Genomic DNA, 56,450 nt, shown 5'->3' on the forward strand with positions numbered 1-56,450 from the left:
CATCGGTTTTGAGTGCTCCCGCACACAAAACCACTTCCCCCGCCGGGGTGGAAGTCAAACAACAAGTGGCTTTACGCTTATTGAATTACTCGTCGTCGTCTTAATTATCGGCATTTTGGCGGCGGTGGCGTTGCCGCAATACCAAAAAGCGGTAGCAAAAGCACACTCAGTGCAAGCACTTACGCTGCTTAAATCATTGGGGCAAGCGGCCGACACGTATCTTTTAGCCAACGGCGAAATGCCTTCTTCCTTTGAGGAACTGCCACTTGAAATAAATAACTGGACGGGAACAACCGCTTGGTATGTATCCGGGAATGATACGATTGATACCCGCTCTAATGGAGAATGGTCTTTGCAACTTCATACAACGGGTTTATATATAGGCCTTATTGACGGACCTTACAAAGGGGCCGGCTTTGCCTATTATACCACCGATAATTACTACCACATGCCGCAACAGCAAATTTTGTGCATGGAACGAAAATCAGGTGGCACGGTCTTTGAGAAAACACAAGGGGACTATTGCAGTAAAATTATGAAAGGCACTTTTTTGGGAAATCACACCAGCGTACACACGTGGACGCTTAACTAATTTTTCACACCGTTTTTGGCGCAAAATTTCGCAAGCGTGCATTTTCCGCACGCAGGTTTACGCGCCGGGCAAATACTGCGCCCGTGTAAAATAAGCGCAATCGCCACCCATCCCCAATACTTATACGGGATAAGTTTTGTCAGGTCTTTTTCCACTTTAACGGGATCGGTTTGTTGGGTAAGCCCCAAGCGAAAGGCAAGCCGTTTGACGTGTGTATCTACCACAATGCCCGCCGGTTTTTTGAAATAATCGCCGAGCATCACGTTCGCCGTCTTACGCGCTACGCCGCGCAAGGTAAGCAAATCATCCATATTTTGCGGCACTTCGCCGCCGTACACGTCACAAATACGTTTGGACATTTCTATTAGGGAAAGCGCCTTGCTATGATAAAACCCCGCCGAGTGGATAATTTTTTCCACGTCTTTAATATCGGCTTTGGCTAAATCATACACGGTAGGATATTTTTTGAATAAATGCGGCGTAATGGTATTGACGCGTGCATCCGTGCACTGGGCCGATAAAATGACCGCACACAACAGCTCCCACGCGCTTTTATGGTGCAAGGGGATCACGTGCTTGGGATATAATTTTTTTAATTCTTTGAGTAGCGGCTCTACGGGCAGTTGTTTTTTAATCACGGTTAACCCCTTTACACACATAGCACGCAAACAAAATAATTAAATTGACTAAAATAATCGCCGCGCCCGACGGGATATTCAGCACAAACGACGCGTACACCCCCACCCACACGCTCGCCACGCCAAAAGCGGCCGCTAACCACAGCACCTGTTTAAACGTGCGCGACACCAGCAACGCGCTAACGGGCGGAATAATAATCAGTGCGGAAATTAAAAATATCCCCACCACCTTAAACGATAGCACCACCGCCACAGACGTAATTAGCACCAGTGCGGTATTAACCGCGTGCGTCGGCACGCCGCGCGTATGGGCAAAGGCCTCATCAAAACACGTAGCCGTGAGCAAGCGGTAAAACGCCAAAATGCTGCCCGCCACTCCGGCTAAAAGTAGTCCGCACAAAACGGTTTCGCCCGACGTAACCGTTAAAATACTGCCGAACAAATAACCCAGCAAATCGGTATTAAACCCGCCCGCAAGCGCAGTTAAAAGTAGCCCGACCGACAGCCCCGCCGCGCTGATAATACCGATAGCGGCGTCGCCGTAAATTTTGAATTTTTGCGTCAGTTTCATAATACCCAAAGACGCCGCCATCACCACCGGAATAGACACATACACCGGGTTTCCGCCCGCTAGCAACGCCACCGCCACCCCTGTCAAACACACATGGCTCATACCGTCGCCGATTAAAGACAAGCGTTTTAATACCAAAAATACACCCAAGAGCGCGCAAGCGGCCGCCACCAAACTGCCGGCCAATAGTCCGCGCCAAACAAAACCGTAACTTAAAAACTCAATCATGGTGGCACTCCTTGCAATCGGCTCCGAGCGGACAATGCCCGTGTGTGTTGTGCAAATGGTCAATGGTGTGTTGGGCAAAGGGACCCAGTTTTTGGGCGACTTTTTCGGAATGGCAAAATTCTTCCTTCGTGCCAAAAAACACAAGCGATTTATCCACATACATAAATTTAGAAATATATTTTCCCACCTCACCGGTGTCGTGGGTGATGAGCAAAATAGTCGTATGGTGTTTGGTATTAAGTTCGCCAAGTAAATCAAAAAACATCTCGCGCGACTGCGCGTCTAACGCGGTAGACGGCTCGTCTAAAATTAAGAGTTGCGGCTTGCTGACAAGCGCGCGCGCCAAGAGCACGCGTTGTTGTTGGCCGATAGATAAATCGTTAAACAAACGCCCGGCGTATTTACGCGTGCGGGTTTGTTGCATGGCGTCATATACTTCTTTTAATTCGTTGCGGCCGACGCTTGCACCGCGACCCGGGAGGCCCATGAGCACCACTTCTTCGGCGCAAATGGGAAACCGCGTCTGCGCCACCGGGCTTTTTTGGGCCAAATAACCAATTTTATTCCACCCGGTAAATTTTTCTAGCGGCGTGCCAAACAGGTTAATTTCGCCCTTACCTTTTTGCAACCCGAGCAAGACTTTTAGCAAGGTAGTTTTCCCGCCGCCGTTAGGCCCGATGAGTCCAATATAATCGCCCGCTTCCACGGTAAAAGATATATTTTCCAACACCGGCAAGCGTGTATAAGCAAACGTCAAATTTTTCGCGCTGATTACTTCTGACATGTAAGCCCCTCTTGTAAACTAGCTAAATTACGGCGCATAAAATCTTCGTACGTAACCGTGCGGTTAAAATCATCTTTGGATACGTCTTCTATCGTGTATAAAGGTAAAATTCGCGCACCCGTTTCGGCGGCGACCGTTTGGGCTAAGCGCGGCGAAACGGCCTGCTCGGTAAACAGTGTTTTTACGTGAGCCGCGCGGATGTGTTTGACCAGTTCGCTGAGTTTGCGCGCGGAATGCTCCCCGTCGTGCGACGTGCCCGCCAAGGCCGTAAGCGATAAATGATACCTCTTCGCGAGTGCCCCAAACGCCAAATGCCCCACGTGCACCACTTCGCGGCTTTCGCACGAAGATAACCCGCGGGCGTAGTCCATATCCAACACCGCCACGTTTTGTTCAAACTGTTTTAAATTTTTCTCGTAAACGGGCGCGTTTTGCGGGTCCATTTCGCTAAGTGTTTTCTCAAGCGCGCGCGCCATATCCACGGCCGCGCTGAAATTCATCCATACGTGCGGATCATCCGACGGCGGTAAACCGTCCGCCAACGCCACCACGCGCGTATCTTTTCCCACCGCGCCCAGTACGTCCTTGACCCACGGCTCTAACTTATCAGACACATACACAAACACGCGCGCGTTGTGTACGGCAATTAAACTACCCGGCGAGGGCTCAAAGCTGTGCGGCTCGGCTCCCGGCGGTAAAAGCATTTGCACGGGAAGTAGCCCGCCGCCGATTTCGCGCGCCAAAATATACGGCACATAGCCCGACGTGACAAGTACCGGTTTTTGCGCGCTTGGCACTTTGCGGGCGTGCTTAAACCAACACAAGCCGACTATCAACAATACAATAAAAATTAAAAAGAAAACGGTTTTTTTCATACTCTATATATTATACGATTTCACACGACTTTACGCGTCAAGCCCGCCCCGGAAATTTACTATAATGAAAAATATGAGTTACTTTTTAGCATTTTGTTTAGCCCTGTGTTGGGGCACGGCTTTTTTGGCCTCCAAAAATATGGTGGACGCACTGCCGCCGTGGTGGAGTACGTTTTTTAGGGTACTGGCGGGGCTTGTGTTTTTAGGCATTTATTATGCGTTGCAACGCAAAAACCTGAAATGTCCGGCGCGCGAGTTATGGCGTCCGTGGACGATCGGGCTACTACTGATTTTACTGCCGTTTGCCGCGCTCTCGTGGGGGCTTCAATACACCGCCCCTACCGTAGCGGGTATTTTTAACGGAACGGTACCGATATGGAGTTTTATTGCCGGGGCTATTTTGTTAAAAGGGGTGGACCGCTTTACGTGGCGGCGCGCCAGCGGCGTGCTACTGGGGTTGATCGGTTTACTTGTTATTATGTGGCCCAAAATTCAAACGGCCCTAAACGGTCCAAGTAATAAAATGGCCCTTCTGGGGTATATGGCGTTATTAGGCATGGCACTCAGTTACGGTTTGGGCAACGTACTGACTAAAAAAATTATGGTGGACAGTAACGCCGTCTCTTTAGAAGCCAATACCTTTCATCAATATTTATTCGCGGCGGTCGCGCTGGGAATAGTTGCGTTTATTTTAGAGCCGGTACCGCCCGTGAGTGCGTTTACGGGCAAAGTAATTGTGTCTATTATTTGTGCGGGTGTTTTTTCGTCGGCGGTAGCGTTTCTGCTGATGGTAGCCCTTATCCAACGCTGGGGAGCAACGCGGATGTCCAGCGTAACCTATTTCTCCCCAATAATTGCCATGTTTACCGATGTTTTGTTTCGCCACCGCCCGCCGGTGGGCGCGGAACTTGTCGGTATGGGGCTCATCTTTATCAGCTTGTGGCTGATACAAAAGAAAGTGGACGCAAACTAACCTCCATATTATTTGAACAAAAAAAGTCCAAGCTGCACAACAGGCCCTTACGGGCCTGTTTTTGTTTTATTAAATCACGGCATAATTTTTGCAAGCTGATAAATTTCACTTGACAGATCAAAAAAAAAAACGATAATAAAGTGTCAGTAAAAAAACAACAAAGGAGCAAACAATATGAAAAACACTCAAGCATTTACGCTTATTGAACTATTAGTTGTTGTGTTAATCATCGGCATTTTGGCGGCGGTGGCTCTGCCGCAGTATCAAAAGGCAGTGCTTAAATCACGCGTCACACAGGTCATTCCGCTCATCCGCGCCGTAGCCGATGCCCAACAAGTATATTTTTTAGCTAACGGAACGTATGCCGAAAACGTAGACGAACTGGGGGTAGATTTTACGTGTCCCAACGGTTGGACGTGCTATGTGGGTACTGATTCTTCCGGAGGTAAATTACCCAAAGTGGAAGCGTCTCATAACGATTCCCAAATATCCATAATCTTATATTATGGGAAACCGACCAATTCGGCACTAGCGGAATTGGAAAATAAAATGTACTGTTGGGCTTCAACTTCCGACACAAAAGGAATCAATGTTTGCAAAACTTTCGGGCCGGAATTAGGTTCTACTGCCGCCGGAAAACGCTACCTTATTCAATAAAAAGATCCCGCTTTTCTCGTCATCCCATCAAGTTTTTATACGGGACACAAAAAAGCGGGACTCTATTTTATTGCTTACCAAAGCCGATTATTTCTTGGCTTTTTTCTCGGCGGGTTTTTCTTCGCCCGCGGGTTTCCCGTCGTAGTGATGACCGAGATATTTGACATACAATTTGTCTTCAATCTCAGCCGCCAATTCCGGGTTGTCCTTTAAATACTGGCGCGCGTTGTCGGCCCCTTGCCCGAGTTTTTCATCCCCGTACAAGAACCAACTGCCGCTTTTTTCAATGATTCCGGCTTCCACGCCTTTGTCAATAATGCACGCTTCGCGCGAAATACCTTGACCTAAAATCATCGTAAATTCGGCTTGGCGGTAGGGCGGCGCTACTTTGTTTTTGGTGACTTTGGCGCGCACGCGCGTGCCGATAATTTCGTCGCCTTTTTTCAAGTTTTCAATGCGGCGCACGTCAATACGCACAGACGCATAAAATTTCAAAGCGAGCCCACCGGGTGTTGTTTCCGGGTTACCGAACATCACGCCGATTTTTTGGCGCAACTGGTTAATGAAAATAATGCTCGTTTTGGTTTTGTTGAGTAAACTGGTCAATTTGCGAAGTGCTTGGCTCATCAGGCGCGCTTGCAAGCCGACGTGCGCGTCGCCCATTTCGCCTTCAATTTCCGCTTGCGGCACAAGCGCGGCTACCGAGTCCACCACGATTAAATCAATCGCGCCCGAGCGCACCAATTTTTCCGCAATCTCTAAGGCCTGTTCGCCGGAATCAGGTTGCGACACCAAGAGTTCATCCACATTGACGCCCAAATTTGCGGCGTACACCGGATCTAAGGCGTGTTCGGCGTCAATAAAGGCAACCGTCCCGCCGAGCTTTTGCGTTTGCGCGGCTACGTGCAAGGAAAGCGTCGTTTTACCGCCGGCTTCCGGCCCGTAAATTTCAATTACGCGCCCGCGGGGAAGCCCCCCCACTCCCAGCGCCAAATCTAACGACAGCGCACCGGTGGGGATAGCTTCTACTTTTTGTACCGAGCCGCTGCCTAATTTGCAAATGGCTTCTTTGCCGAAGGCCTTTTCAATTTGGCCCAAGGCGAGGTCTAATGCTTTTTGTTTGTTTGCGTCCATATTGTCCTCCAAAAATTATGCATTTACAGGTTGTTTGCGTTTGACTTTCGCACCCGCAAAAGAAAGCTTGCGGGCATCTTTATCTAAGTCTACAATAATTTTAGTACCCGCGGCATAGTGACTCTTTAAAATGTTTTCGGCAAGCGGGTCTTCCAGTTCGCGTTGTAACGTGCGGAGCAACGGGCGCGCTCCAAATTTCTCGTCAAAGCCGCGTTCTACTAAGAAATCTTTGGCCGCCTGGGTCAGTTCAAGGGTCAGCTGTTTATCGGCCAACTTCCGGCTGACTTCTTTTAGGCCCAAGTCCAAAATCGCGCCGATGTTTTCTTTGTTAAGCGAGTGGAAAACAACGATTTCGTCAATACGGTTGATAAATTCCGGGTTGAACGTCTTTTTCACTTCGTCCATGACGTTTTGGCGCATATCTTGGTACTCGTCTTCCGCACTTTGGCGGGCGGCAAAACCGAGCTGGCTGCCTTTGTTGGTAATCTCACGCGCGCCGACGTTGGACGTCATAATAATTACGCAGTTTTTAAAACTGACTTTGTGGCCTAAGTTGTCTGACAACGCTCCCTCATCTAACACTTGTAATAAAATGTTGTAAATATCGGGGTGTGCTTTTTCCAACTCGTCCAATACCACCACGCTATACGGGCGGCGGCGCACGGCTTCGGTCAGCTGGCCGCCCTCTTCATAACCCACATAACCGGGCGGCGCGCCGATGAGGCGCGAAACGGCAAATTTTTCCATATACTCAGACATATCCAACCGGATCATTGCATCTTCATCGCCAAACAAGAACATGGCCAGACTTTTGGCGAGTTCGGTCTTTCCCACGCCTGTGGGCCCCAAGAACAGAAATCCGCCGATCGGACGGTTGGGATTGCCCAGCCCGGTGCGGTTGCGGCGAATCGCTTGCGACACAACCCGCACCGCATCATCTTGCCCGATGATACGCTCGTGTAAGAGCTCTTCCATGTGTAAAATCTTTTCCGTTTCGCTTTGCGTCATGCGCGTAACGGGAATGCCCGTCCATTTAGACGCCACGAGCGCGATATCTTCTTCCGTCACTTCCGGCACGGTTTTACCGTGTTCTTTTTGCCATTCTTCTTTTAAGTGGTCAATGTAATTTTTAAGACGGTCTTCCGTGTCTTTGGCGGCGGCGGCTTTTTCAAATTCTTTATTAGCTAAGGCCTCGTCTTTTTCCAGTATGGCTTGGTTATATTCAGCTTGTTTTTGTTTGATTTCCGGCGGCAAGATAGAATTTTTAAGCCGCGCGCGGGCTCCGGCCTCGTCAAACAAATCTAAGGCCTTATCGGGCAGAGCGCGGTCGGAAATATAGCGGTCGGAAATAGACGCCGCGGCCATGATAGCACCGTCGGTATATTTGACCTTATGGTGCGTTTCGTATTTGGCGCGCACGCCTTTTAAAATAGCAACCGTTTCATCTACGTCCGGCGGCTCAATAACAACCGGCTGAAAGCGGCGTTCCAAGGCGGTATCGGTTTCCACATATTTGCGGTATTCGTCAAAGGTGGTCGCGCCGATGCACTGCACTTCGCCGCGGGCCAAGGCGGGCTTTAACATATTGGACGCGTCCATGGAACCTTCTGCCGCGCCTGCGCCGATAATAGTGTGCAGCTCGTCAATAAAGATGATAGCGTCTTGCGCGGCGGCCATTTCGTCAATGATATTTTTAAGGCGTTGTTCAAACTCGCCGCGGTATTTGGTACCGGCAATTACCGACGCCATATCTAAGGCAAGCAGACGTTTGCCGGATAACAAATCGGAAATTTCCCCACGGGCAATTTTTTGGGCGAGCCCTTCCACAATAGCCGTCTTACCCACGCCCGGCTCGCCGATAAGCACCGGATTGTTTTTGGTGCGGCGGGCGAGAATTTGCACCACGCGTTCAATTTCTTCTTCACGCCCGATGACAGGGTCCAACTTATGTTGGGCGGCCAACTGCGTGAGATCGCGCGTATATTCGTCCAATGTGGGCGTTTTAGATTTCTTGTTTGTGTTGGTTTTATTCTCTTGCTTAGCAAACGGGGCTAAATTGATTTCTTGTGCGGCGGCGGTATTTTTCTCAGCCAAATCGTCGGCGTTGGCGTTCCCTAAGAAAGTAAGCACGGCCTCGCGGATAGCCGGCAGTGATAGCCCGAGATTTTCCAAAATCTTCCCGGCCATGCCTTCTTCTTCGTGGATGAGCCCCAGCAAAATATGTTCCGTACCGATGTGTTCCGTACCTAAAATTTGTGATTCTTCCACGGAAAATTCCAACACCGCTTTAGCACGCGGTGTGAACGGAATTTCGCCCAAGAGCATAATGGTATCGCCGATACCGACCATTTTTTCAATTTCTTGGCGCACCTTGCGAAACGTAACGCCCAAGCCGGACAAAATTTTGTGCGACACCGTACCGTCAATGGCACTCAGCCCGAGTAAAATATGCTCCGTGCCGACGTAATCGTGGTTTAAGCGTTTGGCTTCTTCCTGTGCGATGAGAATAATTTTTTGTGCATTTTCAGTAAATCGTTTGGCCATAAATACCCCTCAAAAACAAGTACCTTTATTATATAAAAAATAACGGACGACGCGGAATTTGAAAACCAAACGATATTATTATTTCTTCCCAATAACATGCCTTTAACGGTTTATAAAGATGTTACAGAATAACACGAAGTCCCCTTTGCGGAAGATAACATCAAAAGCATACAGAGGTTTTAGGCCTCTTTGCCCGTACGGCGAGTACCCCCGGCAAGGGGGTTGACAAATCAAAAAAAAAAACGATAATAAAGTGTCGGAAAAAATACAAGGAGCAAACAATATGAAAAACACTCAGGCATTTACGCTGATAGAATTATTAGTAGTAGTCCTCATCATCGGTATTTTGGCGGCGGTGGCGCTGCCGCAGTACCAAAAAACAGTGGAAAAAGCCCGCATAGTGGAAGCGGTTACACTGGTACGGGCTATCGCTGACGCACAACAAGTTTATTTTATGACCAACGGAGAATATGCTACGGGATTAGACCAATTAGATATTGAAATACCCGGAAGTCCTTACGCGGACCGCATCAAAACCAAATACTTTATTTATAATGCCGGAAATGCGGGAGCACCGGGGTCCATCGCTATCGCCCAACGGGTACCCTATAATGAGGCATATTTCATTTGGATCCAAAAAAATGAGCCCAATAAAATTATATGTAACCCAGGTCTTTCGCCAACAAACATCCAACGCAAGTTATGCCAGCAATTAAGAGAGACCGGTTCCCTATAACATTTTAGCCCTATCCCCAATTTTGCTATAATACCTATTATGCAAAATGCTTTGGATAGGGCTAAAAAAGTAAAAGCCATTTTAACCGACGTGGACGGAATTTTAACAGACGGAAAAGTTAACTTTTTCCTCAATTCCGCCGGGAAAATAGAAGAATTTAAATCTTTTAACACGCAAGACGGCATCGCCGCCATTTTATGCCGCCAGGCGGGCATTACGTTGGGCATCATCACGGGCCGCCGCCACGAAACTACCGTCCACCGCGCAAGCGCGCTCGGTTATACCTATATTTATCAAGGTTTTTTATCCAAACTCGGCCCGTTAGAGGATATTTTAAAGCGCGAGAATTTAACCCCGGACCAAATTGCCTACATCGGCGACGATATTACCGATTTACCGCTACTTAAAAAAGTCGGCTTTGCGGCCACGGTAGCTAACGCCGTGCCGCAAGTAAAAGAGGCCGCGCACTTCGTAACCACCCGCGTCGGGGGCGACGGATCGTACCGCGAAATTATTGATTTTATTTTGCACGCGCAAGGGAAATTGGACACGCTTATTCAAAACTCCCAAAACGGATGGCAACTGCCCGCAAAACCCCAATTACAAATTATTACTTCCCAAGAAGGACTTGCCTAATATGCCAAAAGGAAAATTTATCGTCTTAGAAGGGCCGGACCGCTGTGGCAAATCCACGCAAGCCAAATTGCTCATCAATTACTTGATTGAACAGGGCAAAGACGTGTTGTTAACCCGCGAGCCGGGCGGCACAGATACCGCCGAGCGCATCCGGCAAATGGTGTTAGAGCCGGGCGTAAACATTACCCCCATGGCCGAGCTATTTTTGTACGAGGCATCCCGCGCCCAACACACGCAAGAGAAAATTTTGCCCGCCTTAGAGGCCGGCAAAACCGTCATTTGCGAACGCTACACCATGTCCACCTGTGCTTATCAAGGGTACGGCCGCGGCATTGATTTAAAAATTATTGATACGCTTAATAAAATCGCCACGCTGGGGCTCACGCCCGATCTAACGCTTGTTTTTTTAATGTCAGACAAGTATTTTACCGAACGCGGCGAATATTTATTTTCCGATCGGTTGGAGCAGGAAGACCTTGCGTTCCGCCAAAAAATGCGTCAGGGATATTTGGATATGATCAAACGCACCCCCAACGCTTATTTGGTAGATGCCGACAAACATATTAACGATATCCAAGTTCAAGTGCGCCAACTGTTAAACAAACACCAAATTTAAGTATGCCGTTAGCTGATATTTTAGGCCAACAAAAAGCCACCGATTATTTAAAAACGCTCGTTAAAAACGGACGCGTACCGGGGGCGTTTTTATTTTACGGCCCGGCGGGCGTAGGCAAGGCCAAAACGGCTTTAGAGTTTGCTAAGGCCTTAAACTGTTTAGACCCGCAAGCCCGCGCTCAAGGCGAGGCCTGCGGCACGTGCGCCAACTGTAAAGCGATCAGCCAACATACACACCCGGACGTCGTATTTGCCGATTTTTTGTATCAGGCCAGGTTGGAAATTAAAAAAGATTTTGAGTCCAATTCTTACGAAGAAGAACTGGAAAAAGAACTCGCCAAGCAACAACACATCAAAATTGACACCATCCGCAACGTTACCGCTAAAGCACAGCAGAAGTCTGTGGGCGGCGGGTATAAAGTCCTTATTATTGATGCGGCCCAAACCATGGAAAAAGGAGCCGCTAACGCGTTACTTAAATTTATTGAAGAACCGCCGCAAAAAACCGTGTGGATTTTGATTACTTCCAAACGTACGGCTATGTTACGCACGATTTTGTCGCGCTGTCAGCCGCTTGCGTTTGCGCCGCTGTCGCAAGAAAATGTGAAAAAAATTTTGCAAGATAACCAACTTGCGACCGAAAACCCCTCTCTATGCGCCCAATATAGTGCGGGCTCTGTTTCCGGCGCGTTAAAAGCCGACGGCGCACTCTCTTTATTGCAAGAAGCCGGGTTAGGTCCGCGCGGTTGCAGCCCGCAAGGTCCGGCCGCGGTGGTAGCCGGTTTACCCCGCACACTTGTAACGGCACGCCAAGAGGCCCAAGCTGTGTTGGACGTGCTTTTGCAAGTACTGCACACGGCATGGACCAACGCCCAAGACGACGAGACCCAACGCCGCTACGCTAAAACCTTACAACAATTTGAAAATTATAAACGCAGTTTAAACCGCAACGTTTCCCCCGCTTTGGTGTTGGAAACGGCACTTTGCAGTTTAGACGGCTTACCTATACCCTTATTTGAAACGGAGAACTAAATGACTAAAAAATTCTATTTAACAACCCCTCTTTATTACGTCAATTCCGTGCCGCACATCGGCCACGCGTACACGACAATAGCGCAAGATATTTTGGCCCGCTACAAACGCCAGCAGGGTTTTGACGTGCATTATTTAACGGGCACGGACGAACACGGTGCCAACATTGAAAAAACCGCCGCCGCCAATAATGTTTCCCCCAAACAATGGGCCGACAGCGTAGCCGCCAAATACAAAGAAATGTGGAAAACATTAAACATTTCGTACGACGATTTTATCCGCACTACCGACCCATACCACGAACACGTCGTGCAAGCTATTTTTGAAAAATTACTCAAAACGGGCGATATTTATTTGGGCTCCTATTCGGGCAAGTATTGCATGTCGTGCGAACAATACTACAACGACAGCGAAATTTTAGAAGGCAATTTATGCCCCGTGCACAAACGCCCCTTAACCGAAGTGCACGAAGAAACATATTTCTTCAAACTCTCGCGCTATGAAAAACCCTTGTTAAAATACTACGAAGAACACCTGGAGTTTTTAAGCCCCAAAACACGCGCCAACGAAATCATCAATTTCGTCAAAGGCGGTCTGCAAGATTTATCCGTTACGCGCACGAAAGTCGCGTGGGGGATCCCGGTGCCCAGCAACCCCAAACACACCATTTACGTGTGGTTTGATGCGCTGATTAACTACATTTCCGGTGCGGGCTTTGGCACGCACATCTGCGACGACAAACAAGAGCACGAAGCACAACTGAAAAAAATCGGCGTAGAGAAATTTGAAGATTTATGGCCGGCCGATTTACACATGGTGGGCAAAGAAATTTTCCGCTTTCATACGGTTATTTGGCCCGCGGTACTCATGGCCTTAAATTTGCCGCTTCCCAAAAAAGTGTTCGCACACGGTTGGTGGACGGTAGAGGGTGAGAAGATGTCCAAATCGCTGGGCAACATTGTAAACCCCGCCGAAGTGGCCGAGAAATACGGCGTGGACCCAGTACGCGCGTTTTTATTTCGCGAAGTACCCTTCGGGCAAGACGGCGATTTTTCCATGGAAAGTTTTAAAAACCGCTATAATTCCGACTTGGCTAACAACATCGGCAACTTGCTTTCGCGCACGCTGAATATGGCGGCTAAAAACATCGGCGATTTGCCGGAAACGATTACCGGCGATTACAAATTACTTGCCAAAGCCGGCGAGGTGGAAAAAATTATTGACGCGGCATATGATGAGCTGGCCTTTGACAAAGTGTTAGAGCAAATTTACGGCTTTGCCAGCGACTTAAATAATCCCGCCGCCACCAAAGAAGTTTTATTGGAGTTAGTGGCGTGCTTGCGTTACGTAGCCAAGTGGCTCACGCCCTTTATGCCGACGATCGGCCCCGAAATGGCGCGCCGCTTACAACCCGGAAAGATTGAAAAATACCCGCCGCTTTTCCCGCGGTTGGAAAAATAAAAATTATTAAAAGCAATGAAACAGGCCACCTAAAAAGTGGTCTGTTTTTTTCTTATTTGATGTCAAGCCCCTCGCAAATTTGCGAGGGGCTTGACAAATCAAAAAAAAAAACGATAATAAAGGGACGAAAAAAATACATGAGGAGATTATTATGCAAAGAAATATAAACGTAGGTCAGGCTATGCCTGACAATGCCTCGCAAGAGGCATGTAACCTTATGTTAGTCAGAGCCTGCCCCGGAAGGTTTCTGTCCGGGGGTTCACCTGACCTAGTAACTACAAAATCGGCCCAACCCCGTCAGGCAAAGCCTGACCTACATGGATTGCAACAGGGCGGCTTTACGCTTATTGAACTTTTGGTAGTTGTTCTCATTATCGGCATATTGGCGGCGGTCGCGCTCCCGCAATATCAAAAAGCGGTAGAGAAAAGCCGCGGCACACAAGCACTTACGCTACTTAAATCGTTGGGTCAAGCACAAGAGGCCTATTATTTAGCTAACGGACAATACGCCACTACATTTGAAGAATTAGCGATTGATTTACCCGCCGGGTGGACACCGACCGACAATCAATCTGGCTCTTACTCCGATACACATACAAACCAACAATGGAATATTTATATCGTAACGATTCCAGATCTAAAGGGGAGCATCTGGCTAGGGCGAAAAACCGGCCCGTACGCGGGTGTAGGACTGGGTTACCGCCCGATGAATATTTCTTCACAAGAAGAAAAAGACAAGGGCATTATTTGCTCCGAAATTGTCCGTTTGCATACCGATCCGGGAATGTATTGCGAGAAAATCTTACGTGGTACTCTATACAAAACAAGTGCATACAGATTCTATACACTGCCTTAACTCAAATCAATCAAGTGCCAGTTTTTCTGGTACAGCTCTTGCAGTTTTCGTCTAAAAAGCGCGTGCTCGGGCTTAATTAAGCCCGGGTCTTGCGATAAAAGTTCGTCGCGGTCTTGTATGGCTTGATATAAAATATCGCGGTCCTTAAAAATATCCCCCGCCTTAAATTCAAGCTCGCCCGATTGGCGCGTACCTAAAATTTCGCCCGGGCCGCGCAGTTGCATATCGCGCTCACCGATTTTGAATCCGTCGCGCGTGGCGCAAATAATATCCACCCGTTCTTTGGCTACGCTCCCCGCGTGCTGGGGCACCAACACACAATAGCTTTGATGTTCCCCGCGGCCCACGCGCCCGCGTAACTGGTGCAAACTGGCTAGACCAAAACGCTCGGCGTTTTCAATGACCATGACGGTAGCGTTTTTGACGTCAATACCTACTTCTATCACGGGAGTCGCTACTAAAATATCGGTCTGGTGCGCGGCAAAATCGGCCATGATTTTTTCTTTTTCCGCTTGCGTCATTTGCCCGTGGAGCATAGACAAACGAAACTGCGGGAACACTTTTTTTAACTTTTCAAATTCTTCCGTAACGGCCTTGGCGGAAATTTTTTCGCTCTCTTCAATCAGCGGAAAAACGATATACGCTTGCCGTCCGTTTGACACTTCTTCGCGCACGCGGTCGTAAGCGAGTTTTGGGGTAGCCGTTTCGGTAATAATGGCTTGCCGGCCCGGCGGAAGTTCGCTAATTGTGGACACTTCCAAATCGCCGTAAAACGCCAACGCGAGCGTGCGCGGGATCGGCGTAGCCGTCATGGTTAGTAAATCTAATTTGGCGGTTTTTTCTTTAAGTTTACTTCGCTGTTTAACACCAAAGCGGTGCTGTTCGTCAATGACCGCCAAACGCAAATTGTGAAATTTTACATCGTCTTGTATCACGGCATGCGTGCCGATTAAAATATGTAGCGTGCCGTCCGCCAGTTCTTTCAAAATTTTCTTACGCGCCGCGGCTTTGGTACTGCTTGTCAGAACTGCTACATTTACAGGTAGCCCCGCCAACATTTTCTTAAATGTAAAATAATGTTGCTCAGCTAAAATTTCCGTCGGAGCCATGAGCGCGGCCTGATACCCGTTTTCTACCGCCAAGAGCATCGCACACAGCGCGACGACCGTCTTACCCGATCCCACATCGCCTTGGAGCAAGCGGTTCATCGGGCGCACGGAACATAAATCAGAAAAAATTTCGTTGATTACTTTGCGTTGGCTGTTTGTAAATTCAAATCCTAAATTTTGACGAAAGGGCGACAATAAATTTTTTTTGATTTCGTACGAATAATCTTTGGCTAAAATTTTTGTTTGCGTGCGTTTAATGCCCCATGCTGTGGCAAGCAGCAAAAATTCTTCGTAGGCAAGGCGTGCGCGCGCACTTGTGAGCTCGGCGAGCGAATTAGGAAAGTGAATTGCTTTTAGCGCTTGCGGCGCGCTTAACAATTTGCGCTTTTGCAAAAGCGCGGGCGGTAAAATTTCCGGCTCGCCGGCTAATGCGGAAGTTTGCAACGCCTCGTGCACAAAGAGCCGAAATTGTTTGTTAGTCAGCCCGTCCGTCAGTGCGTAAACGGGCGTCAAACGCCCGGCGTGCAATTCGGTCAAAACGTCGTCAGCGGCGTACTGTTCTTCCACAGTAATTTTATTGCCGAAAAAATTATTTTTATTCTCGCGCCGCCCGATTACCCATACTTCGCTGCCTATGTGAAAATCTTTTTTAAGTGTGCCGAACGGATCAAAATTATACCGCCCGAACGTGCGTTTTTTAAACCAAGTACACTCAATTTGGTTGCCTTTTTCATCTTCCAAAAACGCCTTAAAAATCAGCACACTGCGAGCGGGTACCGTTTGCGTGCGCAACACGCGCCCTTTAAATACGACGAGCGAATCGGAGTTATACTCGTTAGGCGGCATACCCAAGCGGCGGTCCTGATACGTGCGCGGATAGTAGTGCAACAGATCTTCCACCGTCGCAATTTCCAGTTTTTCAAACAGTTTGGCTTTCGCCGGGCCGATACCTTTTAAGTATTGAATTTGTGTAGGCGCGTTCATATTTTTATTTTACCAATAATCAGACGTATGCGAAACGAGGGTTTATTTCCCAAACACATCTTTGTCGCGCAGTTTGCGGTGATAGGTAATAGCAAAACGGTGGACTTCGTCGCGTATTTCCATCAAAAGATTTAACGCCGGGTCGCCGATAGGCAGTTTGATACTTTCGGCCGCGCCGGGCAGATAAATGCCCTCGTGCGTTTCGGCAAGCGCAATAAACGGGATATACATATCCGCGCGCTCAAAAGCATTTAGCGCGGCGGTAATTTGGCTTTTGCCGCCGTCTAACAAAATCAAATCGGGCGCGTGTGACGGGTCGCGCTTGATTTGGCGCAGGCGGCGGTAAACGCTTTCTTCCATCATCGTAAAATCACTTCCGCCGCGCTCGGGCAGTTTGGAGCGAATTTTAAAACGGCGGTAATGTTCGTGGTTTTTCTCGCCGTTAATGTAGCACACCATGCAGCCCACGGCCTCGCGCCCGAACAGGTGCGAGTTATCAAACGCCTCAATATGTGCGGGCAATTTTTTAAGTCCAATCACTTCGGCCAACCGCTTTAATTTATCGGTATTTTGCATGGCCGTGGTAATTTTTTCTTCTTTAAATTTTCCCACAATCACACGCTCTTTCATGTGTTCTATCGCTTGCAGAAAGTTACGGAACACCGCCGCTTTTTCATACTCCATTTTACCCGAGTATTCGTGCATTAAAGCGGTCATTTTTTCGGTAATATCGCCAAAATTTCCGTCTAAAAACACCGCCATACGCTTAGCCAATGCGCGGTAATCTTCGTACGAAATTTTCCCCGCACACGGCGCGGGGCACTGGCCCGTGTGATAATAAATACACGTGTTGATTTTGACGGGTGCAAGCGGTTTTTCGCGTGAAAAACTCCAGTGGCACGGACGTAGCGGCGCGTATTTGCTTTTCCATAAAAACCGCATTAAACTGCGTACAATGTACGATTTGGGATACGGCCCGAAATAGAGGTCTTTGCCTTTGAGCACGCGGCGGGTAAACACGAGCCGCGGGTAATCTTCGCTCGTCGTAATTTTAAGGTACGGATAGCTTTTGCCGTCTTTGCCTAACGAATTAAAAAACGGCTGATATTCTTTGATAAGTTTATCTTCCAGCACGAGCGCGTCGCGTTCGCTGTCGCACGTGATGTAGTCAATTTTGGCAATCAGCGGGAGTAAACTGGGCAACTTCCACCCGCGCGAATAGAGATTAGATTCTTGGAAATACTGCTTGACCCGATCGGACAAATTTTTTGCTTTGCCGACATAAATAATCGTGCCCGATTTATCGCGCATAATATATACGCCGGGGCTTTTGGGTAAGATATCAATTCGCGGATCCATAGGTATAGTATAACATTTACCGCATAAAGCGACCCGATAAACATACCCCTCACCCGACCTCCGGCCACCCTCTCCCGCAAGGGGCGAGGGAATAAAAGAAAGTAGCCCGTGCGGCAAGGGGCGTTGCAGAATAACACGAAGTTCCCCCTTGGCAGAAGATAACATCATAAGTAAACAGCGGTTTTAGGCCGCTCTGCCCGGCCCGGCGAGGGCCTTGACAAATCAAAAAAAAAAACGATAATAAAGGGACGGGAAAAATAATAAATAAATGTCATTCCAAACTTGATTTGGAATCTCACCTCTTTCTAAAACAACCATAAGGTGAGATCCTGAATCAAGTTCAGGATGACAATAGTATTAAGGAGCAAACAATATGAAAGACACAAAAGCATTTACACTTATAGAATTATTGGTAGTTGTACTCATCATCGGCATTTTGGCGGCGGTGGCCTTGCCGCAATATCAAGTAGCCGTAACCAAGGCACGCATCGCTCGGCTAATGCCGTTACTGAAAATGTTACGCGATGCACAAGAATCGTATTATTTGGCAAATGGTACACTCGCTGATACCTTTGATGCGTTAGACATGGATATCCCTACCCCCAACAGCATAACAGCCGTTAATACCCAATATGGTGAAATGGCCCACTATGCTGATTATTCCCTTAGACTACGTTCTACCAGCAAAATTGCCTATATAGAAACGGCCGATATTTTGTTGGGAATTTATTTACCGGGTTCGGCTGAAAACGCTTGCACTTCTAAAAAAATTGCTATCGTCGGGCAAAGTAAAACAACGGCTAATAAAGCAATCCGCGCGTTGGGCGGAACAATATACACAATTATTAACACCACGAATTACTATTGTGTCCCCTAATCCTTGACCGCTGCCTTACAAATTAACTATAATATATGTACCGATTTTTGTATAGAGGAATTATTACAAATGGCAAAATTAAAAACTGGTAGACACACTAGCGCAATCAAAGCGCAACGCCAAGCCGAAAAAAGAACTTCCGCCAATAAAGGGCTAATCAAAAAAGTTCGCTTGGCTACTAAAACCGTAAAAGCGTCCGCTGCTAAAAAGGCCGCTACGCTTAAAGACGATTTGAAAAAGGCAAATTCTTGCATTGACAAGGCCGCCAAAAAGAAAACCATTCACTGGAAAACGGCCGCCCGCAAGAAATCTCGCTTGGCTAAAGCCGCCAACAAAGCCAAATAATACGGTTTTGCTAGACAAGACGCCCCGCGCAAGCGGGGCGTCTTTTTTGCGCCACCGCTTTTACGCCTTACCGCCTTTTATATTAAACGCGCAAAAAACAACGGCAGACAAACGTCTGCCGTTGTTGTCCAAGCAAAAACCTTAGCAAGCTATTTATTTTTCTCTAGGTCCGCGCGCACTTTTTCAAACAAGTTACTGGCCGTAGCGCGGGCCAAGAACGCTTCCCACTCCTGTTGGGTGAGTTCAAAGTCGTCCATGACCGTATAAGAGAGTTCTTTAGCAATATCTTTGCCCGTCTTGCCCAATTTGGCATATTCGTTTTCCAACTCCACGTAGCGGCTGGCAATGGCATAGTCAATTTCGTCTTGCGAATAAGCAGACGGCTCGGCAGGCGTTTTCTGTTCCTCTTGCGTAAGCGTATTGGTATCGGTAATGCCCGATACATTTTGCTCTTGCAAAGGTTCTTCGGCGGGGGTTTGATTATCCGTCGCGTTCGGCTCGGTGCGAAGCGGCTTATCGCCAGACGGAGTAAACATTTCGCCATGATCATCGGCATCTACCGGTTGGGCAATTTGGCTATCCGTTACATTGGTAACGCGCCCCATTAAAAAGTTGGAACACGCCGACGGATTTACAATAAAATAAATACTTAGAATAATAAAAACTAAGACAGCGGCTTTAACTAAAATTTTCAACACAATTTTTCCTCCTTATTTTCTTAAATCATACAATATTTATTTTACTTTTTGGGTAGCGGCATCATGACGCTGTAATTGTTGCACGCTTTGCACAAATTGCGGATTAGACAGAATCTGTTGTACCTTTTTAGCAAAATTAGGGTCTTGCATGTGTTTAGATACCACGGCTTGTATTTGCGGGTTATCTTTCAAAAGTTGGCGGATATCCCCTTTACTAAGCGAACTTAAATCTACGGCTTGACCGTTAGTTACTTGGGATAATTCTTGGTTAAACGATTTAATTTCCGGCTCGTTTTTATAGTCTTGCACAATGGAGCGCAAGGTATCCTTGGCTTGGCGCACTTCTTCTTCGGCAGATAACGGCGCATCTTCCAAAAATACGGCTTGCGCCGCAGCGGCTTTGTCCGCAGCCGGTTTTGGCTCGGGCGCAACGCCGTTTTCTGGCAAGATATTTATACTGGTTGCGTCGGCCGGGAGCACCACCGGGGCTTGCACCAACTCGGCCTGCGGCGCAGCTAATGACACCGGCACATCTTGGAAAGAGAACGCCGCATCTGCTTGCTGTTGGCGTTCTTCTTCCCACTGGGCCACTTTGGCTTGGTAAAACTGATAGCCGCGGACCGCGCCCATATATAAGAGCGCGGTTACCATAATAACAATTAACAAGCGGCTGGTTTTTGACATTATTTCACAAGTTCAATCAGTTCAATATCAAACACTAACACCGAACCCGCCGGGATACGCCCGATCGGGCGGTTGCCATAGGCGGTGTCTGACGGGCAAACAACCGTCGCGCGCGCGCCGGTTTTTAATTGTTGCACCGCTTTGGTCCAGCACGGGATCACGTCGGTCAGACGCGTTTGGAACGCTTCGCCGCGATCGCGCGAACTGTCAAATTTCGTACCGTCAATAAGCGTACCGACGTAATGCACCTTAACCGTGCTGTCGGCTTTGGGGTTTTTGCCTTTGCCGGGTTTGGCTAGTTTCACCATAGCCCCGTTATCCAATACTTTCACGCCTTTTTCTTTTTTAAAGTTTTCCAAATACGCTTGTTGCTCGGTTTGGCGTTTGGCGGCAATGGCTTTGGCATCGTCTTGGTACTTTTGGATAATTTGCGGTTTGTATTTCTCCAAGTCGGTTTGCGGTTTTTTGTTGAGCAGTGTATCGCGCATCCCTTGAGAAACGGCCTTATAATCATCTTCGTTATCCAAGATGAGTTGTGTTTTCAAATTATCTCCCAGCAGAAACCCGAGCGAATAGAGCATTTTGTTGCGTTCGGCCGGGTCAGCGGCGGTAGCCGCCGGCGTTTGCGGGGCGGCTTTCTCTTCAGCCCAGGCAAAAAGCGGGAAAATAAGTAACGAAAGTGCGATTATTTTTTTCATAAGATTCTCCTAACGGGTTTTCAAATACGCTTCCAAGCGCGCGGTAATTTGTTTGGCGGCTTGTTCTCCGGCGGCTTCCATACTGCGGCGCAACGAATCGGCCGCGCGCGAAGTTCCGGCCCGTTCAAATACGTTAAAGCGGGCAATCGTTACGTCGCGGGTAGCATCTACCAAACTCACAGCCGCACTGCTGGAGCACCAAACGAGGCCTTGTACTTTTTTGGAATCATACCCGTCCACATCGGTAATAATTTCCACGGACAGTTCTTTATCCGGGTCGGAAATATCCACCACACCAAGACCCATTTGGTTTAAAGCGTCAACAATGTGAGTAATCATCACTTTGCTTTCGCGGCCCTGCACATCCACCCCCACAAGTACGGCGGCCATTTTTTCTTTGAGCGCGTTTTTATACGGGCGGAAAGATTCGGGTGCATATCCTTGATGATCGGGTGATAAAAATTGGTACGTTTCGTCCAACAGGGTCCGGCGCGCCACAAGCGGCTGCATGCGGTAGGCGGTGCGCAAGTCGGCCAGCGGCTCTGTGGGCGACGTAAATTGTGCGGCTAACGCCCCTAATTTACCGTCTAATTGGTTCATTTCCGGTGCTAAAATCCTCATCGCATTGTTGCGGGAAAGTACCGCCAACGCAAAGTAATGTTTTTGCTCCGTAGATTTATCACGCCACACTTTATCCACGTTGGCGTTTGCCATCAGGTCGGTCAGCAGGCGGTCCTTTTCCATATCCGGGGCATTTTTAATAAGCGCTTGGCGCATATTATCCAAGGCCTTTTGGGACGCGGCGTCCTTGGTGTCGCCCTCGCCCGCTACAACGTAATACTTGGCCGCGTCGTATTTAGACGTCTGATACGAAACGGTATTTTTATTCAAGCTCGTGCACGCACTAAGCATAAGCACGGCACTTAAACATACGATTATTTTTTTCATAGCTCCTCCTTACTTTGCTGTACGGTAGTGCAGGAAAACACGTCCCCCCGCCGCTACCTTTACTTTTTCAAATGTATGCTCTGCTACTATGTTACCATATCCGTCGCGAAGTAGCAGGCGGATATCCTGTTCGCCCGGTTTAAGAAATAACCGGGTCATAAAAATTTGGGCGGGCAACGTGAACCATTGGCGCGTATCGGCTTTTTCCACCGCACTTCCCGCCACCGTTACAAATAAACCGGCCAAATCACCCCACACTTGGTTATCTTTGTTATTAACCGCCGAATTAACCGCCTGGCTCGTAGCGGCGGCGGCCACTTGCTTGGCTACCGCGCGGGCAACGGCCCGAAACCAAATACCGGGCAAGCGTTCGTCCAAATCGGCTTTAGCGGCGGCGGCCAAATCGGCCATTTTTTGCATATTATAGCGTTGTCCGTCCTCGGTTTGCACAAACGCGGACGTAACGGTATAAAACGGTTGTTCCAACACCGGATAAGCCAGCGTAACGGCGCGACCCATAAACCCGGCTCTGAGCGCGTTAGCCACCTGTGGGGATAAACTTTCCCGCTGAGACTCTTGCGCCGTAGATAGTATGGCATACACCCGGTCCCACGCAAATTGCACGGTCGTATTGCGTTTAAGCGGCAAAACACCGTTGTAATGTAAAATAATCACTTCGCCCAGTTCGTTGTAATTGGACGGTACCACAAACTCGGGAGCGCGTACGTTTAAAAGCGACGAAAGATTTTTATACGCATTTAACGCGTTAGAACGCGAAATACGTGCGTCATCAATTTGCCCAACCGATTCAAATACCAAACTGGCAAAATATTGTACAAACGGATCGTCGTTATATCCTTTTTTCTTACTGCCGCGCAAATTGTCTAAAAACAGCACCGCCCGGCGGGCTTCCACGGCGGCATCGGACAAATTATTTTGGTCTACAAAATTTACCATGCGGTAAAAATACGTAAGCGCGCGTTCAAAAGGGGACACGCTGTACGGTAATGTCAAATCGTTAATTGCTACGCGCCCGATTGATTGAGTAGCACTGACGGTATACAATTCTTCAATACGCTCTTGCGCTTGGGCTAAAAGCTCGTCGCTTTTGGCGGCCTCGCCGGCATCATGCAATAAAACGGCCTCATCCAAATAAGCCAAGGCGCGGTCCTGCCGGGCATAATTTTTACGGCGTTGTGCTTCTACTTTATCGGCCGCTTCTTTAAAATTACCCGACGCGGCCATCCTGTTAATGTCGGTTTTATAACGCAAAGAAGGCGCCGCACACGCGGAGCAAAAAACAACCAGCCCCAACAACAGGTATACGCGCGCCTTCTTCATGTAAAAAACTCCTTACCACGACACTTTGCTGCGGGTAACGTATTTTTTAATTTGTTTTTGGCCGTTCCAAACGATTTTGTTCGTTTCTATGTTGATGAGTTTTAAGTTCGTCTGATAGAAAACGAGTGCTTTGGAGCCCGATTTGTCTACTACCGAGCTTAATACGCCCGAAAGCATAAAATCGGCCCCGACTTCTTGCCCGAAGGCCTTGCGGGTAGCTTCGGAAGCAAATTCGTCCTGTTCCAAACGTTCTTGGCGAATTTCGCCGCGTTCGTCTTTGGAGGCCACGAAATCTACTTTGCCCGAGTTGATCAGCGCGCGTTGCATTTCTTCAATGAACACGCGGGTATTGATGTGTTCGGACGATTCGTTTTTGACCGTACCGACGATTACCACCGGCTCTTTGCCGCCGTTTTGGGCGAGGTATTTAGCATACCAACCACCTTGCAAACAATCGGTAATCATTTCTTGGGCGACCATTTGCGCGTCGGTATCGTTCCAACCGCCGGACACGTCTTTAACGAGGTTTGTTTCCACCCGTTTAACTTTGGGGCCGCACGCAAACACGAACGGTACCAAGAGCAAAGCAACAAATACTTTTTTCATGCTAATTTCTCCTTTAATTTAGCGTTATTTCTATCCTATCAAATTTAACACGGCTGCGGGCCAGTTTATTGCATAGACCTCACGGCCGTATGCCCGTCCCGGCGAGCACCCCGGCAAGGGGGTTGACAAATCAAAAAAAAAAACGATAATAAAGGGACGGAAAAAAATATAAGGAGATTTTTATGGAAAGAAAAATTCAAATAAAATTAAGACGTCATGCTGAACTTGATTCAGCATCTTCCACGCTTGATGTTTCACAAGGAAACGACAACAGCGTACGTGGAAGATCCCGTATCAAGTACGGGATGACATCCTTATTTGATAACGTGGGCTTTACGCTCATTGAATTATTAGTCGTTGTTCTTATCATCGGTATTTTGGCCGCGGTGGCGTTGCCGCAATACAAAAAGGCGGTGTGGAAATCGCGTGCGACTCAGGCATTTGCGTACGGAAAAACTTTCATGGATGCACAACGAGTTTATTATCTGGCAAATGGCTTTTATGCTACGTCTTTTGATGAACTGGCAGTGGAAACTACCGTCCAACTTCCTTGGCGGGCTGATATACACGAAGACGGACACGTGCGTCTTCAATGGATAGAAAAAAACGGAAATTCCTATTATTTATGGAATTTTTACCCTACAATCAATAACGTTCAATACGGTTACCAATGTGCTGTACACCAAAACGCCCCCAACGCCGATTTTTTAAAAGAAACCTGTAAGAGTATCACCCATGACAACTCCCCGTCCGTTTGGGACAACGGCTGGACTGTATATCGTTTATATATATAACAATTAGTTGTCAGCAACAAGAAATAACGACACACGCCCCTGGGACACTACGAGATCCTGAATCAAGTTCAGGATGACGTCCCAGGGGCGTGTGCATGCTTATAGAACTTAACAAGGCCGTTTCGTTATAGACTAACTTTGCAGATGTTTATATGATTTTTCAAATTCGCTTTTAGTTTGCGGGATAAACAACAGACTACCATTGCAAGAGAGAAGATGATTTTTCAGATTTGAGCCGTATTGCGCGGGCAAGTGCCCCGTATAGGCGTGGTGGTAATCACGTCAAGGGGCAGGGACGCGCAAGACGGCCAAATGTGGAAAATTGTATCGCAGGAACACGACACAAGGGCACAACGATTAGTTGTGCCCTTGTGCGTGCTTATAGAACTTAACAAGGCCGTTCTTATTTATCTTGGCCGGTGCGGTCTTTGCGGTCAAAGTAGTGCGTATGCAAGAGTTCATGCGCCTTATGTCCGCCGATTTTATCAAAAATCGTGCCATACAACGCCATGACGTCTTTGTTGTCTTGCGACTTATACGCGAGCACTTTATCCTCTTGGTATAACCCTTCCGCACGGTTTTTGCGGGCTTGCCAACCTTCAAATTGGGGCTGGCCGGCTCCTGCCACACAACCGCCTTGGCAGGACATAACTTCAATAAAGTCGTACTTATTTTTACCGGCTTTAATGTCGTCTAACAGTTTGCGTGCATTTCTAAGGCCGCTCACTACCGCTACGCGCACGGTTTTGCCCGCCACAGTCAGTTCGGCCTCTTTGACGGTGCTGTTAGCACGCAAGGCACTTAAATCTAACTTGCCCGCGCCTTTGGGGTCTAATTCGGCGGCCGCAAAGCGCAAAGCCGCTTCCATTACACCACCCGACGCACCGAAGATGACGCCCGCGCCGGTTTTGGTACCGAACGGACGATCAAATTCTTCGTCTTTGAGGTTGACAAAATCAATGCCCGCTTCTTTAATCATACGTGCTAAACCGACGGTCGTTACCACATGGTCCGTATCCGGGTTGCCGTTCACATAAAATTCTTCGCGTTTGACTTCGCCTTTTTTAGCCGAGCACGGCATAATCGCTACGACAACTAAGTCCTCGCGTTTGCCGCCTTTTTCCACAAAATCGGCCTTGATGACCGGGCCCATCATCTGCATCGGCGAGCGCGCCGTAGAGAGATTGGGGATAAATTCCGGCGTAAATTTTTCTATGTAATTTACCCACGCCGGGCAGCAACTGGTCAGTTGCGGCATATTTTTACCTTCGGTTAGACGGTGTAAAAATTCGGTCGCTTCTTCCACGATGGTAAGGTCAGCCGCAAAGGCCGTATCGTACACGTAGTCAAAACCGAGCATACGCAACGCCGCGGCGATCTTGCCGTCAATGTTTTTGCCTTGCGGCAAACCGAAGATTTCGCCAAGGCCCACACGCACCGCCGGAGCGATGTGTACGGCTACTTTTTTGGTGGGGTGGTTGATGGCTTTAAATACTTCTTCAATTTCGCTGTTGTTGGGCGTTAATGCACCCGTCGGGCAGACGCGCGCACATTGGCCGCAGGACACACATTCGTGGCTTTCGCCCAAACCGTGGTTAAAGGCCGGAGCAATTTGAGCCCGGTATCCGCGGAACGCAAAATCAATCGCGCCGATACCTTGTATTTCGTTGCAGATGCGCACGCAGTTACCGCACAAGATACATTTACTGGTATCGCGCACGAGCGCGGCAGAAGACGTATCGCGGTTAACCGGTTTTTGTTTGGCTTTAAAGCGGATTTCCGTAATGCCCATTTCTTGCGCTAAACTTTGGAGTTTGCAGCGGCCCGATTTGGAGCAAACCGTGCAGTTGTGGTTGCCGGAGGCAAGCAAAAGTTCCAAGTTAATGCGGCGCAGGCGGCGGATTTCGTCGGTATTGATAGACACTTTCATCCCCGCACGCGGAGCCACACAGCAAGACGCCACTACCCCCATACCTTCTACTTCCACCAAGCACAAGCGGCACGCGCCGTAAATTTCCAATTCCGGTTGGTAGCAGAACGTGGTGATTTTGAAACCCGCTTTGCGGATGAGTTCCAACAAATTCCGTTCGCCTTCAATGGCTACTTTTTTCCCTTCAATAGTAACAAAGTTTTCTTTTTCCATAATTTTATCCCTTACGCGCCGACTTTTACCGCGCCGAATTTACAAGTAGATTTGCAGCTACCGCATTTGATACATTTTTTGGGATCAATCACGTGCGGTTTACCGACTGCACCCGAAATAGCTTGCACCGGGCAAGCGCGTTTGCACATCCCGCAGCCCTTGCATTTGGCCGGGTCAATGGCATAACTGGCAAGCGCTTTGCATACGCCGGCCGGGCAACGTTTTTCTACCACGTGGGCGAGGTATTCGTCCTTAAAGTATTTTAAGGTAGAAAGCACCGGGTTGGGCGCTGTTTTACCAAGCGCACAGAGCGAAGATTTTTGTACGGCTTTGGCTAAATCTTCCAGCGTTTCCAACGTTTTAAGCGTGCCGCGCCCTTCGCAAATATCGGTCAGCAACGATAACATTTGGTCTGTACCTTCGCGGCAGGGAACGCACTTACCGCATGATTCGCGTTTGGTAAATTCCAAGAAGAAACGCGCCACGTTCACCATACAGGTATGTTCGTTCATCACCACCAAACCGCCTGAGCCGATCATAGCTCCGGCTGATTTTAACGAGTCAAAATCAAGCGGCACATCGTAATGTTCTTTGGTTAAACATCCGCCCGAAGGCCCCCCGATTTGGGCCGCTTTAAAGGCGTTAGGATTGACCGTACCGTCGCTATTGGTTGTACCGCCGGCAACGTCGTTAATCACTTGGCGCAAGGTCGTACCCATCGGCACTTCCACAAGCCCCGTATTGGCGATATGGCCCGTGACGGCAAACGTCTTGGTGCCCGGGCTGGTGGGTGTACCGATTTTGGCAAAGTTTTCAGCGCCCATTTCAAATACTTTGGCAACGGTTGCCAATGTTTCTACGTTATTGATAACGGTGGGTTTTCCGAACAAGCCGCTGTGAGCCGGGAACGGCGGTTTGACTTTGGGCATACCGCGTTTGCCTTCCACAGAGGCGATTAAAGCGGTTTCTTCACCGCATACAAACGCGCCGGCGCCTTCCATCACGTTAATTTTGAAGTTTTTGCCGGAGCCGAAAATGTTTTCGCCCAAAATACCGAGCGCTTCGGCTTCTTCAATGGCTTTGCGGATGCGTTTAATAGCGAGCGGATATTCCATACGAACGTAGATATAACCTTCGTCGGCACCGATCGCCCGTGCGGCAATCATCATACCTTCCAACACGGCGTTGGGGTTGCCTTCCATAACGGAGCGGTCCATAAAAGCCCCCGGATCGCCCTCGTCGGCGTTGCAGATGACGTACTTTTTACCTTCCGGTTCAATGCGGGCAAATTCCCATTTTTTACCGGTGGGGAAACCGCCGCCGCCACGTCCGCGAAGACCTGATTTAATCATTTCTTGGCAGACTTGTTCCGGCGTCATTTCCAAATAAATGCGTTTGGCCTGTGCATAGCCGCCGTGCGCGATATATTCGTTAATATCTTCCGGGTTAATGCGTCCGCAATCGGCGAGCAAAATACGCTGTTGTTTAGCATAAAACGGAATATCGGCTACGGTTTTAGATTTTTGGTTGTTGGCCGGGTTGTGGTATAACAAGCGGTCAATGACTTCGCCTTTGAGTAACGTTTTTTCAATGATTTCCGGCACATCGGCTACTTTTACTTTGGTATAAAAAATGTCGCCCACGCTCACCAGCGGTCCTTGCGCGCAGAAACCGCGGCAACCGCTTAAGCTTAAATAATTTTCGCGGCACCCTTTGGTAACTTCCACACTGCAAGCCACGCCGCGTTTTTCCATTTCGGCTTGGAACGCTTTATATACGTCTAACGAGCCGCCCGCAATACAGCCGGTACCGCCGCAGATAACGATACGGTGTTTGATGGCTTTATAAGCGTCGTTAAACTCTTTAGCAATTTTTTCAATATCTTTCGTTGCCATAGTTATTTGGCCTCCGCTTTGATAACTTCGTCAATGAGTTCTTCGGCTTTGGCCGGAGTCACTTGGCCGTGGACGACTTCGTCCACTACCATTACAGGAGCCAACCCGCACGCCCCCAAACAAGAAACACACTCTAAGGTAAAAAGTAAATCTTCGGTGGTTTCTTGCCCGTCTTTAAGTTTGAGTTTCTTTTTAACGGCGTCAATAATACCGGCCGAGCCCTTTACGTGGCAAGCCGTACCATTGCAAACGCGGATGATGTGTTTGCCCTTGGGCGTAATAGCAAAGTGGGCAAAAAACGTCGCCACGCCGAACACTTTAGCGGGCGAAATTTTGAGTTCGTTAGCAATGTAACGCATCACATCTTCCGGCAGGAAGTGGTAGGCATCTTGCACTTTTTGCAAGATGGGGATTAACTTGGCGCTATCGTAATTATTTTCTTTTAAGATCTGCGCCGCGGGTGCGAATCTGTCTGACATAAGTTCTCCTATAAAAATTTACTACAAAACAAATTGTTGGTGTATTAAGACGGGAAACCGCCTCTATGTATTATAGCAAAATACAAAGTGCTATAAAATAGCTGACCATCAGCACCAGCCCGGTCGGCACGGCCACGACGGCCCACTCGCGGCTTTTGATGCCTAATTTTTCAGCCGCCACGATGTTAGGCAAATTTCCTTGCACAAGCATACTGCCAAACGCGGCTAGCCCGATGACCATATACGTTAAATCGGTAGAAGAAATCGTCGGTACGATTTCAATGGCCGCCAAGGTAGCGTTGTCAATAATAACGGAAACGGCATTGGCAAAAAATAAGAACTTTCCCCCCAAATGAGTCATCGTGCTTTGGGCCAATGGTCTAAGCCCCGTGCTGATTAAATGGAGTGCGGCCACAAACATATAAATATGCCACGTACGCCGCAAGACCACGTTGTACGTTTCTTTATCTTCGCGGATGTGCATTTGCATACCCGCTCCGGCGTGACGGGCCGTATATCCGGCCGCTATGGCTAACGCCACGAGCGCGGGCAAGATCCAACCCGCAAAATGACGCATCAAAAAGAAAAAATCAGCATGATACGGCGGGCCGGAAAGTGCATTGTTAATTACCAGCCCCATCGGCTCAGCCAGCGGCGTCAGCACCGCGCCCAACGCAATAGCATAACAGGCAAAGACCGTGATAGATACCGTTTGTTTATGTTCCACATGGACTACCTGTAACACTTCCGCCAGCACGAGCGCGGCTACCGTTACACTTACGAGCGATGACGCTACCCCCAACGCAAAAATAAGCAGCGCAAAACTGTAACGAGGTTCTAACCGTTTAAAAAAGATAAATAAAATACGGAAAATATAGCGCGAGTAATTGTTAAAAATCACACTAACGACCAACACAATAAACGCCACATTGACGGGATATTGCAAGGTTTTGTAGATAAAATCAACACTCCATCCGCCGCTGACTGTTACCGCTGCCGCGCCTACACCGAGCAAAAAAAGATCCAAGTGGCTTTCTACCCAGCGCGATGTAAGCGGCCAGGCAAGTAAATTAATAACAATCAGCCCCAACAAAAGATTCATCCAAAGCGGAGGGTGCGTAACTAATGTTTCCATATAGGTATATTTTACTAAAAAAGGCGGACCTTCGCAGACAGGCCCGAAAATTTAGTACAATAAATGGGCACAAAATCTGTTGCAAATTATTAAGGAGAAAATTAAGTATGAAAAAAATTATTGCTTTATGCTTGGCTTTCGGTTTAGCCGCCGTATATGCCCAAGCTGCCGATGATTGCGGTTGCGTCGCTACCGACGTAACCTGCGTAAATAACTGCACGTTATCTAAAGTGAGCAACTTGCGCAAAAACTTGGAAACCAAAAAAGCTGCGGCCAAAAAACAAGCCAAAGCCGCTAAGGCCCAAAAAGCGCAAAAAGACAATGCCGCCGCCGAACAGGCCAAGGCCAAAAAAGAAGAATTAAAAGCCAACGCGAAGGCCAAAGCCGAACAAACTAAAGCCAACGTCAAGGCACAAAAAGAACAAGCCAAAAAAGACGCCGCTGCCAAAAAAGCCGAATTAAAAGCGCAAAAAGAACAAGCTAAAAAAGAAGCGAAAGCTAAAAAAGCTGAATTAAAAGCGCAAAAAGAACAAGCCAAAAAAGACGCTGCTGCTAAAAAAGCGGAAGTAAAAAAAGATGTAAAGAACGCCAAGGCCGATGTAAAAGCCAAAAAAGCCGACGTTAAACAATCCGCTAAAGACGCCAAAAAAGCCGTCAAAGAAGAACAAAAAGCGTGGAAAAACTTGGCCAAATAAGTTAATTTAAAATTAGCTTAAAAAAACGCCCCCGGCAAAAAACCGGGGGCGTTTGTTAAAGGTGTGTATATCAAAGTCTATTTTGCGTAAATCCACTCGATGTTTCCCTCGGCACGAGTCCCTTTGGCTGCCCCCGTTTCCTGTTTGCAGACTTGGTTGCGCCAATCAGCATCAAATGTAGTAAGTACATAACAAGCACGTCTCCCGGGTTTTTCAGATTCCGGGATATGTGCAGGCCGCCGCCCATAACCAAAACCGATTTTTTCATTGTAGCAAACCGTGCGGGCCACGTCACCGGAATATCCCGTATAACAAAACCCCCAAGGGAAGTCATATCTGTTTAGCGAACTAGTATTTTGTTGTCCGCCGGCGGGTAAATCTATATCCAATTCCTCAAAACGTTTACTGTATTTCCCATTTGCCAAATAATAAACTTCCTGCGCTTGCGTAATTTTATCTACAATACTTTTAAGCTCCACGTACCGCGCCTTAGCCACGGATAAACGATACTGCGGCAATGCCACCGCCGCCAAAATGCCGATAATTAAAACTACCACTAATAATTCAATGAGCGTAAATGCTTGCTTGTTTTTCATACATCCTCCTTTGTTTCATTTAATAAAATGTAGCAAAAAAAAAAACGATGTCAAGGCCCTTGCCGGGCCCAGGCAAACAAAAAGCTATCTTTCACTTACTTGTAGCCACACTGTTTGTGCATTGTCGCGTTGTTATGTGCCGATGAGAAAACAACGCCGTTTGTCTTCCCCCCTTGCGGGGGAAGTGGTTTGGCGGACAGAGTCCGAACAAACCGATGAGGGGTTATCAATAAAGTTATTTTCCTTATTCTGTTATTCTTCTCTTTTTATTACCCCTCACCCGGCCTACGGCCACCCTCTCCCGCAAGGGGCGAGGGAATAAAGAGAGTATATGCCCGCCACGGCGAGTGGCCCCGCAAGGGGTGAGGGAAAAAGAGAATGGCAACACAAAATTCCGGCCGACAACGAAAAAGCGGGGCAATTCAAAAAGAATTGCCCCGCCTATCAACAAAAGGTTTCAACCTATATAATAATCAACCGCACGGCCATTACAATTAAAATGAGTCCCGCCAATAATTCTACTTTTTTACTGGCGATCGTTTTGGAGTTCGGGCCTCCCAAGTGAAACCCGATCAACGTCATTACAAACGTAATGATAGCTAAAAATATCCATTGCGGAAAGCACGCCGTATCCATCGTTTCGGCGGCATAACCCACCAAAAACGCGTTCATCGCCAACAAAGCAGACACTTTTAAAAGTTTACCCGTGGCCCCGGTATCTACCGTATAGAAACTGGGTGATTTTTCAATAGATTCCAACATAAATTTAATACCCAGCAGTAACAAAAACGCAAACGCTACCCAGTTATGTGCCAAGTATACCCAGTTGCGGAAGAACAACATGCTGACCAAATAACCCAACACAAAAAACAGCATATTAAATCCGGCAAAGAAAAGGGCAACTTTGATAGAGAACACACCTTTATCTTGCGTAATATTCATCCCCGTCATATTGGCACTAACCATATTATCTACACAAATACAGATAAAAATAATAATTACTGAGATAATACCCATACGCTAACCTCGCTAATAAGATACCGGAATTCTACCAAATCTTCAGTCCTTCAAGCAACAATTTTACACCTAGTAAAATAAGAACCGCTCCCCCCACCATTTCCATACGTTGCCCGAATTTTTGCCCCAGCCACGCCCCGAAATAAAACCCAACCCAGCTGGTAACAAACACACACACTACCATAGTGACGGACATCAGCACCCACGGCAGTTGCGTGGGGGCAAGCCCCATCCCCACCAACCACGCATCTATACTGGTCGCCACCGCCAACAAAACAAGTGATTTAGCATCCCACGAACGGACCGTTTCTTCCGGCTTAGCTCCCGGGCGGCCCTCCCACATCATGTGCGCTCCTATCCAAACCAAAATACCAAAAGACACCCACACCGCATACGTATGAAGCAATTTCCCTACTCCTACCCCCAGCAACCACCCCGTACTAAGCATCACAAAATGTGCCAAAGAAAAAGCACTGCTGGCCTTAAGTTCATCTTGCCACGGCACGTGTCCGTGCGCCGCGCATCCGGCGGCTACGGTAACGGCTAAGTTATCCATACATAAACTAAGTGCAATAAGTAATACAGACACGAAAATCATATAATTATGATATCATTTTAAAAAGCTGTTTAGGAGTAGCGCATGGAATCGTTAAAAGAACTATATAAGATAGGTATGGGGCCGTCCAGTAGCCACACCATGGGCCCGCATAAAGCCGCCGAAGAATTTAACCGCGCGTACCCGCAAGCCGTATCTTTCCGGATTACGCTGTACGGCTCGTTGGCCGCCACAGGCAAAGGCCACTTGACCGATTTTACAATCAAAGAAGCGCTTTATCCCAAACCCGTTTCTGTTTTGTGGCAACCGCAAACTTTTCTGCCGCGCCACCCCAACGCACTCAAATTGGAAGCATTAGATAAGGCGGACCACGTATTAGGCACACAAACGGTATATAGCGTAGGCGGAGGCGCGATCCGTACCGATGAGAATTTTGACGTGGTGCAAAAATCGGTTTATCCGCATACGTCCATGGAAGAAATTTTAGCGTATACATCCCAACATAAAATGCTCTTGTGGCAATATGTGGAAGAGTGCGAGGGCGAACCGATTTGGGACTATTTAAAAGAAGTATGGTCTGCCATGCAAGATACCATGAACCGCGGTCTAAAAAAACAAGGCGTACTGCCCGGCTCGCTTAATTTGGAGCGCAAAGCCCGCTACTATTTGCATAAAGCGGAAACTTCGCCGCGCTACGTACGGCGTATCAACAATTTATTTGCTTACGCACTTGCCTGTGCCGAAGAAAATGCGTCCGGCGGGCAAGTAGTCACCGCTCCCACATGCGGCTCGTGCGGTATCGTACCGGCTGTTTGCCGCTTACTCAAAGAAGTGTATGAATTTGAAGACAGCGTGATTTTGCACGCATTAGCTACCGCCGGACTTATGGGCAACTTGGCTAAAACAAACGCGTCCATTTCCGGGGCGGAAGTGGGATGTCAAGGGGAAGTAGGCGTGGCGTGTGCTATGGCTGCGGCGGCCTCGTGCCAATTAGAGGGCGGTGATAACCGCCGCATCGCTTACGCCGCCGAAATGGGACTTGAACATCACCTAGGTTTAACGTGCGACCCGGTGGACGGGCTTGTACAAATTCCGTGCATAGAACGTAACGCCATGGCGGCCTCGCGCGCGCTGGATTGCGCGACGTATGCACTCATGTCCGACGGCGATAACCGCGTTTCGTACGATGACGTACTGGCTACCATGATGCAAACCGGCTTGGATATGCACCACGACTACCGCGAAACTTCCCGCGGCGGCCTCGCCCGATTTTTCAAGAAACATTGGCTAAACGTCAAACGCAAAACAAAAACCTTTGCGCGCAAACATCGCAAAAATAAGAAATAATTTTACGCACTTCACCCGCAAAATTTCTATCCGACTATTTGCACCTTGCGGCGTGAATTTGGTAGAATATAGTACCCAATTTTATGGTGGATGTAGCTCAGCTGGTTAGAGCGCCGGTCTGTGGAACCGGAGGTCGCGGGTTCAAATCTCGTCATCCACCCCAAATATTTTTGCTACAACTTGCTAACACCCGGAGTCCATCCCGGGTGTTTTTCTGTTAAAGACCCACCTGCCGCTAGGCCTTTTGGCCTATTGCGAAGTAAAAAGCCATTGGTTACAATACAAGAGAGGTCCCCCGGATGAAAAAATATATACAGTGCATATTATTGTGTTCGTTGTTTGCGTGTTTACCGCTTGTGGCCGCGGGTGGAATCCCGCCCGGGCGGGCACTCCGTCTCCGTGTGCCCCACCCCGCCCCGGCACATTACCACCACCGGATACCGCGTCCGGGGATATTCCCTGTAAATCAGGTAGTTACACCCATTGCCCAAAGAAATATTTTACAAGCCGGTATTAACCCGTTGTCCCCCGTTCCGGCCGCCGCGGCACACTTGCCCGAAAATCCGTTCCAAAACGATCCTTTCCCCATGGCAGACGCCGCCTATGAACGATTAGTCAGCACAATATATTCTCCCGCCGTTGCGGCAGGAAAATTTTTCCCACCCTCCAGTGCCTTGCGCGCATGGCATGAACATTCCGCCCCGGAAGTGCAACGTTCTCTTTTTCTGCAGGAAGCCCGCCAGTTGGAAAACTTAGCCGCCACCGATCCGGCACATTACAGTTATTTAGAGGGGCAATTGTTTGATTTACTTTGTGAGTGGAACAATACCTCTTATTTTTCCGAGGATACTTTTTTCCGGTTACAACAGGCCTTATTTCCTTTTTCGCTGGCGGCACGGTTGCGCTGGCCCGACGCATGGGCTGTCAGCTCCCAAGATTCTACCCGGTGGCCGTTTGTAAATCCGCGTGAAACGTTGGCCACAGGCCCGCTTACTTTTCAACCCGATTTAGTAGTTCTTATCATTAACGACAATGAAGAGGTCGCACAGGCCGCGGCCGCCCAATTACAAAATTACGCCGGGCATATTTTTATCGCGTATGACATGGGAGAACTCTACCATTTTATTGACCGGATGAAAGCCCAACATTTACGCCCGCATTACATCGTATCCGACGGAGCCATCGGGCGCATGGTTTCGGACCGGGATATTAAACTTGCGTTGAAAAAATCTTTCCCCGAAATCGCACAAGAAATGGGTTTTATCATACTTTCCGATGGCATACTTGATTTCTATGCCCAACGCAACGGGTACGTTTCCTACATCACACGCAAAGAGGACCATTTTGAAAACTTAGACCGTCTTATCGGCGGCTTGGAAGAAAAATACCATATCCAAGACGCGATCCGCCAAATACCCTAAAAAAAACACACGGGACAATCTGCCCCGTGTGTGTCCTTACATATATATTTGTGCTATAAGTACAAATCAAAACTATCCAACAGTTTCCCTTTATCGCTATATACTTTAGCAGATAATCTCCGGTCCACTATTTTTACTACCGCATAATGCCGTTGCGATACAAAACGCGCGGTGGACGGATGCGGATTTTCGCGCTTGGTAGGCGTGGCTGCCGCCGTGCCTAACGTAACGTACGTTACCCCGTTTTGCTTAGGTTCCCCGCGAAACATGGGAAAAGTCCGTTCGTAATTTAAGTCTCCGCCTTGCAACACTAAATTAACGCGGTACTCTTCAAAGATTTTAACTAAATTTAAAAATACTTCATTATTTGCACCGCGCACACCGGACGAATAGGCCGGCGCGTTCATCACAACGATTTTCCATTTTTCGCCTGCACCGGCCAGCGTGCTTTTAAGCCACGTTACTTGCGCCGATTTTTCCGTAATATCCGGGGCCCACACCGCACCTTCGGCCACGTTGGTGTCTAAGAAAATAAAGCGCGCATTGGCCGAATCAAACGAATAATACTTCGGGGTAGCGTTACTCCACGACATATCGTGGAAACGCCGGTAATTGGTTAAGAAAAACGGTTTGCTGTCGCGCGATTGGCGGTCCGGTCCGTACTCGTTAGGGCCCACTGCCACAAAAAGCGGCATATTACGAAGCACCTGCTCAAACGGAGTAAAAAATTCCGCATTGGCATCGGCGTTAAGCCCGCTACGGGTCAAGTTGCCGGTATGAATTAAGAAATCGCTTTTTTCTTCGGCGATACGTGCGGCTAAATTCTGACGCGCTTGGGCGGAGTCATCCGCCGGAGTCGCCGGCTTAGCCGTCATAAACGGGAAGAACGAGGCCGAAGTTTCTTGCGGATCTTCGCTGACAGGTTCTTGCGGAGCCGATGAAGCCGTTGCCCCTAAAGCTACAAATTTAACGATTTTCCGCTCAGCCGAAAACAACGTACGAAACGTACCGGCCACCGGCTCTTGCACCCCGTCTTGCGCTTGATTATATACATAGACCCGGTAGCAAAAATCTTGGTTAGGCACTAAGCCATACAAAACAACTTTATGTTGGGTGCCTTGGGGAGTAAGCGTCATAATTTGGTTACACCGCGGGGCGGGGCCGTACTCCAACCAAGCCGGAGTAGACGTATCGGTCTGCCAACGCATTACAAGCGTAGTTTGGGTAGGGTCTTCCAAGTAAGGCCCGCGGACAATCTGGGCCGAACTAGCCCAACCGGCCAGTAACAGAAAAAGAAATAAAAAGTTAATTTTTTTCATCTTTTTTATTTTATCAAATTCCGCCACTTCCTTACCGAAAGTTTTACAGGCAAAACAGCGCAAAATTTTGTTTAATTAAAATATATGAAAAAAATGATTCTTCTTTTCGCTTGTTTTGCCGCGCTTTCATTACACGCGCGCACCGTAGACATTTCCGCCGCCTACAACGGCTCTAAGCAGTTTGACCAAGCCCAACTCAGTGCCAACATGGCGCTCTCGCTTAATACGCTTGCCGGGTTGGAAGTGCAAATGGCTAACGAACGGTTATTCAAAGACCCCGTTTATTCGGTGGCTGTTCCTTTTGCCTTGGAGTTAGACATACTGCGCTTTTCGTTACGTCCGTTTTACTATTTCAAAAACAAAAGCCATTTGGACGGCATACAAAATTCTTCCGCGTTTGGTCTTAATGCACAAGTCCGGGTGAAACTAAACGAGGATGAAGTCAACGAAAACTATGCCTATGCATTTATGGGAGCGTCCTTTGCCCGTCAACAGGGGACTTCTTTTTATAACGACGCCACCCTGGAAAACCGTTACTATTCGCAAGCGGCTTTTATGCTCGGTTTATCCCAAACGCTCTACAACGCATTCGGACTTGATATAGAGGGCTCGGTCTTCCAGTATCCCGACGGTGTATCCGATTTGGCCGGCTTTCGCGGGGTGATGAACCAACAAGACCTCGCCCGCACCCAAACCTTGGATATTGTCCATGCACTGGCCAAATATACCATCGGCACGCGGCTAAGCCGCATGTGGGCCGAAAACGGTTCGTCCGCTTATATCAGCTATCGCTTTGGCGAGTATCACACCGCCCAAGCGGAACATTCCGTTTTAGGCGGCCTTTCTTTCCGCGTTACTTCGCGGATTTTGGCGGAAGTGGCCTACAACCACGTATTTACCGTGCATAATCAAAACAAACGGGATATCGGATCGGTACGGCTTTCTACTTTCTTTTAACCGGGGATCACTATGGACTCTGCTGAACTCAATGTAAACACTCAAGCTTTATCCATGATTGCGCATAAACTACGCACGCCGCTATCCATTATCAACGGATATTGCGAAGCTGTGCAAGCGCAAAATAAAAATACGCTTTCCCCGTTTTCGGCTAAAGCATTATCGGAAATCAGCGTACAAGGGATGCACCTTTCACAACTGGTGGACCAGCTTATTACGTTTAATAAAGTATGCTCGTTGACAGCTGAAACCATGGAAAAAAAAGAAGTGGAACTCAAGCCCATTATCAAACGCTGTGCCGAACACGCGCTGGCGTTGGAAGAAAGCTTATCCTCTTCCTCGCCCGATAAAGCCAATACCGTCCGCCGCGGTGCTTTTGTGGAAACAGATTGCCCCAGCCAACTGCTTTTAAAAGCCAACGAAGAAATGCTTATTGTTTGCATGAAGGAATTATTAACCAATGCTATTAAATTTAATAATAAAACGGAAAAAGTGATTAAAATTCAATGTTTAAATCACGGCAACAGCGTTTCGTTATCGGTGCGCGACTACGGCACGGGTATCCGTCCGCAAGACGTCAACCGTATTTTCGAACCGTTCTATCAAGTAGATGACGACTTGACCGGCCAAGTCAACGGTTGGGGCTTAGGCCTTACCATGGTCCGGCGCATTGTAGAGTTACACGGCGGCACGGTCAGCGTGGTATCGGACCGGGGGCTTGGCTCTATTTTTACAGTTAATTTACCGCTCTAAAGAACTTATGACACCCGAGACCTTATTAGATACTATTTCTACCCAAACAGATGTCTTCCGCGCGCAACTCATTACTGCTACGCGCGAGTTGCAGGAGCTCAACCGCCGCTTGGAACAAATTGAGCAACAACTGCGCAAAAATATTGACGTACGCGACAGCACGTTCGCAAACGATTTTAACACCTATTGCCAACAACTGCGCCACGCATTAGACGAACAAGAAACCGCATGGTTGGCCATACGCACCCAAGTACGCGCGTGCAAACCGACCGATTGGACCGCCGATTTAATTTTGCCGGCCAAAGGCGTCAACAGCCGCGCCAAAACACTCTCGCGTGCGTGCGATGAATTTATCACTGTGTATGATATTTTTGCCCGGACCTATAAAGGATTTACGGCCACCAAAATTAACGTTTGGTTGCTGACTTCCTGTCAAAGCGACATCCCCAGCTTGACCGGAAAAATTCTTTTCCTGGCCCGCGAAATTGCTAAACAAACCGAAAAAAAGAGGGGGGCTCATGTCGCCGGATAAGCCGACTTATTATTACTTAAAAACTTCCGCCATCTGCTTAACTATTATAGCGGCTGGCGTGGCAACTGCGTTTTTGGTTTACACCAAAGCGTTGTTAATACCGCTAGTTATTTCTATTTTTTTCTATACGATCTTGGCCCAAACAACGCTTTATTTACGCCATAAGTTTAGTTTCCCCCAATGGCTTGCTTTAACCGTTTCCGTTTTGTTGGGAATTGCGTTTTTTGTGGCGGTTATTTTATTTACAACCACCTCGGTCGGGCAATTTTTAAAAGGCGCGGAAGTGTACCGCCAAAACTTGATTGCCACTATCGGCGATTTGACGGCCAAACTGGCCGAGCACGGAATTACCTTGGACCAAAATTTTATTGAAAATTACGTACGCGATTTGCCTGTATTTAATTGGCTGAAAAACTTCGGCGGAAAATTATTTTCCGTACTGTCTAATCTAACGCTGATTATTTTATTTATGGTGTTTTTCCTCTTAGGCAGTAAAAAAGCCCAACCGATTACCAACCCCGCTATTAAAGAAATGCTCTCCAATGTGTCTGTGTATTTGTCGGTTAAACTTATGGCTTCGCTCATTACCGGGCTGATTGTAGCAAGCATTTTGATCAGTTTTCAAATCAAATTGGCGGTGCTGTTCGCGCTGTTTGCGTTTTTACTTAATTTTATCCCCAGCGTGGGATCTATTATATCGGTATTGTTACCGGTCCCGGTGCTCTTTTTACAATTTGGGTTTGGCACTAACTTTTTTGTAGTAATAGGGTTATTAACCGCGACGGAATTTATTATCGGCAATTTGGTAGAGCCGCGTTTTTTGGGCGAGGGTATGGACTTGCACCCTGTAGCGGTAATCGGCTCCCTTATTTTTTGGACGCTTGTTTGGGGCGTGCCGGGCGCGTTTTTATCCGTTCCGTTAACGGCCTCGTTGAAGATTGTGCTTAGCAAAATTAAACAAACACGCGTAGTGGCCGAAATTCTGGCCGGCAGATTACCACACTGACACCCAACCACATTTATAACCCCCGCGCCCAAACTTTTGAGCGCGGGTTTTTTTTGGAAACTTTTTTACTTCGGTTTAGCAATAAACGGCTGCCGGTGCGGCTTGTGCTCTTGCGGCACGAGCTCTACTTCGCTCATCAGTACCGAGGGCGTAACGATCACTTTGTTGTAGAAATTCTCCGCCAGCTCCGCTTTTCCCCCCACCGCCAGTACGCTGCGCAAGTCGCGTTGGGTAAAAAAGTTGCCGTCCCATTTCAAATTCAGCACCGTTTCTTTGCGGCCGTCTTTGGTATAGATACGCTCAATACCCAAATCGCCGGACGGGTTGGGCTCGTGTAAAATATAGCCATATTCCAACCCCAATTCGCGGCAACGCGCGAGTAATTTTTCTTCCATTTGCTCGTCGGTCCATGTTTCGGTGGGCTCTACAAATACGTTCGTTAAATCTTCGCGCGGACCGTAGAGTTGCGAAATTTGCGCATGTCCGTTACTGCGGTGGTTTTTACTAAGCGGACGTTGCGTAAGCGGAAACTCTTTGACATGTCCGTTTTGCACCAACGTTAAATTTTCAGCCGCTACGCCTTCGCCGTCTACCGGGCGGAAACGGGACAAAGCAATTCCCTCAAATTCGCGCAACAGCGGGCGATCGTACATGGTAAGCAAATCGGTACTGACGCGCAAGTGTTGTTTTTTATAAAGCTTTCCGGCCTCTTTATCGTCATCGGAATAAGTAAGGAGCCACGGCTTGCTGTTACGCATTTGGGATAACACCGCGTTCCATACAAATTGCGCGGCGGCCCCCGGCTTTAATAAAACCGGTCCGACGTACGCTTCGCCCGATTTAGCCCCGTATGCCTGCTTAATTTGCGCTACAAATTCTTCCACGCGCCCGTGCGTGCGGGTCAGTTCTTCTTCAGACACATCTTTGAGCCACCACGTTACATGGGCCGTAGAAACTTTGCCGTCCGGCTGGCGGAACTCAGCCGTGCCATACACCCACACTGCCGGATAGCTGTACTGCGCTACCGCCCCGCGGCTGTTGAGATAATACCAATCGGTATGCCGCACATCTATTTTCCAGCGGAACTTTTCCATATACGGCAACGTCTTGCCCAGTGAGGACCACTCCTTAACGCTCCGTTGCAAAACAGTCACATCCGGGTGCACAAACGGAACGATGTCTTCCACAAAATACGCCGGTTTAGCAGGCATAACATCGGGCAACGTATCGTGTATATTTTTTTTCTGCTTATACGATTTTTTCTTCTTATATAAATTAGCGGCTTGCACATAGGCCGTATCGGTCAACCACCACAAATACTGGCGGATACTGTCATAACCGGGAGCGGGATAACCTTGCGGCAACTCGGCCTGACGTAATTGCCAAGAAAACGGCTCCGTGTCGGAAAAGCCAAGCCCGTCTTGCTTATCGGATCCGACAGAGACAAAAGTTTCCGCCGTCCACCTGCCCTGATCGGCCGGGTCATACACCAGTGGCGTTAAGGTGCCCATATCGGCCTCCACTTCCCAATTATAGTTGCGGCGCAACCAATAGGCGATGTAATACGGATCAGGGTGGTCTTTTAAACGGAGTTCTTTAATAGCGCGTTGCATTTCGTCGTTCATCGCACGGAAATAGATGTTATCCGGTAGCGGTTTAGCAACCGCCACGCACGGCAAAATCAGTAAACCAATCAGTAAGCGTTTCATTTTGTCTTACCTCCTGTGGGAAGCGAATAAGGCGTGGGCAAGATAGGCGGTCTGCGTTCGCTTTTAGCGGTCTTTTCAATTTCCAATGATTTTAAAAGTACGCTTGGTGCAATCGCGGACACCGGCACCCAGCCGGACTCGGCCCCGCACGATCCGTTAAACACAGCATCGTCATCGGCCGCCGCCACGATTTGGCCAAAACTTACCAGCGGCGTACCCACCATATCGGCCCCGCGCACGACTTCTTTGCGCCCGTCGGGGTAAATACGATATACGAACTTGGGCTCTAATTTAAATACTTGCGGCATATCGGTATCGGTCATGGTAAACCCGCCGGACAAATCGTCAATGATATAGCCGTACGGTTTATGTTGGGCGCGAATTTCTTGCAAAAGCTGTTTTTCTAATTCTTCGTATGAGACTCTTTTGGAAGAAATCAACCGCGTTACCCCCATACGCGCCACGGGCCATTTGCCCAGTTCGGCACGTCCGTGTCCGTTAGATTTGGGGAAATTTTCAATCGGGCTACTGGACATTAAAAACCCGCGCAAAATACCGTTTTCCACCAACGTTACGGGAGTTACTTTCACCCCCTCGTCGTCATATTCATAAAACCCGCGCAAGGGCTGGCCTTTAAAAGAGGGCAGCGTAGCATCATCCACAATGGAAATAAACGGTGCGGTAATAAGCTGTCCGACCTTGCCCGTAAATGTTTTACCGAAAGAATCTAATTTTTGGCGGTGTCCCTCCACCCGGTGCCCGAGCACTTCGTGCACAAATACCGCCATGGCGCGGTTTTTTAAAATAGCGGGCACGGTAACCGGGTCGGCCTCCGGGGCATTTGTTAATTGCTCCAGTTCGTTAATAGACTCTTTAACTGCGGCCAAAAATTGTTCTTCGCTGGGCAGTTGGGACGGATCCGTTACATCAAACGCATTGAAACGGTCCAACAAGGTTCCGTCGGGCAGTTGGTTTTCCACCCAGTAGGACAACCTGGCAAACAAAAACGGAGTTTTAAGTTGCGTGCCGTTGGAATCGGCAAAATAGCGGTGGCCTTGTTCTACATTAAAAGAGAAACGGCTGTCTTGCACAAATTTTTTCCCGCGTGTCATTTCGGACGCTTTAACAAGCCACTTGCCGATTTTGTCCAAATCAAAACTTTTACGCTCTTGCGTGCGGCAATAGTGCGAAACGGGCGGAATTACAAAATCGTCGGAATCATCTTGACGGGTAGCGGCGGTTTGGCTGTTGGTTTTGACACGGCTAAACTCCTCTTGTGCGGTTTCTGCCATTTGTTGGGTTGTACGCCAAAGTGCTAAGCGAAACGCCAGAGAATCTTTTGCTTGCGCATCCACCCCGCGCACGGTTTTGACTAAATTGCGCCCGTAGTTATCTTCACCTTTGAGCGGACGCGTACCGTCCATTTTCGGACTACCGGCCCGGGCCATTACCGCCAAGGCAGTAGTGCGATTGGGGAACTTTTCCAAGGCCCCTTGTTCAGACGCAATAGATTCTATGGTTTTATCCTCGTATGTATAGGATAAATAGTAAACGGGCGGATTTAATTTTTTAAATGTTTTGATACCGCGTTTTAACTCGGCAGACATCAGTTTTAACGGTTGCTCGTCTTGTACGCGGCAATTTTCTTGGGCGGGCAAAAAGGACGTACACAGCCCGCAGAATAGTAAAACGGAAATGATTTTTTTCATAATGGCTCCTTGTAATTGTTATTGTATCAAATCGTTGGAAGGGACGCGAAAAAATGGTATGATATAGTAAGTTGCCGAGGTAGCTCAACTGGCAGAGCAACGGTTTTGTAAACCGTAGGTTGTGGGTTCGATTCCCATCCTCGGCTAAAAAATTTCCGCCCCATTGTGGGCGGATATTTTTTGTCCGAGGAAGAAGGCCAACTGCTTGGCCTTCGTTGGGAATCTGGGTTGGCAAGGTGTTCTGTTTGCTCTATTGCGTTTAGCCGTTTTTGCGTAGAACGGCTAGGCAAAAAAGTGAAGTCTATGTAATCATAGACGAGCTTTTTTAACAACGCCGGATAGCAAAAACGGCTAAACCCTGCGGGTCGCGTCCTTTTTGGCTATCGCTTCTTTTTTTGCGCGCACCTAGTTCACTAGGCACGCGCAAAACAAACTACGCGCTAACCTAAAAAGTCCAGCGGCGCAAAGGCAAAAAGAGCACCTTGCCAACCCCAGCCCGGAGCGATGTTTTTGTTTGAGCGTGCGTGAGCCGCGAAAGGCAAAAACCGCGAGGCCCGGCCCGGAGGAAAATTCCGTCAGGAATTTTACCGCAGGGGGTTCCCATCCTCGGCTAAAAAATTTCCGCCCCATTGTGGGCGGATATTTTTTTAACGAGGAAGAAGGCCAACTGCTTGGCCTTCGTTGGGAATCTGGGTTGGCAAAGCAAATCTGTAAAAAGTTAATAAGCCCACGTGGTATATAAACCGGATGCCGAGCGAGAATAATAATTGCTCTTTCCGGTTTCGGCTTTGCAGATCTCGTTTTGCAAGGGACTAGCGTAATCCGTTCCCAATACGCCACAAAAAAACGAACCCGGGTATGCCGGAGAGTTGGCTAAATAAATTTGTAGGCGCATATGAACTTTTTCATCCTGACAAAAAACAACCTGTTCGCTTTGTCCGATGGAAAGCGCACAAAAACCCCACGGGTAAGAATATGCTTGAGAATACCCCGTTATCAGCGTACCCCCAGCCGGTAAACCTATCGTCAACTCGTCAAATTGCGTTGCATACGTTCCGTTAGCCAGATAATAGATTTCCTCTGCATCAGCAATAGCCCGCGCAAGCGTTTTCACATTTGCATAGCGGCTTTTCATAACCGCTTTTTGATATTGCGGCAATGCTACTGCCGCCAAAATGCCGATAATGAGGACGACAACCAATAATTCAATTAACGTAAAAGCTTTTGCGTCTAAACAGCCCAACAAACAACTCTTTTTTTCCATACATATCCCTCCTAATGGTTTATGTTTCACTAAATGGTATCAAAAAAAAAAACGATGTCAAGCTTTATTTTTTTCGCTGACAAAAACAACAAAAAAAGCGGTGGTTGTGAGCCACCGCTTCGTTTTGATAAAAATACGTTTTACAACTTTTCTATTTCGCTTAGCCATACCTCGGCACAAGCATCGCTGGGCATGCGCCAGTCGCCGCGGGGCGAGAGCCCCACACTACCCACTTTCGGGCCGTCGGCCGAGCACGAGCGTTTGAATTGTTGCGTAAAAAATCGGCGGAAAAATACAGCGAGCCACTTTTTAATGACCGCGGCCGTAAATTTACCCTTAAACGCATACGTAGCTAAGTGCAAAATTTTTTCCGGGCCGAACCCGTCGCGCACGAAATGATACAAAAAGAAATCGTGCAACTCATACGGCCCTACCAAATCTTCCGTTTTTTGCGCGATTTTCCCGTTTTTGGCGGGCAGTAATTCCGGGCTGATCGGCGTAGCGAGCACATCCTCTAATACCCGTTTGACCGCCGCTTTTTCTTGCGCACCGACCCACGCCACGAGCGAGCGCACCAACGTTTTAGGCACCCCCGCGTTTACCCCGTACATGGACATATGGTCGCCGTTGTACGTCGCCCAACCGAGAGCCAGTTCGGATAAATCGCCCGTTCCGACCACAAGTCCGTTTTGCGCGTTGGCGATGTCCATGAGAATTTGCGTGCGTTCACGCGCTTGTGCGTTTTCGTACGTAGCGTTTTTGATTTTTTCATCGTGTCCGATATCTTTAAAATGTTGCAAGCACGCTTTTTTGATATCCACTTCGCGCCGCGAAATACCCAAATTTTTCATCAAGGCAAGTGCATTTTGGTACGTCCGATCCGTCGTACCAAACCCGGGCATCGTTACGCCAATTACATTTTTGCGCGGCCAACCCAATTTATCAAAAGCACGCACCGCCACCAACAGCGCAAGCGTGGAATCTAACCCGCCGCTAATACCGATGACCGCCGTTTTAACGTGCGCGGCCGTCAGGCGTGTAGAAAGCCCGGTTACTTGAATATTAAAAATATCTTGGCAATTTGTTTGCAGTTTTTCGTCGCTGGGCACAAACGGCAAGGCGTCAATCGTCCGTGTCAAAGCAAACGGTTTTGGGGACGCAGGCAAACCGCTTTCTATAACCAAATACGGCTCTTGTGTTTGTTGTGCGCTGTCGGTGCGAAAAGAACTATCGGCAGTTCGGCGGTTTTGCAAACGCTCTATATCAACTTCACTCACTACCAGTTGCGCGTCTTTTTTAAACCGTTCCCCACGTGCCAGCAACGCGCCATTTTCGCAGATAAGCGTTGTTCCGTCAAATACAAAATCAGTGGTAGATTCGCCCTGTCCGCCCGCGGCATATATGTAACCGCACCGGGCACGGGCCGATTGTTGGGCCACTAATTCGCGGGTATAGGTGTCTGCACCCACGAGTGCGGGCCGGGCCGATAAATTGCAAATCACGTCCGCCCCTTGCAGCGTTGCTAACGAAGACGGCGGCACGGCCGACCATAAATCGGTACCGATTTCCACCCCTACTTTTGCCCCCGCCACTTCAACTAATAAATCTGTTCCGGCGGGAACGAGTTGACCGCATAATTCCACTTCGCCGCCGTTCCAATCTAACGCGGAAGAAAACCAGCGGTTTTCTTCGCCGGATAAATACGTTTTAGGCACCACTCCCAAAATTTCCCCGCCATAGCAAACCGCCGCGGCGTTTAATAAAACCGTTCCCGCACGTACGGGAATCCCTACGGCAAAAACTACTTTTAATTGACGCGTACGAATAAGCAAATCAGCCAATGCTTTCTCTGCCGCCAACACTAACGCCGGTTTTAAAAATAAATCACCGCACGTGTAACCCGTTAAAGAGAGCTCGGGGAACACGACCAGTTCAACACGTGCTTTGGCGGCTTCACGCAGTAATTTTTCCACTTGCGCCGCGTTAAAAACAGGACTCGCTACTTGCACGGCGGGAACGGCCGCCGCTACTTTTAGAAAATGGTATTTATCCATAGTTAGCTCCTTAACGGTTACCGGATCGCCACCACTTCGTATCCGGCATTTTGTACCGCTTGTCTTAAAACCTCGTCGGAAACTTCCGCGGCGGCTTCCACCCGGGCTTCTTTACGTTGCAAATCTACTTTTGCCAGCACCCCCGGCAATGCATTTAACGCACGTTCCACATGTGCGGCACAATGCCCGCACGTCATACCTTCAATCACGAGAGTTTTATTCATAACGGTCTCCACATACAAAGGAAAATGTCAAAAGTAACCGCCTTATTTTCCCTTATAATTAGTATACTATTTATGAACGAAAAGGAAGAACTATGCAATTATCCGTTGTTATACCCGTGTTTAATGAAAACGAAGTCTTGCCGCAACTGCGCGCACGGCTGGAGCCGGTGCTCGCCAAGTGCACCACAGATTACGAAATTATTTTTGTAAATGACGGCTCTACCGACAACACGCTACCCTTACTTAAAACATGGGCCGCGCAAGATAACCGCATTAAAATCATCTCGCTTTCGCGCAATTTTGGCAAGGAAGCCGCCGTTACGGCAGGGCTTTCGGCCGCCACCGGGCAAGCCGTCATCATCTTGGATGCCGATTTACAAGACCCACCGGAAATCATCCCGCAATTTTGGGCCAAATTCAAAGAAGGGTTTGATAATGTCTATGGGGTACGGCAAGACCGCCGCGCCGATTCTTTTTTTAAACGCACTACGGCAAACTCGTTTTATAAACTCTACAACCGCTTGGCCGACACACCTATCCCGCATAACGCCGGCGACTACCGGCTACTCAGCCGCCGGGCGGTAAACGCCGTGCTCGCACTACCCGAGCGCGAGCGGTTTATGAAAGGGCTTTTTACGTGGGTGGGATACAAAAGCGTAGCGGTGCCTTTCACGCGCGAGAAACGCGCCGCCGGAAAAACCAAATGGAGCTATTGGAAATTGTGGAATTTTGCCTTAAACGGGCTGACAGCTTCCACCACCTTACCGCTTAAATTGTGGACGTATTTCGGACTATTTATTTCTTGTGTGTCCTTTGTGTTTGCGTTGTGGACGGCGTACAAAAAACTGGTATTTGGTAACCCGGTCAGTGGGTATACTTCTATTATGGTAGCGATTTTGTTTTTTAGCGGAGTACAACTGATTACGTTGGGTGTCATCGGTGAATATCTAAGCCGTATTTTTAATGAGGTTAAACAACGCCCCGCTTATTTTATTGACGAGAAAATAAACTTATGATTACACTTTTAGTCATTCTGTTGATGTTAAGCTTAAACGCGCTTTTAGCCGCGTACGAAATGGCCCTTGCGTCTATTTCCCGCACGCGCTTGTCGCTACTGCTCCAAAGCAAACAACCCGGCGCCGAAGCCGCTTTGTATATGAAAGACCACTTGGAGGGGAGTTTGGCGGTGGTGCAAATTGGCATTACGCTGGCGGGGGCCGTAGCCGCCGCGTTTGGCGGCTCGGACGCCGGAAGCCGTTTTGCTCCGTGGTTGTGTGAACACTTATATCTTTCCCGCCATGTTGCCAATGCGCTTGCTATGGTGTGCGTAGTATTGCCGCTTAGTTTTATTACCATTGTTTTTGCCGAACTGACCCCCAAAACTTTTGCCATCAAAAACAAAGAGCTCGTTGTTTTGAAATTATCATCCGCCATGCGCGTTTTATATGCGGTGCTCGCGCCGATTGTCAAAATTATGGAAACCATTGTCCGCACGCTTACACAAAAAGCAACCCGCACGCCGGACCCGAAAGAAATTCAACGTACCGCTATGGAAGATTTACGCACGGCGGCGGCGATTGCGTCTTCGTCGCGTTTATTTGGCAAGACGGAAGAAAAAATCGTGCTGACCAGCGCGCAATTTTGCGTGCGTAAAATACGCGAAATTCAAGTGCCGCTGGAGCAAGTCTATATGCTTAATGCGGACGATTCTATCGCCGATACGTTTGTCAAAGCGCATTTGGATATGCACACGCGCTTTCCCGTCCGCGGCAACCCCGACGATCCGCAAGATATCATTGGTTATTTAAACTTTAAAGACATTTTTCTCTCTACCAAAGTGGCGCAAGGAGCACCGACGTCTGCCCGCAACATCGTGCGTCCGATTTTGCGTCTGGAGGCCGATACCATTATCTCGGCCGCTTTGGAAAAAATGATGAAAAACAAGCAACACATTTGCTTAGTTACCGAAGAAAAAACCGTTACCGGTATTTTAACTTTGGAAGATATTTTTGAAGAAATGGTGGGCGAAATTGAAGACGAGTACGACTTTTTCCCCGCCTACATTCGTCCGTTCGGGCAAGCACTCGCCGCCAGTGCCCCTGCCAAAATGACTGACATTTTTGAACGGTTAGATTTACCCGTCCCCGCCGATGTTACCCCTACCACGACGGTAGAACAATGGGTCAGCCAAAAACTCGGCCACGAGCCCACCAAAAACGAGAAGATCCGCGCCAGCGGCATTTTGTTGGAAACGCGCAAATTCCGCCGCCATAAAATGATGGAAGTGCTCATCAGCAAAGCTGATTAGGGCATGGCGTAATAATATGAGCCCCCTCCCGCCTGTACTTGGGTAATAGCTTTGAACAATTTAGCACAATAAGGTCTACCCGCATTAATCGTATACGTTACCCCTCCATAAGAAACATTATGGGTACAGGTAAGCGTGTGTGGCGGAACACACCATCCGCTCTCTCCGCAACCCCACGATCCGTAAAAATAGGCAAAGCCTGCCCCTGCATAAGGACCGGTCAAACGACCCGCAAATACCGCATTTATTCCGGGAAAAAGTTGAATAGACCAATCTTTATTGGAACGGGTATCTTGAATTCCGTAGAATGTAGCCCATTTTTCTGTTCCGTTAAACGGAATATCCACGGTTAAATCATCAAACGAAGTAGCGTATGTACCGTTAGCGAGATAATAATTTTCTTGCGCCTCGCCGACCGCTTTTAAGAGCGGGAAAATCGTTGCTGCGCGCGCTTTTTCCACCGCTTTTTGATATTGCGGCAACGCCACCGCCGCTAAAATACCGATGATAAGTACAACGACTAATAGTTCAATAAGCATGAACGCTTGTTTGTTTTTCATACAACCTCCTTTGTTTCATTTAATAAAAAGTAGAAAAAAAAAAAACGATGTCAAGGCCCCCTTGCCGGGGGCAGGCGTGAGGCCTAGGACCTCTTTTAAGGCATATGATGTTATCTTCTATAAAGCGGACTTCGTGTTATTCTGTAATGCTCTTTTCCGCTTTTCTGACGGCAGAAAAGCTCGCAAAAGACCGCCGTCCACGCTCATAAAAAGCAGTTAAAACAGGAAAATTTTTCAAACTCACTTCGTTCAAACATGAAAAATTTTTACCTGTTTTAACGCTTTTTAACGGCTCGCTATCGGACGGAACAACGACAATCAAATAAAAATGATAGGTCAGGTGTTAGTCTGACATTAAAATTAGTAAAATATATATATGACTTCCCCGTTTAAAATCCGGACCAAAGATTCGTCGTGCAAGGCGCGCACGGGCGTACTATATACCAAACACGGCGCGGTGCATACGCCGGTATTTATGCCGGTAGCCACGCAGGCGTGCGTCAAGGCGTTAACCGACGAAGATTTAAAAAATGCCGGAGCGGAGTGTCTGCTTTCCAATACCTATCACCTATATTTGCGCCCCACCACAAAAATTTTGCAACAAATGGGCGGTATCCATAAATTTATGCACTGGGGCGGGAGCGTGCTGACCGATTCGGGCGGGTTTCAAGTTTATAGCTTATCCAAATTTCGCAAGATTAACGACGAGGGTGTCACGTTTCAATCGCACCATGACGGCAGTAAACATCTTTTCACGCCGGAAAATGTAATTCAATTTGAAAGTGAAATCGGCTCTGATATTTGGACGATGTTAGACGTGTGCATCCACGCCAAAGACCCGTCCAAGCACGATGCACGCGAAGCGTTAAACATTACCAAACGCTGGGCCGAACGCGCCGCCAAAGCGTATGAAAAAACCGTGCCCGTGGAGCAAATTTCCGCTCAAGCGGACGGCAGTTTTTCCGTCGGAAATTCACTGTTATTTGGTATTATTCAGGGCTCTATTTTCCCCGACCTGCGCAAAGAGGCCGCGCTGCACATGGCCTCACTTCCCACGCACGGCTATTGCTTGGGTGGGCTGTCGCTAGGCGAAACGCTAGCACAAATGAACGAGGCCGTACTGGCCGTTACCGAGAATTTGCCCGAAGAAAAACCGCGCTATTTTATGGGGTTAGGCACCCCGGTAGAAATGCTAAACGCCATTGAGCGCGGGGTAGATATGTTTGATTGTGTGTGGCCCACGCGCGTAGCGCGCAACGGCATGGCCATGACAAGCACCGGGCGCGTGAACATCAAAAACGCCGAGTACCGCACGCAAGATATCCCGCTGGACCCCGAGTGCGATTGCTACACGTGCCGCCGTTATTCGCGCGCGTATTTATGCCACTTGTACCGCTCGGCCGAACTCACCAGCCACCGCTTAATGAGCATTCACAACATCCGCTTTTTAATTCGCTTAATGGAACGCGCCAGAGCGGCCATCGCAAGCGGCACGTTCCTATCGTTTAAAGAAGAAGTCATCAACAAATATCAAAGCTTTAAATAAAATTTATTTTTCGTACCAGTAATTCGTCGAATTATCCGTGAAAACAAGCGTGTTATATCCCATTAACGCGCAGAATTTACTGACTGTGTGTTCATAACAGTAAAATGTATTCCCTCTCGCACGAAAACCACCGTGATAATACGGCCCTTGATGAAATATAGCAAAGATAGTACCGCTGGAAAGAAACACCATACTATATTTGCCGGCACGACAATCGGTAGCATTACCATAGTTTTCAAGTTTACCGTCACAAGATCCATTAAGGCTGGGTTCTACCGCCAGCTCGTCAAAAGTGGTAGCATACGCATTGTTTGCCATGTGATACGCTTGTTGCGCTTCGTACAACGCCTTGGCGTCCGTGTATAATTGCGCGGCGCGGCTTTTCCACACCGTTTTTTGATACTGCGGCACCGCTACCGCGGCGAGTATGCCAATGATGAGAACAACAACAAGAAGTTCAATAAGCGTAAAGCCACCCACCCTGTTCGTCATTCCATACTCCACCCCGTTCGTCATTCCGCAGTGTTTCTGTGCGGAATATAACGGGGTGGATAAATAGCATTTCCGCTCTCCCATATTCCGTACTAAAACGCTACGGAATGACGAGGAGAGCGAGTCCTTTTTTACGTCAGAAATAGCCGTACCTACAACAACTTTCAAACATCTTTCCTTTTCCATAAAAACTCCTCCATTTAGTTTATGTTTTCCTAAATGGTATCAAAAAAAAAAACGATGTCAAGCTTTTTTCGCTTTTCTGACATCAGAAAAGCTAGCAAAAGAATGCCGCCCCTGGGCACCACAAAAAGCAGACAAATCGGGAAAATTTATAAACTCGCTACCGCTCAAACATATAAATTTTCTTCTCCGATTTGGCGCTTTTTGTAAACGGTGCTAAAGGGGCGGTTAAACAACAAACGACAAGCAACAAAAACAAATTTTTCTGCGAAAATAAACTAATCGGCTACCGGCTTGGTAACGGTAGATTTGGGAAGTAAACTAAACAGAATAAACGCGCTGAGCAGTTGTAAGGTAAACGCCGACGACGTCATTAAATACCGGTACACTTTCATATATTCTAACGACGGCTCCGGCCACAACGTATAAATTATGTTACCAACAAAACGCACGAGCGGCATACACGTAAAATCGGCATTGGTCAGCAGTGCCATAATGCCTTGCAAAACAGCAAGCGCCCACACTTGCCGCTCTTCAAGCAAAATAAACACCACTTGCCCAGCGTATAAAATCAGAAAACCAATATGTAAGCGCAGTAAAATACCGTCGTTAAAAATATCCCGCGCCACCAGCACCGTATTTGTCAACGCGCCCACCATGCACAAACAAAAAACAATTTGTACCCAAACATTTAAATTTAAAAAGCGCGTGAGAATTTTTTGCATACTTAGCGGTTTAACGATAGGGCCTTTTTACGCTCATAGACGGCTTGGGCTTGTTCAATAAGTCCGTCTAAAATCTGCGGGTAACTTTCGCCGCACGCTTCAAAAAGTTGCGGAAACAAACTCGTTTCGCTCATGCCGGGCAACGTGTTGATTTCAGAGAAATAATACGTGCCGTTTTTATCCATCAGAAAATCAGCGCGCGCCAACCCGCTACCGTTTAGCGCGTGGAACACGGCCATGCTGTCGGCGCGCATTTTAGCGGCAGTATCCGCGGGGATATCGGCCGGCACTTTTGTTTCGCACCCGCCTTCTACAATATATTTGGCGTTATAATCAAAAAATTCTCCGGCAATCATACGAAGCTCCCCGCACGCAGACGCTTTTACGTTTGCCCCCTCGCCATAAAGCGCGCAGAAAATTTCGCGGGCGTGGTCCACGCCTTTTTCTATCATTACATCACTGTCAAACTGAAGGGCAAAATCAATAGCGGGTTTTAATTCGTCCAGCGTTTTTACTTTGCGAACTCCGACGGATGAGCCCAAGCGCACCGGTTTAACAAACACCGGGAGCCCCTGTTTTTCCACCCAAGCGCGCAGTTGGTTTTCGTCATAAGAAGTCCGGCGGTGCACCGGGAAAAACGGCAACACCGGCACGCCGGCGCATTGGGCCAATAGTTTAGTAACTACTTTATCCATCCCCATCGCCGAGGCCAAAACACCACACCCTACATACGGTGTATCTAATGTTTCCAAAAAACCTTGCATGGTGCCGTCTTCGCAATTCGTGCCGTGAAGCACCGGGAAAAAGACATCTATTTTCACTTTCCACGAACCGTCTAATGCTTGCAAGTTGGTTTCCGGCGTTAAAACGGGCGTAATGGGTTTATCGTCCGCTTGGTGCGGTCCGCACGACTTTTGCAAAAACCAATACCCTTGTTTATCAATAAAAATGGGATAAATTTGGTAACGCTCCGACTTTTGCGTTAGCACGCGTACAACGGTCTGCGCGCTGTGTACGGACACTTCGTGTTCGGTTGATTTTCCGCCGTAGAGTACGGCAACTTGTAAACGGGTCATAAAAATTCCTTTAAAAAGGCCTGATTCAATCAGGCCTAAATTTTAGCGGTCCTCGTTGAAGATAGACCATTTAATGCGCCCGAGGAAGTTATCGGTTTTTTCCAAAAAATCTTCCCCTTCGCTTAAATCGGGATCGTCCTGCGCCGGGGCCACTTTAATTTCGGGCAAGTCGGCCTCGGTTTGCACTTTGGGCTTGGCCTCTTGCGTAATTTCCACCGGCGTATCTACGCGCGCTTCACGCACGGGGGCCGGCTTGGAGGCCGCGGGAGCGGCGGCTTGCACAGGTTGCGCTGCTTGCGCGGCTTGTACGGGCGCGGCCGGTTGCACGGACGGTTTAACCGGTTTTAAAGAGCCGTAAACACGCTTGGACGCCTTAGCCACCACCGGAGCGGCAGGGGGTTGAGGGGTTTTTGTAATTTGTTGTTCCAAGTGAGTTTGGCGCGCAGCCAGTTGCTCGTTTTGGGCGGATAACTGTTGGTTTTGGGCGGCCAGTTGTTGGTTCTGCTCGCCCAATACTTCAATTTTCCCTTTGAGTTCTTCAATAACCGCGTCGTTGCTGTTAATTTTCTCCAATAAGATTTTGAAATTCTTTTCCAACTGGTCTTTCTCGCCGCGCACGGCGTCCAATTCGTTTTGGGTAGCTTGCAACTGCACGGTAAGTTCGTCGCGTTGGCTCTCCAGCGAACGCACGGTTTCGGCGTAAATGGCCTGTTGGTTTTGGCTTTGCAAGGTATTATTTTCTTGCAAGGCGGCCATTTCGTCACGCAACGATTGGAGTTCTTTTTCTTTCTCGGCCAGCTGTGCCAAAAGTTGTTCTTTTTCGGCGGCGACTTCGTGGAGTTTGATGTTTTCCGCGCGCAAGGTTTCAATTTCTTCCACTTGTTTCATACAAGTTTCGGAAATTTCTTTCAGTTGCGTTTCCAAACTGTTCACGCGTTGCTCGTACGCTTGGCGGATAGAAATGATACGTCCTTCAAAATCAAATGATTTAAACCGCGCCTCGGCCTGACTGAGTTGGTTGCGCAGCGACAAAATTTCTTTAGCTTGCTCGGCTGATTTTTTGAGCGCGTCCATTTTTTCCTGTTGTACTTTTTTAATCTCGCGGTCCAGTGCGCTATTGACGGCTTTTAACTGCGAGGCCTTTTGGTGCAAGCTGGAAATAATGCGCTCTTTTTCGGCCTGTTCGGCTTGGTGTTTACGTTCTTGGGCCTGACGGTAAGCATCGGGCTCGTATTGGTCAATAGGTGCGTGCGTTGTCGGGCGGGGTGCCACGTCAAAACTGCGTTGGATATCCGGCTCGCGCCAAACGGGCGTACGTTCTTGTTGGGCGCGGGTTAAATTTTCCACACTGGCACGTAAGTTAGCAATAGAAAAGGATAAATGGTCTAAAAACGATTCGCGGTCGCGTTGGCGTTCAATGTGTTCGCGCGTATGGGCGAGCTCGGACAAGATTTTTTCGTTTTGCCGCTCGGATGCGTCAAATTTTTCTTCCAACTCTTGTACTTTTTGCTCTAACTTTTCAAATGAACGGGCGTACTGATTAGAAGGATCCGACGGGGCTTTTTCCCGTTGGGAAGACGGTGTAAAATTAAATGTATTTAAATTAGGGTCTTGAAATTTCTCTAAAAATTGGGCGATATCGCCTTGTCCGTTAGACGGATTATTTTCTAATGCCATAATGCTCCCGTATCTACGCGTATGCGCGTATCTATCTTATTTAACCACAATAAACGGGTTACTGTCAATAATTTTTAAGACGGAAAATTGGAGTGTACCCGTTGCGAAATCACACCAAACCCCCTCACAGAAGATAACATCATACCCAAACAGCGGTTTTAGGCCGTATGCCCGGCCCGGCGAGGGGGTTGACAAATCAAAAAAAAAACGATAATAAAGGAACGCGAAAAAATATATAAGGAGAATTTTATGCAAAAAAATATAAATGTAGGTCAGGCTACGCCTGACAATGTTTCG

54 protein-coding genes and 2 tRNA genes are annotated in these 56,450 nt (G+C 48.2%); 24 read left to right on the forward strand and 32 right to left on the reverse strand.

What is annotated here, in order from left to right; genetic code table 11:
- Window positions 1-592: type II secretion system protein (locus tag ACQY2W_RS02230; protein ID WP_428048956.1), on the forward strand; the 592-nt coding region annotated here is incomplete at its 5' end.
- Here the strand turns inward: ACQY2W_RS02230 and nth are convergent.
- The 4 genes from nth to ACQY2W_RS02250 are packed head-to-tail and all read right to left on the reverse strand — an operon-like array spanning window position 589 to window position 3,688.
- Window positions 589-1,251: an endonuclease III gene (gene nth, locus ACQY2W_RS02235; RefSeq protein WP_428048957.1), complete on the reverse strand. Its 663-nt coding sequence runs from the start codon at window positions 1,249-1,251 to the stop codon at window positions 589-591. The two genes, ACQY2W_RS02230 and nth, sit on opposite strands and share 4 nt — an antisense overlap.
- Entirely contained in the window at window positions 1,223-2,029 is an 807-nt protein-coding gene (locus tag ACQY2W_RS02240) for a metal ABC transporter permease (RefSeq protein WP_428048958.1), read from the reverse strand. Before ACQY2W_RS02240 ends, nth begins: the two co-directional genes overlap by 29 nt.
- Window positions 2,022-2,813, reverse strand: coding sequence for a metal ABC transporter ATP-binding protein (locus ACQY2W_RS02245; protein WP_428048959.1), 792 nt, complete (start codon window positions 2,811-2,813; stop codon window positions 2,022-2,024). The genes ACQY2W_RS02240 and ACQY2W_RS02245 overlap by 8 nt, the downstream gene beginning before the upstream one ends.
- A complete protein-coding gene (locus ACQY2W_RS02250) occupies window positions 2,801-3,688 on the reverse strand; it encodes a metal ABC transporter substrate-binding protein (RefSeq protein ID WP_428048960.1) in 888 nt (295 codons plus the stop codon). Before ACQY2W_RS02250 ends, ACQY2W_RS02245 begins: the two co-directional genes overlap by 13 nt.
- A 73-nt stretch (window positions 3,689-3,761) precedes the next feature.
- Between ACQY2W_RS02250 and ACQY2W_RS02255 the strand changes: the two genes are divergently transcribed.
- Window positions 3,762-4,661 (forward strand): DMT family transporter, encoded by a 900-nt coding sequence (locus ACQY2W_RS02255; RefSeq protein WP_428048961.1) that lies wholly within the window; start codon window positions 3,762-3,764, stop codon window positions 4,659-4,661.
- A gap of 174 nt (window positions 4,662-4,835) precedes the next feature.
- A complete protein-coding gene (locus tag ACQY2W_RS02260; RefSeq protein WP_428048962.1) occupies window positions 4,836-5,318 on the forward strand; it encodes a type IV pilin protein in 483 nt (160 codons plus the stop codon).
- A gap of 87 nt (window positions 5,319-5,405) precedes the next feature.
- On the opposite strand, the gene recA is transcribed toward ACQY2W_RS02260, so the two are convergent.
- Complete coding sequence (recA, locus tag ACQY2W_RS02265; RefSeq protein WP_428048963.1) at window positions 5,406-6,452, reverse strand: recombinase RecA; 1,047 nt, start codon at window positions 6,450-6,452, stop codon at window positions 5,406-5,408.
- A gap of 15 nt (window positions 6,453-6,467) precedes the next feature.
- Entirely contained in the window at window positions 6,468-8,996 is a 2,529-nt protein-coding gene (locus tag ACQY2W_RS02270) for an ATP-dependent Clp protease ATP-binding subunit (RefSeq protein WP_428048964.1), read from the reverse strand.
- A 283-nt stretch (window positions 8,997-9,279) separates the two neighbouring features.
- Here ACQY2W_RS02270 and ACQY2W_RS02275 point away from each other — a divergent pair, with 283 nt between their 5' ends.
- The 6 genes from ACQY2W_RS02275 (at window position 9,280) to ACQY2W_RS02300 (ending at window position 14,332) form a co-directional block, all read left to right on the forward strand.
- A complete protein-coding gene (locus tag ACQY2W_RS02275; RefSeq protein WP_428048965.1) occupies window positions 9,280-9,732 on the forward strand; it encodes a type IV pilin protein in 453 nt (150 codons plus the stop codon).
- A gap of 39 nt (window positions 9,733-9,771) precedes the next feature.
- Window positions 9,772-10,368, forward strand: coding sequence for a KdsC family phosphatase (locus tag ACQY2W_RS02280; RefSeq protein WP_428048966.1), 597 nt, complete (start codon window positions 9,772-9,774; stop codon window positions 10,366-10,368).
- Window position 10,369: 1 nt separating this feature from the next.
- Window positions 10,370-10,984: a dTMP kinase gene (gene tmk, locus ACQY2W_RS02285; protein ID WP_428048967.1), complete on the forward strand. Its 615-nt coding sequence runs from the start codon at window positions 10,370-10,372 to the stop codon at window positions 10,982-10,984.
- A 2-nt stretch (window positions 10,985-10,986) separates the two neighbouring features.
- Window positions 10,987-12,015: a DNA polymerase III subunit delta' gene (gene holB / locus ACQY2W_RS02290; RefSeq protein WP_428048968.1), complete on the forward strand. Its 1,029-nt coding sequence runs from the start codon at window positions 10,987-10,989 to the stop codon at window positions 12,013-12,015.
- On the forward strand, window positions 12,016-13,476 hold the full coding sequence (gene metG / locus ACQY2W_RS02295; protein WP_428048969.1) for a methionine--tRNA ligase: 1,461 nt from the start codon (window positions 12,016-12,018) through the stop codon (window positions 13,474-13,476).
- A gap of 151 nt (window positions 13,477-13,627) precedes the next feature.
- Window positions 13,628-14,332, forward strand: a complete 705-nt coding sequence (locus ACQY2W_RS02300; protein ID WP_428048970.1) for a type IV pilin protein — start codon at window positions 13,628-13,630, stop codon at window positions 14,330-14,332.
- Here the strand turns inward: ACQY2W_RS02300 and recG are convergent.
- Window positions 14,329-16,425, reverse strand: coding sequence for an ATP-dependent DNA helicase RecG (gene recG / locus ACQY2W_RS02305; protein WP_428048971.1), 2,097 nt, complete (start codon window positions 16,423-16,425; stop codon window positions 14,329-14,331). The genes ACQY2W_RS02300 and recG overlap by 4 nt on opposite strands.
- A gap of 42 nt (window positions 16,426-16,467) precedes the next feature.
- Window positions 16,468-17,784, reverse strand: coding sequence for a GIY-YIG nuclease family protein (locus ACQY2W_RS02310; protein ID WP_428048972.1), 1,317 nt, complete (start codon window positions 17,782-17,784; stop codon window positions 16,468-16,470).
- Window positions 17,785-18,157: 373 nt separating this feature from the next.
- Here ACQY2W_RS02310 and ACQY2W_RS02315 point away from each other — a divergent pair, with 373 nt between their 5' ends.
- Together ACQY2W_RS02315 and rpsT are read left to right on the forward strand one after the other, a co-directional pair.
- A complete protein-coding gene (locus tag ACQY2W_RS02315; RefSeq protein WP_428048973.1) occupies window positions 18,158-18,661 on the forward strand; it encodes a type IV pilin protein in 504 nt (167 codons plus the stop codon).
- 69 nt (window positions 18,662-18,730) lie between these two features.
- A complete protein-coding gene (rpsT, locus tag ACQY2W_RS02320; RefSeq protein ID WP_428048974.1) occupies window positions 18,731-19,006 on the forward strand; it encodes a 30S ribosomal protein S20 in 276 nt (91 codons plus the stop codon).
- A 149-nt stretch (window positions 19,007-19,155) separates the two neighbouring features.
- Here rpsT and ACQY2W_RS02325 read toward each other — a convergent pair whose 3' ends face one another.
- Genes ACQY2W_RS02325 through lpoB form a run of 6 tightly spaced genes read right to left on the reverse strand, consistent with a single transcriptional unit; the run spans window position 19,156 to window position 23,981 of the window.
- A complete protein-coding gene (locus ACQY2W_RS02325) occupies window positions 19,156-19,704 on the reverse strand; it encodes a hypothetical protein (RefSeq protein WP_428048975.1) in 549 nt (182 codons plus the stop codon).
- A gap of 36 nt (window positions 19,705-19,740) precedes the next feature.
- The gene (locus ACQY2W_RS02330) at window positions 19,741-20,388 is read right to left on the reverse strand and encodes a hypothetical protein (protein WP_428048976.1); all 648 of its coding nucleotides are present in this window, start codon (window positions 20,386-20,388) and stop codon (window positions 19,741-19,743) included.
- Window positions 20,388-21,086 carry an FKBP-type peptidyl-prolyl cis-trans isomerase gene (locus tag ACQY2W_RS02335; protein WP_428048977.1) on the reverse strand — a complete coding sequence of 233 codons (699 nt, stop codon included), beginning with the start codon at window positions 21,084-21,086 and terminating at the stop codon, window positions 20,388-20,390. Before ACQY2W_RS02335 ends, ACQY2W_RS02330 begins: the two co-directional genes overlap by 1 nt.
- 9 nt (window positions 21,087-21,095) lie before the next feature.
- A complete protein-coding gene (locus ACQY2W_RS02340; protein WP_428048978.1) occupies window positions 21,096-22,034 on the reverse strand; it encodes a hypothetical protein in 939 nt (312 codons plus the stop codon).
- Between the two features lie 9 nt (window positions 22,035-22,043).
- On the reverse strand, window positions 22,044-23,375 hold the full coding sequence (locus ACQY2W_RS02345; RefSeq protein ID WP_428048979.1) for a hypothetical protein: 1,332 nt from the start codon (window positions 23,373-23,375) through the stop codon (window positions 22,044-22,046).
- A gap of 12 nt (window positions 23,376-23,387) precedes the next feature.
- Complete coding sequence (gene lpoB, locus ACQY2W_RS02350; RefSeq protein WP_428048980.1) at window positions 23,388-23,981, reverse strand: penicillin-binding protein activator LpoB; 594 nt, start codon at window positions 23,979-23,981, stop codon at window positions 23,388-23,390.
- A 182-nt stretch (window positions 23,982-24,163) separates the two neighbouring features.
- On the opposite strand from lpoB, the gene ACQY2W_RS02355 reads away from it, so the two are divergent.
- The gene (locus ACQY2W_RS02355; protein ID WP_428048981.1) at window positions 24,164-24,775 is read left to right on the forward strand and encodes a type IV pilin protein; all 612 of its coding nucleotides are present in this window, start codon (window positions 24,164-24,166) and stop codon (window positions 24,773-24,775) included.
- Between the two features lie 403 nt (window positions 24,776-25,178).
- Here ACQY2W_RS02355 and ACQY2W_RS02360 read toward each other — a convergent pair whose 3' ends face one another.
- The 4 genes from ACQY2W_RS02360 to ACQY2W_RS02375 all read right to left on the reverse strand — a co-directional run bounded on the left by ACQY2W_RS02360 (window position 25,179) and on the right by ACQY2W_RS02375 (window position 30,427).
- Window positions 25,179-26,918: a [FeFe] hydrogenase, group A gene (locus ACQY2W_RS02360; RefSeq protein WP_428048983.1), complete on the reverse strand. Its 1,740-nt coding sequence runs from the start codon at window positions 26,916-26,918 to the stop codon at window positions 25,179-25,181.
- Between the two features lie 11 nt (window positions 26,919-26,929).
- Window positions 26,930-28,813, reverse strand: a complete 1,884-nt coding sequence (locus ACQY2W_RS02365) for an NADH-ubiquinone oxidoreductase-F iron-sulfur binding region domain-containing protein (protein ID WP_428048985.1) — start codon at window positions 28,811-28,813, stop codon at window positions 26,930-26,932.
- Between the two features lie 2 nt (window positions 28,814-28,815).
- A complete protein-coding gene (nuoE, locus tag ACQY2W_RS02370; RefSeq protein WP_428048987.1) occupies window positions 28,816-29,292 on the reverse strand; it encodes an NADH-quinone oxidoreductase subunit NuoE in 477 nt (158 codons plus the stop codon).
- 70 nt (window positions 29,293-29,362) lie between these two features.
- Window positions 29,363-30,427 carry a DUF1646 family protein gene (locus tag ACQY2W_RS02375; protein ID WP_428048989.1) on the reverse strand — a complete coding sequence of 355 codons (1,065 nt, stop codon included), beginning with the start codon at window positions 30,425-30,427 and terminating at the stop codon, window positions 29,363-29,365.
- Between the two features lie 107 nt (window positions 30,428-30,534).
- Between ACQY2W_RS02375 and ACQY2W_RS02380 the strand changes: the two genes are divergently transcribed.
- Window positions 30,535-31,122: a hypothetical protein gene (locus ACQY2W_RS02380; protein ID WP_428048991.1), complete on the forward strand. Its 588-nt coding sequence runs from the start codon at window positions 30,535-30,537 to the stop codon at window positions 31,120-31,122.
- A 77-nt stretch (window positions 31,123-31,199) separates the two neighbouring features.
- On the opposite strand, the gene ACQY2W_RS02385 is transcribed toward ACQY2W_RS02380, so the two are convergent.
- The 3 genes from ACQY2W_RS02385 to ACQY2W_RS02395 all read right to left on the reverse strand — a co-directional run bounded on the left by ACQY2W_RS02385 (window position 31,200) and on the right by ACQY2W_RS02395 (window position 33,333).
- Window positions 31,200-31,718, reverse strand: coding sequence for a type IV pilin protein (locus ACQY2W_RS02385; RefSeq protein WP_428048993.1), 519 nt, complete (start codon window positions 31,716-31,718; stop codon window positions 31,200-31,202).
- Window positions 31,719-32,180: 462 nt separating this feature from the next.
- Window positions 32,181-32,735, reverse strand: a complete 555-nt coding sequence (locus ACQY2W_RS02390; protein ID WP_428048995.1) for a manganese efflux pump MntP family protein — start codon at window positions 32,733-32,735, stop codon at window positions 32,181-32,183.
- A 31-nt stretch (window positions 32,736-32,766) separates the two neighbouring features.
- On the reverse strand, window positions 32,767-33,333 hold the full coding sequence (locus tag ACQY2W_RS02395; protein ID WP_428048997.1) for a manganese efflux pump MntP family protein: 567 nt from the start codon (window positions 33,331-33,333) through the stop codon (window positions 32,767-32,769).
- 42 nt (window positions 33,334-33,375) lie between these two features.
- Here ACQY2W_RS02395 and ACQY2W_RS02400 point away from each other — a divergent pair, with 42 nt between their 5' ends.
- The 3 genes from ACQY2W_RS02400 to ACQY2W_RS02410 all read left to right on the forward strand — a co-directional run bounded on the left by ACQY2W_RS02400 (window position 33,376) and on the right by ACQY2W_RS02410 (window position 36,059).
- A complete protein-coding gene (locus ACQY2W_RS02400; protein WP_428048999.1) occupies window positions 33,376-34,638 on the forward strand; it encodes an L-serine ammonia-lyase in 1,263 nt (420 codons plus the stop codon).
- Window positions 34,639-34,724: 86 nt separating this feature from the next.
- Window positions 34,725-34,801 (forward strand) — tRNA-His (locus tag ACQY2W_RS02405).
- A 136-nt stretch (window positions 34,802-34,937) separates the two neighbouring features.
- Window positions 34,938-36,059 (forward strand): hypothetical protein, encoded by a 1,122-nt coding sequence (locus ACQY2W_RS02410; protein WP_428049001.1) that lies wholly within the window; start codon window positions 34,938-34,940, stop codon window positions 36,057-36,059.
- Window positions 36,060-36,112: 53 nt separating this feature from the next.
- On the opposite strand, the gene ACQY2W_RS02415 is transcribed toward ACQY2W_RS02410, so the two are convergent.
- A complete protein-coding gene (locus tag ACQY2W_RS02415; RefSeq protein WP_428049003.1) occupies window positions 36,113-37,378 on the reverse strand; it encodes a metallophosphoesterase family protein in 1,266 nt (421 codons plus the stop codon).
- 84 nt (window positions 37,379-37,462) lie between these two features.
- On the opposite strand from ACQY2W_RS02415, the gene ACQY2W_RS02420 reads away from it, so the two are divergent.
- The 4 genes from ACQY2W_RS02420 to ACQY2W_RS02435 are packed head-to-tail and all read left to right on the forward strand — an operon-like array spanning window position 37,463 to window position 40,626.
- Entirely contained in the window at window positions 37,463-38,335 is an 873-nt protein-coding gene (locus tag ACQY2W_RS02420) for a hypothetical protein (protein ID WP_428049005.1), read from the forward strand.
- A 12-nt stretch (window positions 38,336-38,347) separates the two neighbouring features.
- Window positions 38,348-39,088, forward strand: a complete 741-nt coding sequence (locus ACQY2W_RS02425) for a sensor histidine kinase (RefSeq protein ID WP_428049007.1) — start codon at window positions 38,348-38,350, stop codon at window positions 39,086-39,088.
- 7 nt (window positions 39,089-39,095) lie between these two features.
- Window positions 39,096-39,620 carry a hypothetical protein gene (locus ACQY2W_RS02430; protein ID WP_428049009.1) on the forward strand — a complete coding sequence of 175 codons (525 nt, stop codon included), beginning with the start codon at window positions 39,096-39,098 and terminating at the stop codon, window positions 39,618-39,620.
- A complete protein-coding gene (locus tag ACQY2W_RS02435; RefSeq protein ID WP_428049011.1) occupies window positions 39,607-40,626 on the forward strand; it encodes an AI-2E family transporter in 1,020 nt (339 codons plus the stop codon). The genes ACQY2W_RS02430 and ACQY2W_RS02435 overlap by 14 nt, the downstream gene beginning before the upstream one ends.
- A 65-nt stretch (window positions 40,627-40,691) precedes the next feature.
- On the opposite strand, the gene ACQY2W_RS02440 is transcribed toward ACQY2W_RS02435, so the two are convergent.
- Together ACQY2W_RS02440 and ACQY2W_RS02445 are read right to left on the reverse strand one after the other, a co-directional pair.
- The gene (locus ACQY2W_RS02440) at window positions 40,692-42,335 is read right to left on the reverse strand and encodes a metallopeptidase TldD-related protein (protein ID WP_428049013.1); all 1,644 of its coding nucleotides are present in this window, start codon (window positions 42,333-42,335) and stop codon (window positions 40,692-40,694) included.
- On the reverse strand, window positions 42,332-44,044 hold the full coding sequence (locus tag ACQY2W_RS02445) for a metallopeptidase TldD-related protein (protein ID WP_428049015.1): 1,713 nt from the start codon (window positions 44,042-44,044) through the stop codon (window positions 42,332-42,334). The genes ACQY2W_RS02440 and ACQY2W_RS02445 overlap by 4 nt, the downstream gene beginning before the upstream one ends.
- A gap of 73 nt (window positions 44,045-44,117) precedes the next feature.
- Between ACQY2W_RS02445 and ACQY2W_RS02450 the strand changes: the two genes are divergently transcribed.
- Window positions 44,118-44,190, forward strand: a tRNA-Thr gene (locus tag ACQY2W_RS02450).
- 572 nt (window positions 44,191-44,762) lie between these two features.
- On the opposite strand, the gene ACQY2W_RS02455 is transcribed toward ACQY2W_RS02450, so the two are convergent.
- The 3 genes from ACQY2W_RS02455 to ACQY2W_RS02465 form a co-directional block, all read right to left on the reverse strand.
- Window positions 44,763-45,308, reverse strand: coding sequence for a type IV pilin protein (locus tag ACQY2W_RS02455; RefSeq protein ID WP_428049017.1), 546 nt, complete (start codon window positions 45,306-45,308; stop codon window positions 44,763-44,765).
- A gap of 140 nt (window positions 45,309-45,448) precedes the next feature.
- Complete coding sequence (locus tag ACQY2W_RS02460; protein ID WP_428049019.1) at window positions 45,449-47,362, reverse strand: NAD(+) synthase; 1,914 nt, start codon at window positions 47,360-47,362, stop codon at window positions 45,449-45,451.
- A gap of 17 nt (window positions 47,363-47,379) precedes the next feature.
- On the reverse strand, window positions 47,380-47,586 hold the full coding sequence (locus tag ACQY2W_RS02465; RefSeq protein WP_428049021.1) for a heavy-metal-associated domain-containing protein: 207 nt from the start codon (window positions 47,584-47,586) through the stop codon (window positions 47,380-47,382).
- 92 nt (window positions 47,587-47,678) lie between these two features.
- Here ACQY2W_RS02465 and ACQY2W_RS02470 point away from each other — a divergent pair, with 92 nt between their 5' ends.
- The gene (locus ACQY2W_RS02470) at window positions 47,679-48,602 is read left to right on the forward strand and encodes a glycosyltransferase family 2 protein (protein WP_428049023.1); all 924 of its coding nucleotides are present in this window, start codon (window positions 47,679-47,681) and stop codon (window positions 48,600-48,602) included.
- Entirely contained in the window at window positions 48,599-49,894 is a 1,296-nt protein-coding gene (locus ACQY2W_RS02475) for a hemolysin family protein (RefSeq protein ID WP_428049025.1), read from the forward strand. Before ACQY2W_RS02470 ends, ACQY2W_RS02475 begins: the two co-directional genes overlap by 4 nt.
- Here ACQY2W_RS02475 and ACQY2W_RS02480 read toward each other — a convergent pair.
- Window positions 49,891-50,454, reverse strand: coding sequence for a type IV pilin protein (locus ACQY2W_RS02480; protein WP_428049027.1), 564 nt, complete (start codon window positions 50,452-50,454; stop codon window positions 49,891-49,893). The genes ACQY2W_RS02475 and ACQY2W_RS02480 overlap by 4 nt on opposite strands.
- A 376-nt stretch (window positions 50,455-50,830) precedes the next feature.
- Here ACQY2W_RS02480 and tgt point away from each other — a divergent pair, with 376 nt between their 5' ends.
- Window positions 50,831-52,000 (forward strand): tRNA guanosine(34) transglycosylase Tgt, encoded by a 1,170-nt coding sequence (tgt, locus tag ACQY2W_RS02485; RefSeq protein WP_428049029.1) that lies wholly within the window; start codon window positions 50,831-50,833, stop codon window positions 51,998-52,000.
- Between the two features lie 3 nt (window positions 52,001-52,003).
- Here the strand turns inward: tgt and ACQY2W_RS02490 are convergent, their stop codons facing one another.
- The 4 genes from ACQY2W_RS02490 to ACQY2W_RS02505 form a co-directional block, all read right to left on the reverse strand.
- Window positions 52,004-52,678, reverse strand: a complete 675-nt coding sequence (locus ACQY2W_RS02490; protein ID WP_428049031.1) for a type IV pilin protein — start codon at window positions 52,676-52,678, stop codon at window positions 52,004-52,006.
- Window positions 52,679-52,953: 275 nt separating this feature from the next.
- Complete coding sequence (locus tag ACQY2W_RS02495; RefSeq protein WP_428049033.1) at window positions 52,954-53,400, reverse strand: hypothetical protein; 447 nt, start codon at window positions 53,398-53,400, stop codon at window positions 52,954-52,956.
- A 2-nt stretch (window positions 53,401-53,402) separates the two neighbouring features.
- Window positions 53,403-54,476, reverse strand: coding sequence for a D-alanine--D-alanine ligase family protein (locus ACQY2W_RS02500; protein ID WP_428049035.1), 1,074 nt, complete (start codon window positions 54,474-54,476; stop codon window positions 53,403-53,405).
- A gap of 42 nt (window positions 54,477-54,518) precedes the next feature.
- On the reverse strand, window positions 54,519-56,153 hold the full coding sequence (locus ACQY2W_RS02505) for a hypothetical protein (protein WP_428049037.1): 1,635 nt from the start codon (window positions 56,151-56,153) through the stop codon (window positions 54,519-54,521).
- Window positions 56,154-56,450: the final 297 nt, after the last annotated feature.

It is taken from the genome of Candidatus Avelusimicrobium caledoniensis (assembly GCF_902756455.1).
Classification (GTDB): domain Bacteria; phylum Elusimicrobiota; class Elusimicrobia; order Elusimicrobiales; family Elusimicrobiaceae; genus Avelusimicrobium; species Avelusimicrobium caledoniense.

Excerpts from the sequence above, each read along its gene's own strand:
- ACQY2W_RS02445 (WP_428049015.1), bottom strand. The coding sequence starts at position 44,044 with ATGAAAAAAATCATTTCCGTTTTACTATTCTGCGGGCTGTGTACGTCC.
- ACQY2W_RS02365 (WP_428048985.1), bottom strand. The coding sequence starts at position 28,813 with ATGGCAACGAAAGATATTGAAAAAATTGCTAAAGAGTTTAACGACGCT.
- ACQY2W_RS02430 (WP_428049009.1), top strand. The coding sequence starts at position 39,096 with ATGACACCCGAGACCTTATTAGATACTATTTCTACCCAAACAGATGTC.
- ACQY2W_RS02400 (WP_428048999.1), top strand. The coding sequence starts at position 33,376 with ATGGAATCGTTAAAAGAACTATATAAGATAGGTATGGGGCCGTCCAGT.
- ACQY2W_RS02395 (WP_428048997.1), bottom strand. The coding sequence starts at position 33,333 with ATGATTTTCGTGTCTGTATTACTTATTGCACTTAGTTTATGTATGGAT.
- ACQY2W_RS02300 (WP_428048970.1), top strand. The coding sequence starts at position 13,628 with ATGCAAAGAAATATAAACGTAGGTCAGGCTATGCCTGACAATGCCTCG.
- ACQY2W_RS02280 (WP_428048966.1), top strand. The coding sequence starts at position 9,772 with ATGCAAAATGCTTTGGATAGGGCTAAAAAAGTAAAAGCCATTTTAACC.
- ACQY2W_RS02420 (WP_428049005.1), top strand. The coding sequence starts at position 37,463 with ATGAAAAAAATGATTCTTCTTTTCGCTTGTTTTGCCGCGCTTTCATTA.
- ACQY2W_RS02425 (WP_428049007.1), top strand. The coding sequence starts at position 38,348 with ATGGACTCTGCTGAACTCAATGTAAACACTCAAGCTTTATCCATGATT.
- ACQY2W_RS02375 (WP_428048989.1), bottom strand. The coding sequence starts at position 30,427 with ATGGAAACATTAGTTACGCACCCTCCGCTTTGGATGAATCTTTTGTTG.
- ACQY2W_RS02340 (WP_428048978.1), bottom strand. The coding sequence starts at position 22,034 with ATGAAAAAAATAATCGTATGTTTAAGTGCCGTGCTTATGCTTAGTGCG.
- rpsT (WP_428048974.1), top strand. The coding sequence starts at position 18,731 with ATGGCAAAATTAAAAACTGGTAGACACACTAGCGCAATCAAAGCGCAA.
- ACQY2W_RS02250 (WP_428048960.1), bottom strand. The coding sequence starts at position 3,688 with ATGAAAAAAACCGTTTTCTTTTTAATTTTTATTGTATTGTTGATAGTC.
- ACQY2W_RS02455 (WP_428049017.1), bottom strand. The coding sequence starts at position 45,308 with ATGGAAAAAAAGAGTTGTTTGTTGGGCTGTTTAGACGCAAAAGCTTTT.
- ACQY2W_RS02240 (WP_428048958.1), bottom strand. The coding sequence starts at position 2,029 with ATGATTGAGTTTTTAAGTTACGGTTTTGTTTGGCGCGGACTATTGGCC.
- ACQY2W_RS02255 (WP_428048961.1), top strand. The coding sequence starts at position 3,762 with ATGAGTTACTTTTTAGCATTTTGTTTAGCCCTGTGTTGGGGCACGGCT.
- nth (WP_428048957.1), bottom strand. The coding sequence starts at position 1,251 with ATGTGTGTAAAGGGGTTAACCGTGATTAAAAAACAACTGCCCGTAGAG.
- ACQY2W_RS02500 (WP_428049035.1), bottom strand. The coding sequence starts at position 54,476 with ATGACCCGTTTACAAGTTGCCGTACTCTACGGCGGAAAATCAACCGAA.
- ACQY2W_RS02310 (WP_428048972.1), bottom strand. The coding sequence starts at position 17,784 with ATGGATCCGCGAATTGATATCTTACCCAAAAGCCCCGGCGTATATATT.
- ACQY2W_RS02245 (WP_428048959.1), bottom strand. The coding sequence starts at position 2,813 with ATGTCAGAAGTAATCAGCGCGAAAAATTTGACGTTTGCTTATACACGC.
- ACQY2W_RS02275 (WP_428048965.1), top strand. The coding sequence starts at position 9,280 with ATGAAAAACACTCAGGCATTTACGCTGATAGAATTATTAGTAGTAGTC.
- ACQY2W_RS02335 (WP_428048977.1), bottom strand. The coding sequence starts at position 21,086 with ATGAAAAAAATAATCGCACTTTCGTTACTTATTTTCCCGCTTTTTGCC.
- ACQY2W_RS02505 (WP_428049037.1), bottom strand. The coding sequence starts at position 56,153 with ATGGCATTAGAAAATAATCCGTCTAACGGACAAGGCGATATCGCCCAA.
- ACQY2W_RS02315 (WP_428048973.1), top strand. The coding sequence starts at position 18,158 with ATGAAAGACACAAAAGCATTTACACTTATAGAATTATTGGTAGTTGTA.
- holB (WP_428048968.1), top strand. The coding sequence starts at position 10,987 with ATGCCGTTAGCTGATATTTTAGGCCAACAAAAAGCCACCGATTATTTA.
- tgt (WP_428049029.1), top strand. The coding sequence starts at position 50,831 with ATGACTTCCCCGTTTAAAATCCGGACCAAAGATTCGTCGTGCAAGGCG.
- lpoB (WP_428048980.1), bottom strand. The coding sequence starts at position 23,981 with ATGAAAAAAGTATTTGTTGCTTTGCTCTTGGTACCGTTCGTGTTTGCG.
- recG (WP_428048971.1), bottom strand. The coding sequence starts at position 16,425 with ATGAACGCGCCTACACAAATTCAATACTTAAAAGGTATCGGCCCGGCG.
- ACQY2W_RS02475 (WP_428049025.1), top strand. The coding sequence starts at position 48,599 with ATGATTACACTTTTAGTCATTCTGTTGATGTTAAGCTTAAACGCGCTT.
- ACQY2W_RS02260 (WP_428048962.1), top strand. The coding sequence starts at position 4,836 with ATGAAAAACACTCAAGCATTTACGCTTATTGAACTATTAGTTGTTGTG.
- ACQY2W_RS02330 (WP_428048976.1), bottom strand. The coding sequence starts at position 20,388 with ATGTCAAAAACCAGCCGCTTGTTAATTGTTATTATGGTAACCGCGCTC.
- ACQY2W_RS02495 (WP_428049033.1), bottom strand. The coding sequence starts at position 53,400 with ATGCAAAAAATTCTCACGCGCTTTTTAAATTTAAATGTTTGGGTACAA.
- ACQY2W_RS02345 (WP_428048979.1), bottom strand. The coding sequence starts at position 23,375 with ATGAAGAAGGCGCGCGTATACCTGTTGTTGGGGCTGGTTGTTTTTTGC.
- recA (WP_428048963.1), bottom strand. The coding sequence starts at position 6,452 with ATGGACGCAAACAAACAAAAAGCATTAGACCTCGCCTTGGGCCAAATT.
- nuoE (WP_428048987.1), bottom strand. The coding sequence starts at position 29,292 with ATGTCAGACAGATTCGCACCCGCGGCGCAGATCTTAAAAGAAAATAAT.
- ACQY2W_RS02270 (WP_428048964.1), bottom strand. The coding sequence starts at position 8,996 with ATGGCCAAACGATTTACTGAAAATGCACAAAAAATTATTCTCATCGCA.
- metG (WP_428048969.1), top strand. The coding sequence starts at position 12,016 with ATGACTAAAAAATTCTATTTAACAACCCCTCTTTATTACGTCAATTCC.
- ACQY2W_RS02480 (WP_428049027.1), bottom strand. The coding sequence starts at position 50,454 with ATGAAAAACAAACAAGCGTTCATGCTTATTGAACTATTAGTCGTTGTA.
- ACQY2W_RS02435 (WP_428049011.1), top strand. The coding sequence starts at position 39,607 with ATGTCGCCGGATAAGCCGACTTATTATTACTTAAAAACTTCCGCCATC.
- ACQY2W_RS02410 (WP_428049001.1), top strand. The coding sequence starts at position 34,938 with ATGAAAAAATATATACAGTGCATATTATTGTGTTCGTTGTTTGCGTGT.
- ACQY2W_RS02380 (WP_428048991.1), top strand. The coding sequence starts at position 30,535 with ATGAAAAAAATTATTGCTTTATGCTTGGCTTTCGGTTTAGCCGCCGTA.
- ACQY2W_RS02385 (WP_428048993.1), bottom strand. The coding sequence starts at position 31,718 with ATGAAAAACAAGCAAGCATTTACGCTCATTGAATTATTAGTGGTAGTT.
- ACQY2W_RS02490 (WP_428049031.1), bottom strand. The coding sequence starts at position 52,678 with ATGGAAAAGGAAAGATGTTTGAAAGTTGTTGTAGGTACGGCTATTTCT.
- ACQY2W_RS02470 (WP_428049023.1), top strand. The coding sequence starts at position 47,679 with ATGCAATTATCCGTTGTTATACCCGTGTTTAATGAAAACGAAGTCTTG.
- tmk (WP_428048967.1), top strand. The coding sequence starts at position 10,370 with ATGCCAAAAGGAAAATTTATCGTCTTAGAAGGGCCGGACCGCTGTGGC.
- ACQY2W_RS02465 (WP_428049021.1), bottom strand. The coding sequence starts at position 47,586 with ATGAATAAAACTCTCGTGATTGAAGGTATGACGTGCGGGCATTGTGCC.
- ACQY2W_RS02415 (WP_428049003.1), bottom strand. The coding sequence starts at position 37,378 with ATGAAAAAAATTAACTTTTTATTTCTTTTTCTGTTACTGGCCGGTTGG.
- ACQY2W_RS02440 (WP_428049013.1), bottom strand. The coding sequence starts at position 42,335 with ATGAAACGCTTACTGATTGGTTTACTGATTTTGCCGTGCGTGGCGGTT.
- ACQY2W_RS02460 (WP_428049019.1), bottom strand. The coding sequence starts at position 47,362 with ATGGATAAATACCATTTTCTAAAAGTAGCGGCGGCCGTTCCCGCCGTG.
- ACQY2W_RS02390 (WP_428048995.1), bottom strand. The coding sequence starts at position 32,735 with ATGGGTATTATCTCAGTAATTATTATTTTTATCTGTATTTGTGTAGAT.
- ACQY2W_RS02355 (WP_428048981.1), top strand. The coding sequence starts at position 24,164 with ATGGAAAGAAAAATTCAAATAAAATTAAGACGTCATGCTGAACTTGAT.
- ACQY2W_RS02360 (WP_428048983.1), bottom strand. The coding sequence starts at position 26,918 with ATGGAAAAAGAAAACTTTGTTACTATTGAAGGGAAAAAAGTAGCCATT.